This window comes from Arthrobacter sp. UYP4 (assembly GCF_057291175.1).
The window spans coordinates 1-44769 of the sequence record NZ_JBXAVU010000008.1; the positions used below are offsets into that span (position 1 = coordinate 1).

Annotated in this window: 40 protein-coding genes and 1 pseudogene; 11 read left to right on the forward strand and 30 right to left on the reverse strand. The window is 65.7% G+C overall.

Features of this window, described 5'->3' with window-relative positions; translation table 11 throughout:
• Positions 1-219 precede the first annotated feature (219 nt).
• From AC0Z9V_RS17240 to AC0Z9V_RS17305, 14 genes are all read right to left on the reverse strand, one after another.
• Positions 220-648: a PDDEXK nuclease domain-containing protein gene (locus tag AC0Z9V_RS17240; RefSeq protein ID WP_479821391.1), complete on the reverse strand. Its 429-nt coding sequence runs from the start codon at positions 646-648 to the stop codon at positions 220-222.
• 8 nt (positions 649-656) lie between these two features.
• Entirely contained in the window at positions 657-1265 is a 609-nt protein-coding gene (locus AC0Z9V_RS17245) for a DUF1016 N-terminal domain-containing protein (RefSeq protein ID WP_479821392.1), read from the reverse strand.
• A 290-nt stretch (positions 1266-1555) separates the two neighbouring features.
• On the reverse strand, positions 1556-2098 hold the full coding sequence (locus AC0Z9V_RS17250; RefSeq protein ID WP_479821393.1) for a gamma carbonic anhydrase family protein: 543 nt from the start codon (positions 2096-2098) through the stop codon (positions 1556-1558).
• Positions 2095-3555, reverse strand: coding sequence for an aldehyde dehydrogenase (NADP(+)) (locus AC0Z9V_RS17255; RefSeq protein WP_485142269.1), 1461 nt, complete (start codon positions 3553-3555; stop codon positions 2095-2097). The genes AC0Z9V_RS17250 and AC0Z9V_RS17255 overlap by 4 nt, the downstream gene beginning before the upstream one ends.
• A 26-nt stretch (positions 3556-3581) precedes the next feature.
• Complete coding sequence (locus AC0Z9V_RS17260; protein WP_479821395.1) at positions 3582-4556, reverse strand: C-terminal binding protein; 975 nt, start codon at positions 4554-4556, stop codon at positions 3582-3584.
• Positions 4556-5746, reverse strand: a complete 1191-nt coding sequence (locus tag AC0Z9V_RS17265; protein WP_479821396.1) for a fumarylacetoacetate hydrolase family protein — start codon at positions 5744-5746, stop codon at positions 4556-4558. Before AC0Z9V_RS17265 ends, AC0Z9V_RS17260 begins: the two co-directional genes overlap by 1 nt.
• Positions 5747-5781: 35 nt before the next feature.
• Positions 5782-6666, reverse strand: a complete 885-nt coding sequence (locus AC0Z9V_RS17270; protein WP_479821397.1) for an amidohydrolase family protein — start codon at positions 6664-6666, stop codon at positions 5782-5784.
• A complete protein-coding gene (locus AC0Z9V_RS17275; RefSeq protein WP_479821398.1) occupies positions 6666-7454 on the reverse strand; it encodes an enoyl-CoA hydratase in 789 nt (262 codons plus the stop codon). The genes AC0Z9V_RS17270 and AC0Z9V_RS17275 overlap by 1 nt, the downstream gene beginning before the upstream one ends.
• A complete protein-coding gene (locus tag AC0Z9V_RS17280; protein ID WP_479821399.1) occupies positions 7451-8629 on the reverse strand; it encodes a CaiB/BaiF CoA transferase family protein in 1179 nt (392 codons plus the stop codon). The genes AC0Z9V_RS17275 and AC0Z9V_RS17280 overlap by 4 nt, the downstream gene beginning before the upstream one ends.
• An 83-nt stretch (positions 8630-8712) precedes the next feature.
• A complete protein-coding gene (locus tag AC0Z9V_RS17285; protein WP_479821400.1) occupies positions 8713-10080 on the reverse strand; it encodes an ABC transporter substrate-binding protein in 1368 nt (455 codons plus the stop codon).
• A gap of 65 nt (positions 10081-10145) precedes the next feature.
• Positions 10146-11030, reverse strand: coding sequence for a carbohydrate ABC transporter permease (locus tag AC0Z9V_RS17290; protein WP_479821401.1), 885 nt, complete (start codon positions 11028-11030; stop codon positions 10146-10148).
• On the reverse strand, positions 11027-12028 hold the full coding sequence (locus tag AC0Z9V_RS17295) for a carbohydrate ABC transporter permease (protein ID WP_479821402.1): 1002 nt from the start codon (positions 12026-12028) through the stop codon (positions 11027-11029). The genes AC0Z9V_RS17290 and AC0Z9V_RS17295 overlap by 4 nt, the downstream gene beginning before the upstream one ends.
• Complete coding sequence (locus tag AC0Z9V_RS17300) at positions 12021-12920, reverse strand: NAD(P)-dependent oxidoreductase (RefSeq protein ID WP_137368348.1); 900 nt, start codon at positions 12918-12920, stop codon at positions 12021-12023. Before AC0Z9V_RS17300 ends, AC0Z9V_RS17295 begins: the two co-directional genes overlap by 8 nt.
• A gap of 67 nt (positions 12921-12987) precedes the next feature.
• On the reverse strand, positions 12988-13755 hold the full coding sequence (locus tag AC0Z9V_RS17305) for an RraA family protein (protein ID WP_104116725.1): 768 nt from the start codon (positions 13753-13755) through the stop codon (positions 12988-12990).
• A gap of 196 nt (positions 13756-13951) precedes the next feature.
• On the opposite strand from AC0Z9V_RS17305, the gene AC0Z9V_RS17310 reads away from it, so the two are divergent.
• The 3 genes from AC0Z9V_RS17310 (at position 13952) to AC0Z9V_RS17320 (ending at position 15389) form a co-directional block, all read left to right on the forward strand.
• Positions 13952-14662, forward strand: a complete 711-nt coding sequence (locus AC0Z9V_RS17310; RefSeq protein ID WP_479821403.1) for a GntR family transcriptional regulator — start codon at positions 13952-13954, stop codon at positions 14660-14662.
• Between the two features lie 149 nt (positions 14663-14811).
• Positions 14812-15087 (forward strand): type II toxin-antitoxin system Phd/YefM family antitoxin, encoded by a 276-nt coding sequence (locus AC0Z9V_RS17315; protein ID WP_479821404.1) that lies wholly within the window; start codon positions 14812-14814, stop codon positions 15085-15087.
• Positions 15084-15389 carry a type II toxin-antitoxin system RelE family toxin gene (locus AC0Z9V_RS17320; protein WP_479821405.1) on the forward strand — a complete coding sequence of 102 codons (306 nt, stop codon included), beginning with the start codon at positions 15084-15086 and terminating at the stop codon, positions 15387-15389. The genes AC0Z9V_RS17315 and AC0Z9V_RS17320 overlap by 4 nt, the downstream gene beginning before the upstream one ends.
• A 233-nt stretch (positions 15390-15622) precedes the next feature.
• Here the strand turns inward: AC0Z9V_RS17320 and AC0Z9V_RS17325 are convergent, their stop codons facing one another.
• From AC0Z9V_RS17325 to AC0Z9V_RS17350, 6 genes are all read right to left on the reverse strand, one after another.
• Complete coding sequence (locus AC0Z9V_RS17325; RefSeq protein ID WP_485142270.1) at positions 15623-16621, reverse strand: sugar phosphate isomerase/epimerase family protein; 999 nt, start codon at positions 16619-16621, stop codon at positions 15623-15625.
• Between the two features lie 90 nt (positions 16622-16711).
• The gene (locus AC0Z9V_RS17330; protein ID WP_485142271.1) at positions 16712-17878 is read right to left on the reverse strand and encodes a Gfo/Idh/MocA family protein; all 1167 of its coding nucleotides are present in this window, start codon (positions 17876-17878) and stop codon (positions 16712-16714) included.
• Positions 17879-18044: 166 nt separating this feature from the next.
• Complete coding sequence (locus AC0Z9V_RS17335) at positions 18045-18983, reverse strand: TolB family protein (RefSeq protein WP_485142272.1); 939 nt, start codon at positions 18981-18983, stop codon at positions 18045-18047.
• Positions 18984-18989: 6 nt separating this feature from the next.
• A complete protein-coding gene (mgrA, locus tag AC0Z9V_RS17340; RefSeq protein WP_485142273.1) occupies positions 18990-20036 on the reverse strand; it encodes an L-glyceraldehyde 3-phosphate reductase in 1047 nt (348 codons plus the stop codon).
• A gap of 150 nt (positions 20037-20186) precedes the next feature.
• Positions 20187-21329, reverse strand: coding sequence for a Gfo/Idh/MocA family protein (locus tag AC0Z9V_RS17345; protein WP_485142274.1), 1143 nt, complete (start codon positions 21327-21329; stop codon positions 20187-20189).
• Positions 21326-22060 (reverse strand): sugar phosphate isomerase/epimerase family protein, encoded by a 735-nt coding sequence (locus tag AC0Z9V_RS17350; RefSeq protein ID WP_479821411.1) that lies wholly within the window; start codon positions 22058-22060, stop codon positions 21326-21328. The genes AC0Z9V_RS17345 and AC0Z9V_RS17350 overlap by 4 nt, the downstream gene beginning before the upstream one ends.
• A gap of 111 nt (positions 22061-22171) precedes the next feature.
• Here AC0Z9V_RS17350 and AC0Z9V_RS17355 point away from each other — a divergent pair, with 111 nt between their 5' ends.
• Positions 22172-23239 (forward strand): LacI family DNA-binding transcriptional regulator, encoded by a 1068-nt coding sequence (locus tag AC0Z9V_RS17355; RefSeq protein ID WP_479821412.1) that lies wholly within the window; start codon positions 22172-22174, stop codon positions 23237-23239.
• A gap of 88 nt (positions 23240-23327) precedes the next feature.
• Here the strand turns inward: AC0Z9V_RS17355 and AC0Z9V_RS17360 are convergent, their stop codons facing one another.
• The 7 genes from AC0Z9V_RS17360 to AC0Z9V_RS17390 all read right to left on the reverse strand — a co-directional run bounded on the left by AC0Z9V_RS17360 (position 23328) and on the right by AC0Z9V_RS17390 (position 32403).
• A complete protein-coding gene (locus AC0Z9V_RS17360) occupies positions 23328-24245 on the reverse strand; it encodes an ROK family protein (protein ID WP_479821413.1) in 918 nt (305 codons plus the stop codon).
• Positions 24242-26836 carry a glycoside hydrolase family 2 protein gene (locus AC0Z9V_RS17365; RefSeq protein WP_485142275.1) on the reverse strand — a complete coding sequence of 865 codons (2595 nt, stop codon included), beginning with the start codon at positions 26834-26836 and terminating at the stop codon, positions 24242-24244. The genes AC0Z9V_RS17360 and AC0Z9V_RS17365 overlap by 4 nt, the downstream gene beginning before the upstream one ends.
• A 48-nt stretch (positions 26837-26884) precedes the next feature.
• Positions 26885-27676 (reverse strand): ABC transporter ATP-binding protein, encoded by a 792-nt coding sequence (locus AC0Z9V_RS17370; RefSeq protein ID WP_479821415.1) that lies wholly within the window; start codon positions 27674-27676, stop codon positions 26885-26887.
• The gene (locus AC0Z9V_RS17375) at positions 27673-28647 is read right to left on the reverse strand and encodes an ABC transporter ATP-binding protein (protein WP_485142276.1); all 975 of its coding nucleotides are present in this window, start codon (positions 28645-28647) and stop codon (positions 27673-27675) included. Before AC0Z9V_RS17375 ends, AC0Z9V_RS17370 begins: the two co-directional genes overlap by 4 nt.
• Positions 28644-29603, reverse strand: a complete 960-nt coding sequence (locus tag AC0Z9V_RS17380; RefSeq protein ID WP_485142277.1) for an ABC transporter permease — start codon at positions 29601-29603, stop codon at positions 28644-28646. Before AC0Z9V_RS17380 ends, AC0Z9V_RS17375 begins: the two co-directional genes overlap by 4 nt.
• An 8-nt stretch (positions 29604-29611) precedes the next feature.
• The gene (locus AC0Z9V_RS17385) at positions 29612-30601 is read right to left on the reverse strand and encodes an ABC transporter permease (RefSeq protein WP_485142278.1); all 990 of its coding nucleotides are present in this window, start codon (positions 30599-30601) and stop codon (positions 29612-29614) included.
• A 98-nt stretch (positions 30602-30699) separates the two neighbouring features.
• Positions 30700-32403: an ABC transporter substrate-binding protein gene (locus AC0Z9V_RS17390; RefSeq protein ID WP_485142279.1), complete on the reverse strand. Its 1704-nt coding sequence runs from the start codon at positions 32401-32403 to the stop codon at positions 30700-30702.
• Positions 32404-32634: 231 nt separating this feature from the next.
• Here AC0Z9V_RS17390 and AC0Z9V_RS17395 point away from each other — a divergent pair, with 231 nt between their 5' ends.
• Positions 32635-34656, forward strand: a complete 2022-nt coding sequence (locus AC0Z9V_RS17395) for a glycosyl hydrolase (RefSeq protein ID WP_485142280.1) — start codon at positions 32635-32637, stop codon at positions 34654-34656.
• 239 nt (positions 34657-34895) lie between these two features.
• Here the strand turns inward: AC0Z9V_RS17395 and AC0Z9V_RS17400 are convergent, their stop codons facing one another.
• Positions 34896-36980, reverse strand: coding sequence for an alpha-galactosidase (locus AC0Z9V_RS17400; RefSeq protein WP_485142281.1), 2085 nt, complete (start codon positions 36978-36980; stop codon positions 34896-34898).
• Positions 36981-37105: 125 nt separating this feature from the next.
• Between AC0Z9V_RS17400 and AC0Z9V_RS17405 the strand changes: the two genes are divergently transcribed.
• The 6 genes from AC0Z9V_RS17405 to AC0Z9V_RS17430 all read left to right on the forward strand — a co-directional run bounded on the left by AC0Z9V_RS17405 (position 37106) and on the right by AC0Z9V_RS17430 (position 42829).
• Positions 37106-37705: an SGNH/GDSL hydrolase family protein gene (locus tag AC0Z9V_RS17405; protein WP_485142282.1), complete on the forward strand. Its 600-nt coding sequence runs from the start codon at positions 37106-37108 to the stop codon at positions 37703-37705.
• A gap of 74 nt (positions 37706-37779) precedes the next feature.
• Positions 37780-38994, forward strand: coding sequence for an ROK family transcriptional regulator (locus AC0Z9V_RS17410; RefSeq protein ID WP_485142283.1), 1215 nt, complete (start codon positions 37780-37782; stop codon positions 38992-38994).
• Positions 38995-39048: 54 nt separating this feature from the next.
• The gene (locus AC0Z9V_RS17415) at positions 39049-40005 is read left to right on the forward strand and encodes a glycosyl hydrolase (protein WP_485142284.1); all 957 of its coding nucleotides are present in this window, start codon (positions 39049-39051) and stop codon (positions 40003-40005) included.
• A gap of 119 nt (positions 40006-40124) precedes the next feature.
• Positions 40125-41027 carry an aldo/keto reductase gene (locus AC0Z9V_RS17420; RefSeq protein ID WP_485142285.1) on the forward strand — a complete coding sequence of 301 codons (903 nt, stop codon included), beginning with the start codon at positions 40125-40127 and terminating at the stop codon, positions 41025-41027.
• 588 nt (positions 41028-41615) lie between these two features.
• Positions 41616-41942, forward strand: a complete 327-nt coding sequence (locus AC0Z9V_RS17425) for a helix-turn-helix domain-containing protein (protein WP_479821303.1) — start codon at positions 41616-41618, stop codon at positions 41940-41942.
• A 44-nt stretch (positions 41943-41986) separates the two neighbouring features.
• Positions 41987-42829: an IS3 family transposase gene (locus AC0Z9V_RS17430; protein WP_479821304.1), complete on the forward strand. Its 843-nt coding sequence runs from the start codon at positions 41987-41989 to the stop codon at positions 42827-42829.
• A gap of 80 nt (positions 42830-42909) precedes the next feature.
• Here the strand turns inward: AC0Z9V_RS17430 and AC0Z9V_RS17435 are convergent, their stop codons facing one another.
• Together AC0Z9V_RS17435 and AC0Z9V_RS17440 are read right to left on the reverse strand one after the other, a co-directional pair.
• Positions 42910-43680: a hypothetical protein gene (locus AC0Z9V_RS17435; protein ID WP_485142286.1), complete on the reverse strand. Its 771-nt coding sequence runs from the start codon at positions 43678-43680 to the stop codon at positions 42910-42912.
• Between the two features lie 3 nt (positions 43681-43683).
• A pseudogene (locus AC0Z9V_RS17440) lies at positions 43684-44769 on the reverse strand (hypothetical protein); the annotation flags it as partial.

Genomic DNA, 44769 nt, shown 5'->3' on the forward strand with positions numbered 1-44769 from the left:
CGCTGAACACCGCGGCGCAGGGCGCCTCAGGTACACGAGGCGGAACCGTGCGGGAGAGGGCCCAAATGATTCATCAGATGAGATACGCAGACTACTACTTTACATAATCATGGTTATCGGCAGTTTTTGCTCGTCTCGAAGAGGGGCTGTTGGGGCTTCAGAACGGTCTCGATGAGCGGTCTATCGCTTCATGGCGGAGTTATCGCGCAGGGCAGAGGTTCAATTGTCAGTGTCTGGTTGTTTCTCGTGCCCGAGTGCAGCGGTGATGGCGGCTGGCGACGGCAAGGCAGCTTGTTCATCAGCGGGAAGTGCGTCGTAGGTGTAGGAGGTGACAGCCAAAGGTTGGGTGGATCCCTCGAGGGCGTAGCGCACGACTCGTTCGCTCTTTGAGCCGCACACGAGGATCCCTACGGTGGGTGCTTGCCGTGGGAGTCGCAGGATGTCGTTGACGGCTGCGACGTAGAAGTTGAGTTGTCCCAGGTTCTCGGGCTTGAATTTGCCGGCCTTCAACTCCACGACCACGTATCGGTCGGAGGGGACGTGGTAAAGCAACAAATCGATGTAGAAGTCGTCCCCGTCGATGTTCAGGTGATGCTGACGGCCGACGAAGGCGAACCCTGGCCCGAACTCCGCCAGGGTCTGGGCCATCCGGAGAGTCATGGCTTCCTCGATGGCGTGTTCCTGGCTTCCTCGGTCAGCCCGAGGAAATCGAGCACCAGCGGATCCTTCGCTACTTCGCGCGCCAAGTCCGAACCCACACCGGGTAGTCGTGCTTCAAGGTTATTCGGTGCTGCGCCGGCCCGGGCATGGAGGTTGGTGAGGATCTGGTGTTCAAGGACGGCCACGGACCAGCCGTGCTGAGCAGCCCGCGCTGCGTACCAGGAGCGGACATCGTGGTCGCCGACCTTGTTCAGAAGGGTGACGTTGTGGCTCCAGCTCAATTGTCCAGACGGTGTCTGGACAATTGATTCCGTGCCGTCCCACGCAGCGGCAAAGGCACGCATATTGTACAGGTTCGTCCGGGAGAAGCCCTTCATATGGGGGAACTCTGACTTCAAATCCTTCGCGAGGTGGTCGAGGACCCTACTCCCCCAGGGTTCGTCGGCCTGCCTGTCCAGAATGGACCGCCCGATGTTCCAGTACAACTCGATCATCGCCGTGTTCACGACGCGCTGCGCGCGGTGCTGAGCTTCCTGCACCAGCGCCGTCAGAGCGGTGAGGGTGGCGGCGTAGTCTCTTGGAAGATCCGGCTCCAGCTGGGTCATGAAACCACCCTAGTTGGACGTACCAGTGTTCATTCCCCGTCAGCCCGAGCCTGCGGTGGCAGTGCTGCTACAGCAGACGATCGGCAAGCAGGGTGATCGACAACTAGCGCCACAACCTGTGGCGCAATTAAAGACCAGCCACGCAGTAATTCCGCACTTCTGTGTGACCGCGCTCGATAGCGGGTGATTGTTCTTGGATGTGGCCGGGGTGCTGCAACCAACCAGGAGCCGTCGTCGGCAGATCTTCGCGAGGCTGTAAGCAAAGGCCTTTTAGAACGTCTAGTGATCGACTACCAGATCATCCTTTTGCTTCCGTTTCCGGTCGACCATTCCCGGTGTTCTTCAGCCAAGCTCCTGTACTGCTCGGCGTTTACCTTGACTCCCATCACTTCGTCATCGGTCAATTGCCGGCGCACCTTCGCGGGAACTCCCGCAACAAGCGATCGAGGCGGCACGGACGTTCCTTCCAGGACCACGGCGCCGGCTGCGACCAGCGACCCGCTGCCAATGACCGCGCCGTTCATGATGGTCGCGCTCATGCCGATCAGACAGTCGTCCTCTATGGTGCAGCCGTGCACGACTGCGCTGTGGCCCACGCTGACCCGTGCGCCGATGGTCGCGGGGAAACCGGGGTCTGCATGAACGACGACGTTGTCCTGCAGGTTGGTCCCCTCCCCCACCCGTATGGGCGCCGTGTCAGCACGGACGGTAACGCCGTAAAAGGCGCTCGCTCCCGGGCCGAGGACGACGTCACCGATCAATGACGCCGTCGACGCGACGAAGACCGTGTCATGGACTACCGGAAGATGACCGCGAAACGGGATGATGCTCACGCCGACACTAGCTTCCCGTTGAGCATCCGCTGGACCGGTGTCGGGGCGTCATCACGCAGCACCTCCGGAAGCCGGGACTGCGGGAAGCCCTGGTAGGCGACGGGCCGGAGGAACCGGAGGATGGCGGCGGTTCCGACGGAGGTCGTGCCGGCCTGGGTGGTTGCGGGGTAGGGCCCGCCGTGGTGCTGGGCGTACGTGACGGACACGCCGGTGGGCCACTGATTCCAAAGGAGACGCCCGGCCCGCTTCGCAAGCTCGCGGATGAGGTCCTGCACGTCGTCGGCCTCTTCGCCGTGAATGCTCGCGGTCAGCTGACCCTCCAGCACGCGAGCCAGGCTCAGCAGATCGCCCTCGTCCTCGTAGGTCACGACCAGCGCGGCAGGACCAAACCGCTCGGCGAGCAAGGGGGAAGGATCGCCCAGCACGTCCCCGATGCTCGTCACCAGAAGGATTGCTTCCGGTGGGTCAGCGAAGGCCTTCTCGCTTCCCAACAGGGGCGTGACGCCCGGGTGGGACACGAGCTCCTGCAGGGAGCGGACGTACCCCTCCTGAATCCCGTTATTGAGTAGTGGCGACGGCGGCGGCGGCGTCTGTGAGCGCAGGTGGACCAGCATGTCCTCCGGGACGACGAGCACGCCCGGTTTGGTGCAGAGCTGTCCGGAACTGGCCGTCACGGAGGCGAAGAAGGCCGAGGCGATGTCTGCACCCCTGGCGTGGGCGGCCGTCCTTGTGACGAAGGTCGGGTTCACGCTGCCCATCTCCGCGAAAAAGGGGATGGGTGTCTCGCGGGCGTTGGCGAGATCGAACAGCGCCCGCCCTGCTGCGATTGATCCCGTGAAGGATCCCGCCTGTACCCGGGGATCCAGCAGGGCTGAACGTCCGGCATCGAGACCGAAGATGACCGAGTACAGCCCGGACGGAGCGCCAGCGTCACGGAGGGCGGCCTGGATGACGTCCGCTGTCGCGACCGACAGTTCGGGATGCCCGGGGTGGGCCTTGAGGATGACCGGGCACCCGGCCGCGAGGGCTGCAGCCGTGTCGCCGCCGGCCCCGCTGAAGGCGAACGGGAAGTTGCTGGCCGCGAAGACCAGGACGGGGCCCACGGGTTCCAGCACCCGGCGCAGGTCCGGGCGCGGAGCCCCCATCGGCCACTGCTCGTCCGCGGTGTCGATGCGGATGTCCTGGTAGGAGCCGTCGTCGAGCACCTCGGCGAAGAGCCGGAGCTGGAACGTCGTCCTCTTCAGCTCGCCGCGCAGGCGGGCCTCGGAAAGGAAGGTCTCCCTGGTCCCCAGGTCGACGAGAGTGTCCGCGGCCCCGTCCAGGTGGTCCGCGATGGCGCGAAGCGCCGCAGCGCGGTTGCGGGCGGGCGTCGCGGCCCACGGATCCGCGGCAGCCGCTGCCGCGGACAGGACCTGCTCGAGTTCCTCGGTCCGGGTGTCCTCAATCGTGCTGTTCATGGCCCGTCAGTCCTCTCCGATGCTGCTCATGCTGTCTGTGCTGTCTCCGGCTGGTTCACGAGGCAGCGTAGCGGCTCGCCCCGACCTGCACGGTACGCCTCCTCGGCGGCGAGCCGTTGCAGCGCGGCCAGTGACGCCTCGGAGTAGAAGGCTGCGTGCGGCGTCAGGACCGCGTTGGCATGTCTCCTCAATCCGTGGTCCGCGGGCAGGGGCTCCGGGTCGAAGACATCCAGGGCTGCTCCTGCGAGCTGTCCGGCGTCGAGGGCAGCCAGGACGGCGTCCTGGTCCACCAGGGTCCCGCGCGCCGTGTTGACGACGAAGGATCCCGGCTGCATCTTCCGCAGGTTCTCCGCGTTCACGACCTTGTAGGTGTCCGGAGTCGCAGGTGCGTGGAGTGAGACGACATTCGCCCTGCGGAAGAGGGTGTCCAGGTCCACGAGCTCGATGCCGTGGTGGGCCGCGACCGACGGATCGAGAAAGGGGTCGAAAGCCAGGACGGGGAACCCGAAGGGCTTGAGCCGGGCGACGACGCCGAGCCCTATGCGGCCCAGCCCGATCAGCCCGACCGTGGTGTCTGCGGAAGCACGGATAGGAGCCAAAGACGGCGGCGAGATCCAGCCTCCCCCACTGAGCACCCGATCGAACTGCACGAGCTTGCGCACGAGGACGAGGATCAGGCTCAGCGTATGGTCGGCCACGGTGTCGGCGCCGTAGTCGGGGACGTTGCAGACCGAGATCCCCCGCTCGTTCGCCGCCTGGAGGTCGACGTTGTCGTAGCCGATGCCGTACCGGATGACGACCGCACCAGCCGGCAGCTCGTCGAGAACTGCGGCCGTGATGGGCGCGAAGTTCACCAGGACGACGTCGGCCCCGCGGACCGCCTCGCGTGCGGCCTCTTCCGTGGTTGCCTGATACACCTCGAAGCCGGCGCTGAGCGCTGCGGCGGCGGCGCGCTCGTCCTCGAGTCCCCGGAAGTTGTGGTCCGTGACGACGATGCGCATCACCGCACCCCCACCGTTGCGGCCAGGCCGCGCTCGGAGAGGCTGCGGATGAGGTCGCGGATGCCGAATTCCCAGGGCGGTGCCGCCTCCGAGGAGGTGACGCGGTTGACGAGGGTCCCGAGCTGAGGGCTGGAGATCCTGACGATGTCGCGCGGATGGTGGGTGAATCCCATGTCCGCGCCGTCCCGGTCGGCGGTCGGGGCGAAGAGCGTTCCGAGGTAGAGCAGGATCCCGTCGGGGTACTGGTGGGAGTCCCCGACCGTGTAGCGGGCCAGCGCCTCCGGGTCCCGCGAGATGAGGGGCATGGAGCTGGCCCCGTCGAGGACGAAGCCGTCGTCCTCGCCCAGTACCTCGAGCCGGACCTCGGCGGCCCGGACGTCGTCGAGGCTGAATGCGTCGTCGAACAGGCGGATGAACGGGCCGACGGCGGCGGAGGCGTTGTTGTCCTTCGCCTTTGGCAGCAGCAGCGCGGACCGGCCTTCGACGTCCCGCAGGTTGACGTCGTTCCCCAGGGTTGCGCCGACCACCTGCCCCGTGGACGTCACGAGGATCGCGACCTCCGGTTCGGGGTTGTTCCAGGTGGAGACGGACGCGACTCCGATGTCCTGGCCGCAGCCCACCGCCGAGAGGACGGGTGCCTTGGTGAACACCTCCGGGTCCGGGCCCAGTCCCACCTCCAGGTACTGCGACCACAGGCCCTTGGCCGACAGTTCGGCCTTCAGGGCGTCCGCGTCGGCGCTGCCGGGCCGGACCGTCGTGAGGTCGGCTCCGACGAGCTGCTCCAGTTCGGCGCGGAAGGAGGTGGCGGCGTGCTTGTCGCCGCCCGCGCGTTCCTCGATCAGGCGTTCCATGAGCGAGTTCGCGAATGTCACTCCGGCCGCTTTCAGCACGGACAGGTCGACGGGAGCGAGGAGGCGGACGCCGGTGTGGCGCTCGTCGAGCGAGTTGCGCAGGACGTCGTCGAGGTCCCAGCTGCGGGTTCCTTCCGCCGCCGCGACCTGTGCCGCCGGGTCCGCGGACTCGAGCAGGTCGCTCATGGTGGGGAAGGCGTCCGTGATGTCGTGGACGCGGCGGTCCCGTACGACGACGACGCACGGCCCGTCGACCTCGGGATCGAGGACCCGGCCCACGAGTGTTGCTGCGTCTGCGTCGACCGGCAGGACATCGGCGTGGTTTTCGAGAAGATGCATCGGCTTCTTTCAGGAGCTCGTGCTCGCGTGGTTCCTCACGCGGCGGGAATGGATTCGTGCAGCCGGTAGGCGTTGATCGCGGCCCCGCCGCGCACGGCTGCCAGGTCGGAGGCCGACAGGCCGGTGGCGGCCACGAGCGCGGAGAGGTCCTGCCACGCCTCCCGGTAGCTGCGCTGGAGCAGGATGACGGGCCAGTTGCTGGCCAGCATCGACCGCTGCGGGCCGAACTTGGCGAGCGCCCAGTCCACATAGCGAGCGAGTTCGTCGGGCCGCCACTGGGACCACGCGGTCAGGACGTCGATCCCGACGGAGATCTTGATGGAGACGGAGGGCGACGACGCCAGCTCGGCGATCTGCCCCGCCCACGGCTCCCAGCCGCCGGAATCCACCGGCGGACGCGCGAGGTGGTCGAGCACGACCCGGAGGTCGGGAACGGCGCGCGTCAGGGCGCCGACCGCCGCCACCTGGTCGGGGGTGACGGGCACGATGTCCCAGGACAGTCCCCGCTCGGCGAGGTCCCCGAACAGGGAGATGACGTCGGGGTTGCCCAGCCACTCAAGGGAACGCTTTCCCACGAGGCAGCGGACCCCTGCCCACGCCGTCGTATCCGCGCGTGCCAGCTCGGCCCTGGCCGCCTCGGGCTGCTCGAGCGGGAGCCAGCCCACGACGCCGGCCACTGTGCCGCACGAGGAGGCGTAGGCCGCGAGCCGGTCATTCTCGTCGCTGCTGTCGACCGACTGGATGAGCACCGTCGCGTCCACTCCGGAGCCGACGAGCTCCGAGGCCAGGTCGGCGGGTTCGTAGTCCCGCGCGATGTGGCTGTGGTCGGACGTTCGCCAGGCCTGCTCCTGGGCCTCGAGCTTCCAGTAGTGGTGGTGCGCGTCGACGACGCGGGGTGCCTGCTCCTGTGCCTGCTCCATCAGTGTCCCTTCCATCGGGGTGTGCGGTGCTCGGTGAAGGCTGCGACGCCCTCCTGGAAATCTGCGCTGCCGTAGCACGCGAGCAGGAGGTCGTCGCCGTTCGCGGCGGGATCTTCCTGCAGGCGCCGGTCCATCTCCTTGAGCGCGGCGATGGTGACAGGGGCCGTCTGGCTCATCCTGGTGCTGAGCTTGGACAGCGTGGCCTCGAACTCCTCGTGCGCCACCACCTTGTACACGAAGCCTGCCTTCTGCGCTTCACCGGCGGGCAGGAGTGCTGCGGCGAGGAGCATGGCCATGGTGCGTCCCTGGCCCATGCGGGCCTGGAGCCGCCTCAGCACCACGGGAGGAATGCAGTTCCCGACCGTCCGGGCGATCGGCACCCCGAACGTCGAGGACTCGGTGGCGATGACGACGTCGGAGCAGGCGGCGATCGCAAGCCCGGCGCCGACGGCGGGACCATCGACGGCGGCGATGACCGGGATGCTGAGCTTCAGCAGCGAGTCGAGGATCGCGCCGACCCGCTGCTCGTACTCGAGCCCCTGCTCGCCGGTCGTGAAGGACGAGAACTGCGTGATGTCGGTGCCGGCGGCGAAGGCCCCGCCCTGGCCCCGGATGACCAGGACCCTGACCGACGGGTCCGCCGCCGTCTGCTCGAGGGCTTCCGCGAGCTCGTCGTACATCCGCCAGGTGAGTGCGTTGTGGCGCCCAGGGTGGGACAGGACCACCTGGAGGATCGGCCCGCTCCTCTCGAGGAGGATCCGCCCCTCGTCAGCAGCAGTGGCCCTCATCTTCCCAGCACCTCGTCGTTGTGCTCCCCGAGCAGCGGTGGGTGTCGGCGGATGGTGGGAGGAGTCCGGCTGAGCCGGATGGGGGACCCGATGACCTCGACGCGCCCCTCGACGGGATGGTCCATGAACTTGATCATGTCCCGTTCCTTCACGTGGGGGTCCTCCTCGAGGACCTGCTGGTAGTTCTGGATGGGACCTGCGGGGATGCCGGCGCCGAGGAGCACGTCGACCCACTCCGCCGTCGTCCTCCCGGTGAAGACCGCCTCCAGCTCCGCGACGAGCGCCGCCCTGTTGGCCATCCGGCTGGGGTTGTCGATGAAGCGCGTGTCCGACAGGAGCCGGGTGAGCTCGGTGCACTCGCAGAGGCGGTTCCACAGCCGGTCGTTGTTCGCTCCGATCGTGACGTACCCGTCCTTCGTGGCGAGGGCCTGGTACGGCGCCGACATGCGGTTCGCGGATCCGAGGGCCAGCGGCGCATCGCCCGTCGTCCAGAACTCCGTGGACTCCCAGACGGAGAGGGCGAGGGTCGATTCGAAGAGGGAGGTCTCGAGGTATTGCCCCTGCCCGGTCTCCTTGCTCGAGCTCCAGGCGGCGAGGATCCCGACGGCGCAGAACAGCCCCGCGCCCAGATCAGCGACCGGGATGCCGCTCTTCACGGGGCGGCCGTCGGGTTCCCCGGTGATGCTCATGACGCCGGCCATGGCCTGCGCGATGAGGTCGTACCCGGGCCGTGTCGCGTAGGGGCCGGTCTTCCCGAACCCGGAGATGCTCGCGACGACCAGGCGGGGATTGATGGCACTGAGGGTGTCGAAGTCGAGTCCGAGCCGTTCCGCGACGCCCGGCCTCCAGTTCTCGATCACGACGTCGGCTGTCCGTACGAGGCGGTAGAAGGAGTCGCGCCCCTCCTCGGTCTTGAGGTCGAGGGTGATGCTGCGCTTGTTCCGGTTGAGGCTGAGGAAGGCCCGGCTGTCCTCCCCCTTGCCGGAGGTTCCCCAGGAGCGCCGGGTCTGGTCTCCGTCCTGGGGGTTCTCCACTTTGATGACGTCGGCGCCCAGGTCGGCGAGCACCATGGTGCAGAACGGTCCCGCCATGACCTGGGTGAGGTCGAGGACGGTCATGCCGGTGAGTGCCTGGGCGGCAGGTGGCCCTGCGGGCGGCGGTGGTGATGGGGGCACGGGGCTCTCCTCTGTCAGGTCGGTACGGGGATCGGGTGATCGGGCGGGCAGGGGCGGCAGCGGGCCGCCCCTGCCCGGGTGCGTTATCCCGTAGCGCCGAGCCCTGCGTTGACCTCGGTGAAGAAGTCGGACACGGCCTGCTCGATGGAGACCTCGCCGAAGCTCACACGCTCGTAGGCACGGGTGTAGGACTCCTCGAAGGTGGCCTGGTAGCCGGGAGGGTAGACGACCGTGGGCGGCTCGGACTCGGCGATCTGCTGGTACAGCTCGAGGTCGTGCTTGCGGAGCTCCGGCAGTTCGGGGTTCTCCAGCTGCGCTTCGAGGTGGCGCGAGTTGGTGACAGCACCGTTCGACGACGCGAACACCGCCGCCGCTTCGTCGTTGTTCGCCCAGAAGTCGATGAAGGCTGCCGCCGTCGGGACGTTGTCGCAGTTGACGGGGATGGCGAAGCCAGACGTGAACAGCACGTTGCCGGGCCCTGCCTCTCCCGAGGGGAGGGGGAGGGAGGTCAGTGTCTGACCGTTCCCGAGCCCGTCCAGCGTGGCCTGCGAGTTGATGATCGAGTTGCCCGGTGCGGTGTCGGCGACCGTCACTCCGCGGGAGACGTAGCTCTGCTCGGGCTGCTCGGGCTGCTCGCTCATCTGCGCCGGCGTTGCCGTCGCTCCGGCGTTGCGCATCTCCTCCCACATGGTCCAGTACTCGGCCAGTGCCTCCTCGGAGAAGCCGAGCTTGCCGTCCTTGAAGAGGGTCTCGCCCTTCGCCGCCATGTAGCTGATGAGGAAGTTCGGGCGGCCACCGCTCAGCGAGAGTGCGGAGACTCCCTCGGGCAGGTTCGGCTGCATCTCCATGGCCCAGCTCTGCAGGTCCTCCCAGGTGTAGCCCTCGGGCAGCATCTCGCTGCCCGCCTGCTCCACGAGGGTCTCGTTGACGACGAGGGCGTCGTAGGCGGCACCGTAGGGGACGACGTACAGGTTGCCGTCCGTCCCGCGGCCCGTGTCGAGGACCTCCTCGGGGATGTCGCTGACGTCGATCGCACCGGATTCGATCATCGGATCGAGGGGGAGGAACAGGTTGCGGGACGTGTAGTCGTTCAGCTGCCGGCCCTGCATCTGGGTGAGGCAGGGCAGGTTGCCACTGGTTCCCTGCACGTTGAGCCGCTGGAAGTAGGCACCGAAATCGGCGAACTCGCGCTCGATGGTGACGCCCTCGTGCTCCTCCTCGAACATGTCTGCGACGGCGTTGGTCACCTCGTTGCGCTGGCCGGCCCCCCACCAGGCGAGCCGGGCGGTGCCCGTGACCTCGCCCTGTCCGTCCACGACCTCGCCGTCGCCGGGGGCCTCTCCTACGCTGGTCCCGCCTGCACACGCGGACACTGCCAGCAGTGCTCCGAGTGCTGCCGTGGCCGCGACCGTGCGGGGCCAGCGGCGTGTGGCTGAAGATTGAATCGTCATTGTTTCCTCCATGGTTGTGTCGGGTGATCGATGTATCCGGCGAAAATGGGACGGTGCCGGCGGTGCTATTTGAGTCCGCTGGTGGCGATGCCCTCGATGAGCAGTCGCTGTGCGGCGAAGAAGAAGCCGACGACGGGCGCCAGTGAGAGCGTCGCCATGGCGAAGAGGGGTCCGAACGAGGACTGCCCGGTCGCGTCCAGGAAGCTGTTGAGGCCCTGCGTGACCGTCCAGAGTTCGGGGCGGTTGAGGTAGAGCAGCGGGCCGAGGAAGTCGTTCCAGGTGTTGATGAACGTGAACAGCGCCGTCGTGCCGAGCGCCGGGATGGACAGCGGCAGGATGATCCGGCGGAAGATCCCGACGTGGCCGCAGCCGTCCAGCCGTGCTGCGTCGTCCAGTTCGCGGGGAAGGGTGCGCATGAACTGCACCATCAGGAAGATGAAGAACGCATCCGTCGCGAGGAACTTCGGGACCGTCAGCGGCAGGATCGTGTTGATCCAGGCCAGTTCGTTGAAGAGTACGTACTGCGGAACGAGGGTCACGTGGTACGGCAGCAGCATCGTGCCGAGCATGACCGCGAAGAGGGTCCGTTTGAACGGGAACTCGAGCCGGGCGAAGGCGTAGGCCGCCAGGGCGCAGGCGATGACGTTGCCGACCACGGACAGCAGGGTGATCAGGAGCGAGTTGAAGAAGTACCGCGAGAAGGTGAAGGACCCGAGGGTCCAGCCGTCCACGTAGTTGTCCAGCGTGAAGTTGCCCGGCCAGAGGCTGAGGGTGTTGAAGGTCTCGTTGGCCGGCCGGAAGGATGCTCCCACCATCCACAGCAGGGGGTAGAGGATGACGATCAGGACGACGATCATCGTGAAGTGCCTCGCGATGGCGAGCACCATCTTGTTGCGGGACATCGTGCGGCCGAACAGGGGCTTCCGGGGAGCGGGTGCGTAGGTGGTCATCGTTCGTCTCCGTAGTGGACCCAGTACCGGGCCGATGCGAACAGGAGGGCGGTGAAGATTCCGAGCACCACGACCAGTGCCCATGCCATGGCGGATGCGTACCCCATCTCGAGGTTGGCGAAGCCGCGCTGGTAGAGGTAGAGGGTGTAGAACAGGGTCGAGTTCAGCGGACCGCCACTGCCGTTGCTGATGACGTACGCGGGGGTGAATGCCTGGAAGGCGTTGATCGTCGTCATCAGGATGTTGAAGAAGATCAGCGGCGTCAGCAGTGGCAGCGTGACGTGGCGGAAGCGGTGGAAGACGTTGGCTCCGTCCACGGACGCGGCCTCGTGCAGTTCACGTGGCACCTGCCGCAGCCCCGCCAGGAAGATGATCATGGTGGAGCCGAAGGTCCAGACGTTGAGGACCACGAGCGTGTACAGCGCGCTGTTGGGGTTGCCGATCCAGCTCTGGCCCTGGATCCCGAAGACCGCCAGCACCTGGTTGAAGATGCCCTCCTGCCCGAAGACCTGGCGCCAGAGGAGCGCGATGGCGACACTGCCGCCGATCAGGGAGGGAAGGTAGAACGCCGCGCGGTACACGGACAGCGCCTTCATGCCCTGGTTCAGGATCAGGGCGACGCCGAGGGAGGCGACCAGCACGGCCGGCACCGAGACGACGACGTACAGGAAGGTCACCTGGACGGAGTCGATGAACCGGGGATCGGCCGCCAGCATGCGTTCGTAGTTCGCGAAGCCGGCCCAGACCGGCGGCGAGAGGAGGTCGTACCTCGTGAAGGACAGGTACAGGGAGTAGAGCATCGGCCCGATGGTCAGCAGCAGGAGCCCGACGATCCAGGGCGACAGGAACCCGAAGGCGACCCACGCCTCCCGCCGTGAACCTGACCGGCGGGACGCCGTCCGGCGCTTCGTGCCGTTGCCTCCGCCATCGGACGCACCGTCTGGTTGCGGCGGCGTGTCCAAGAGGGCGGCCTGCGCGGTTCTGGTGACGTCAGTCATCGTTGTCCTTCCCGTCGTGGTCGTGTCCCTCGCCGGCCGCTGCGTCCCGCGCGTGGGACTCGACGTAGTCCGGCAGCAGCTGGCTCAGGAGCGCTGCGAAAGGGGCGGAGGTTTCTGCTGTCCGTGCAGCGGTGAGGAATTCGAAGAGGTCCTTGCTCCAGGGCCTGTCCTTGACCGCTGTTCCGCCCGCGGAATACGCGGCCGCCGTGTCGTCGAAGAACCCCCAGTTGGCGGCCACCCATGACGCTCCGGTGGAGGTGGCCACGGCCTTGAGTACCGTCTCGGGGGCTACCCCGTACTTTCCGGCCACGTCCAGCGCCTCGTGGGCGCCGGCCAGCGCGGAGAACATCATCATCTGGTTGGCCAGCTTGGTGGCCGCTCCGGTGCCCGGAGCGCCGGCCAGCAGCACCTCGCTGCCGACGGCACGCACCACGTCCTCGACGGCGTCGAAGTCCTCGCGCTCCGCTCCCACGAACACCGTCAGGTCGCCCTTGCGCGCCCTGGCCGATCCGCCGCTGACCGGAGCGTCGATGAACCGCGTCCCGTGCTCCCGGGCCGCCGCGGCGAGGGACTGCGCCGACGCCGGAAGGATGGTGCTGTGGACGATCACCGCTCCGTCGGTGCTGGTGGCGAAGTAACCCCGCTCCCCCAGCAGGATGGACTCCACGGCGGCGTCGTCCGGAACCACGAGCACGAGGACGTCCGCGGACGCGAGCTCCTCGACGGACTCGGCGCTCTTCGCGCCGGCGTCCACACAGGATCGGGCTTTGTCCGGCGCCGGGTCGAAGACGGTGAGGGGCCAGCCGTCGTCCAGCAGGGCGTGTGCCATCGGCAGGCCGAGGTTCCCGAGTCCGGCGAGGCCGATCGTTGTGGTGCGTGGCTTCGTTGCCATACTTCCTCCGGAAGCGTTGCAGTGGTGCCGGGCGGGCCCGGCACCACTGACTGACAGTGATGGGGAGTTACAGGCCTTCGTAGTAGGCGACGACGGCGTCGATGTCGACGGAGCTGTCCTTCGGCCGGCCCTGCGCCTTGTACAGCTTCGTGCGGGCGTGCATGTCCGCCAGGAGGATCGCGCGGGCGTGGGTCGCCACTTCGTGGGCCACGGCGGCGGGAACAACGATGATGCCGTCGTCGTCGCAGCCGACGATGTCCTCGGGCTGGACCTGCACTCCGCCGCAGGCGATGGTCGTCTGGACTTCCACGACCTCGATGCGGCCCGGGATGATGGTGCGTCCGCGTTCCCGGACACAGATGGGGTTGCGCTGGAGGGTCACCTCGCCGGTGTCGCGGCAGTAGCCGTCCGTGATGATGCCCGCTGCGCCTGCGCCGACGGCGGCCATGACGTTCTCGGAGCCCCAGAAACCGACTTCGCGGCCTCCGCCGGAGTCCATGACGATCACGTGACCGGGCCGCAGGTCCGCCGGGAGCTTCTTGTGGCCGTGCTTCTCGAACCAGATGCGGTGGGCCTCGACGATGTCCTGGGTCGAGTCCAGCTTCCACATGGGCTTGTTGGACGGCACACAGCGGATGGTCGCCGCGTGGCCCCAGAACTTCATGCCGTACCAGAGGGGGTGGATGGCGGGGTCCATGAGGTTGATGTCGAAGTAGCCGATGCCGTCCAGGGCGTCGGCCACATCCGCCACGCGGAGGTGCTTGTACAGGCTATTGAGGTTCTCGGGATCGGCCTTCTCGTAGTCGGGGGCCGTGCTGTTGGTGAGCGTCGTCATGGGACACCTTTCGCTTCTTCGGGAACAGTTGTCGCGCAGCGACCTGCCATCGATCTGCTGCCGGGATTCGCTTCAGTGACCCGTGTCACTTTCTCGCTTGCATATTGTCTACAGCATTCAATCGACTTAAGACAAGAGGTAGCGGCATAATGGTTCGAACGCCTTCCCCTACCCTCCTGGAGGATCAACAGTGGTCATGTCCACAAGCGCCTCCGCACCATCAGCACCAGGCCGTATCAAGTCGGCCAGCCTGGTAGACCTCGCCGCGGAGGCCATCCGCAGACAGATCCTCTCCGGGGCGCTTGGCCCCGGCGATCGTTTGATCGAGGAGCGACTCACAGAGGAATTAGGGATCAGCAGGCCCCCATTGCGGGAAGCCCTCCGCATCCTTTCGCAGGAAGGACTCATCGAGACGCGCCCACGCCAGGGGTCCATCGTCGCCACGCTGACCGACCAGGATGTGTTCGAGATCCTTACGCTTCGGTCCGCTCTCGAGAAGCTTGCAGTGGAGCTCGGGGTGCCGGTTCAGAGCCCGCACAGACTTGAGCGGTGTCGACATGCCCTCGAGCAGATGGAGGATTGCGCGCGCCGCGAGGATCGGGCGACTCTGGTCGCACGGGGCTACGCGTTTCATGCCTCGATCGTCGCCCTAGCCGGTCACCGCAGACTGGAAGCGACTTATGCATCCGTGCAGCAGCAGTTGCTGCTATGCATGGCCAGAAACCTTTACGTGCGTGAGCATTACCACGAGAACCTTGTGGACCACGTCGGCAGGCACCGATTTCTCCTCGAACTCATCGAAGCCGGTGATCCGCAAGCGGTTCTTGCGGAGCTTGCAGTACACGGAGAGCGCTCGTTCACAGAATCGCAGCCCAACGGGGGCCTTCAGAAGCCATCGCAGGGCTAATTCTCAGCCCACCTAATACCGCAAACGCAAATCATGCCCCGATGCTTGCAGTCATTCATGGGAGCGCTGTGGTCCCAACCCGACAGAACGCAGGTTATCGGCTGAAAGTGAGGCTAGAGGTTAGCCCGAGTTTTGGCTAGACTTGTGGCATGAAGACCGTCCCGTTGAGTGAAGCAAAAGACAAGCTGTCGTCCCTGGTCGATGAAGCAGACAGGACGCACGAGATCATCCAGATCACCCGGCACGGACATCCGTCGGCGGTTCTGATGTCGGCCGATGATCTGGAGTCACTCCAGGAGACCATCCATTGGCTGTCCCAGCCTGGTATCAGAGAGGACCTGGCTCAGGCCAGGCGTGACATCGCCGAGGGTTCAACCGTCAGTGGCGAAGACCTGCGCCACGAGTTCGGACTGCCCCCGAAGTGAGCGAGACACCACCAGGCGACCCGGCGGAGGATCGAGGTCCATGGAAGGTCGAGGTCACCAGTCCCGCGCTGAAGGGATTCCGTCAGCTACCCGAGAAGGTTGCCGCCGCGATCGTCGAATTCGTCACCGGGCCACTGGCCGATAATCCTCGCCGACTCAGCAAGCCCCTCACCAATGAACTCCTGGGCTTGCGCACCGCGCGCCGAGGCGACTACCGGGTCCTGATCACCCTCGATGTCGAAAAGCACGTTCTGTACGTCCACCGCATCGAACATCGATCCAGCGTCTACAAGAGCCGCTAACTCCTGAGCTCGAGGCTCGGTTCCTGCGGAAGCACAGGCAGCGCCTTGGCACCGACAGCCTGACAAAATACAAATTATCGGCGATCGCGTCAGTAGCCGAGAGGGGCTCGGAGGTCCATCATGCGCTACAGCTTATGACGCAACGAAGGTACTGAAGCGGGAGACTTGATAGGCAGAGTGTACGGGGCCACGTCGTGGCGGCAGCTAGTAGGCCATCGGGTAGGGAGATCCCGCTACTGGTTGAAGGCGGCGTCGAAGGAGGTCTCCGACGGCGCGAAGTCGAAGCGCTTCAGGAATGCCAGGGCCTCCGGTGCTCCCTGCAGCCGGTCCATGCCGGCGTCCTCCCATTCCACGGAGATGGGTCCGGTGTACCCGATGGCCGTCAGGGCGCGGAAGCTGTCCTCCCAGGGCACGTCGCCGCGGCCCGTCGAGACGAAGTCCCAGCCGCGGCGCGGGTCGCCCCACGGGAGGTGGGAGGAGAGGATGCCGTTGCGACCTCCGCCCATGCGCATCTTCGTGTCCTTGCAGTCCACGTGGTAGATCCGGTCCTTGAAGTCCGAGATGAAGGCCACCGGGTCGATCTGCTGCCACATGAAGTGGCTGGGGTCCCAGTTGAGGCCGAACGCGGGGCGGTGCCCGATGGCCTCGAGGGTGCGCTGGGTGGACCAGTAGTCGTAGGCGATCTCGGAGGGGTGGACCTCGTGGGCGAAGCGGACCCCGCATTCGTCGAAGACGTCGAGGATCGGGTTCCAGCGGTCTGCGAAGTCCTGGTAGCCGGCATCGATCACCGTGGAGGGCACCGGCGGGAACATGGCGACGTACTGCCAGATGGAGGAGCCAGTGAAACCGATGACGGTGTCGACACCGAGCTTCTTCGCGAGGCGCGCGGTCAGCTTCATCTCCTCGGCGGCGCGCTGGCGCACGCCCTCGGGATCGCCGTCGCCCCAGATCTTCGGGCCGACGATCCCCTGGTGGCGGAAGTCGATCGGGTCGTCGCAGACGGCCTGGCCCTTGAGGTGGTTGGAGATGGCCCAGACCTTGAGTCCGTTGCGCTCGAGGATGTCGAGGCGGTCCTGGATGTACGCGTCGTCGTCCCACCGCCACGCGTCGAGGTGGTCGCCCGAGACGGCGATCTCCAGGCCGTCGTAGCCCCACTGGCCGGCGAGTTCGGCGACCTTCTCGAAGGGGAGATCGGCCCACTGGCCGGTGAACAGGGTGAAGTTGCGGGTCATGGAATGTCTCCTTGTAGGAAAGGGGCGAGATACTCCGCCAACCGGTCGCTATCGCCGCGGAGTGGCTTCGGCTCGGTTCGCGGATCCGTTCTAGACGGTTTTGGTCCAGACGCTCTCGGCGTCCGCGCTGCGCTCCACCCCGTTGAGTACCTTTTGCACCTGCAGGCCGTCGGCGAACGACGGTTCGGGCTGGCGGCCTTCGGCGATCGCTTCGACGAAGTCCTTCGCCTGATGCACGAAGCCGTGCTCGTAGCCGAGCGAGTGGCCGGCGGGCCACCACGCCGAGACGTAGGGGTGCATGGGCTCGGTGACCAAGATGTTGGTGAATCCCTGTCGTGTGTCGGGCGCTGTCGCATCGTAGAAGCCGAGGGAGTTCATGTTCTCAAGGTCGAAGGAGATGGCGCCGGTGGAGCCGGCCACTTCGATGCGTAGCGCGTTCTTACGACCCGTGGACATCCGGGTGGCTTCGAACGAACCGATCGCGCCGCCGTCGAAACGGCCGTTGAAAAGCGCAAGATCGTCCACGGTGGCGCTGCCGCTTCCGGCAGCACCTGCCGTGCCCGGGACGTCGCCAGGCAGGGGCCGCTCGTGAATGAAGGTGTTCAGAATGCCGCTGACACCGGTGATTCTCTGCCCGGTGATGAACTGCGCCAGATCGACGGCATGAGCACCCAGGTCACCGAGTGCGCCGGAACCGGCGTGCTCTTTCTCCAGACGCCACGTCAAAGGAGCTTCGGCGTCGACCAGCCAATCCTGCAGGTAGGCAGCGCGCACCTGGCGTACTTCCCCGATTGCACCGGACCGTACAAGATCCCTGGCAAACGCAGCCGCCGGAACGCGACGGTACGTGAACCCGACCATCGCGAACACACACTTGCCCGCGCGCGCCGCGGCGGAGGCCATCGCCTCGGCCTCTTCGAGGGTGTTAGCGAGCGGCTTCTCGCACAGGACATGCTTACCCGCTTCGAGCGCAGCTATGGCAATTTCAGCATGCGATCCACCAGGAGTGACGATGTCGATGACGTCGATATCGTCACGGGCAATGGCGGCCCGCCAATCCGTGCCCGTTTCCTTCCACCCCCATTTCCTTGCTGCGGCTTCCACCCCCTGCGCATTGCGTCCCACGAGAAGGGACATCTCCGGTCGGGCTGGAAGGTCATAGAAGCGTGGCGCAACCCGCCAACCCTGGGAATGGGCAGCCCCCATGAAGCCGTGTCCAATTAGCGCGATCTTCAGGGGTGGTACGTCGTTATGCATGTTTCCTCTTCGTCCGGCGGCAGGTGTGGGGATGGTCGGAAGGGGTGGGCGCTTCATTCACTTGCCCGGGTACTGGCGAAGAGCGTTCACCGTGCCAGAAATGGCTAGCTTTGCCCTTTGGCAGCAGGAGAATTAAGCTGCCAGACAGTATTCGTGGCAAAGCTTGTCACGTGGCGGTCCTTGGGTAATCGACGTACGCGAAGCGGCGGCTGTCCGGCGCCCAACTGTTGACGTTGAGCGTGCCTTGTCCACCAAGGAGATCGACGGCGTCCCAAGCGTTGTTCCCGTCAGGATCCGCGATGCGCAGCAGGACCGGCTCGTTGGCCGGATGGCCCTCCACCCCTTGCTGGTAACTGAGGTACACGAGGGCGGACCCGTCCGGGGCCGGGTGCGGGAACCAGTTCACACGCTCGTCCGTCGTCAGCTGCTCCATCCCGGTGCCGTCGGTCCGCATCCGGAACAGCTGGGAGTGCCCCGCCCGGTCCGAGGCCCGCTCCGAGTTGAAGTACAGCGACGTTCCGTCCGGGCTGTACTCCACGCCGTCGTGCGGACGGTCCGAGTCGGTCAGCTGGGTAGTGATGCCGTCATTTACGTCGACGGCGTAGATATTATAGGTCATGGCTGCCCCATTGCGGCGACATCCTATATGCACCAGGGTGCCACCGTCGGGTGAGATGCCGTGCAGGTAGCGGGCCTCGAGCCCGTCGTCTGGCTGGGTCACACGTCGCGCCTCGCCGCCGCCCAGCGGCACCTCATAGAGGTGCCCGTCCTGGGAGGAGAGGTAGAGGAAGCGGCCATCCGCCGACACCACGTGGTCGTTGTTGGAGTCCGTCACCGCACCGGTAAAGATGACGCGCGGCTGCCCGTCCTCCTGTGGCGGGGTGCGGTACATCAGGCCGTCGCAGTTGAAGACGAGCCATGCGCCGTCGGGGGTCCAGTTCGGGGCCTCGATGACGAAGTCGTGGGTCTCGAAGACACATGTCGACGAACGGGTGACGACGTCGAACACCATCAGGCGGGCCCGCTGGCCGGGTAGGAGCCGACGCCATCGGCTGTCTCCCGCCCTGCCCGGCTGATCGTCCCTGGTGCTGGCCTGCCGATCCACTATGATCTATGCCTCGAGGGCGGCGGCCCAGAGGTTGATGTCGGATTCGACGGCGAACTCGTCGATGGAGTGCAGTTCTCCGGGCGTGAAGTCCAGGTTCGCCACTGCGGTCAGGCTGTCCTCCAGCTGGCGCACGCTGGAGGCCCCGATCAGCGCCGACGTCACCGGGGTGCCCTTGGTCTGATCCCGTAGCACCCACGCGATCGCCATCTGCGCCAGGCTCTGCCCACGGCCCTCCGCGATCGCGTTGAGGCCCCGGATGCGGTTCAGGTTCTCCGCGCTCAGCTGCTCCTGATCCAGCGACTTCCCGGCCGCGGCCCGGGAGTCCTTGGGCACCCCGTCCAGGTATTTGCTCGTGAGCAGCCCCTGGGCCAGCGGGGAGAACGCGATCGAGCCCGCCCCGATCTGCTCGAGGGCCTCGTACAGGTTTGGGGACCCGTTCTCCGTCCACCGGTTGAGCATCGAGTAGGAGGGCTGATGGATGAGCAGCGGGGTCCCGAGGTCCCGCAGGATGGCCGCGGCTTCCAGCGTGCGTTCCGGGGAGTAGGAACTGATGCCCGCATAGAGCGCGCGCCCGGAGCGAACTGCCGTGTCGAGGGCACCCATCGTCTCCTCCAGCGGGGTGTCCGGGTCCGGACGGTGGCTGTAGAAGATGTCCACGTAGTCCAGGCCCATCCGCTCCAGCGACTGATCCAGGCTGGAGAGCAGGTACTTCCGCGACCCCCATTCGCCGTATGGGCCGGGCCACATCCCGTAGCCGGCCTTCGTGGAGATCACCAGTTCATCCCGGAACGGCCGGAAGTCATCCCGCAGATGCCGCCCGAAATTCGTCTCCGCGCTACCGGCCGGCGGACCGTAATTATTGGCCAGATCGAAATGCGTCACCCCCAGATCGAACGCACGCCGCAGGATGTCCCGCTGCACATCGAAGGACTTGTCATCCCCGAAGTTATGCCACAGGCCCAGCGAGACGGCGGGTAGGTGCAGCCCGCTCCGTCCCACGCGGCGGTACGGCATCGTTTCGTAGCGGTCGTCGGCGGGCAGGTACGTCATCGGACAATCCGTTCGTGGTGTGGCGGGAAGCGGAATGACTGCCGCTCCCGGTGGGGAGGAAGGTATCCCTGACGGGCCGAGGACCACAGGGCGGACGCCGTCGGTCCTAGAGCGGAGGCGCCACGGTGCATCCGCGGCGCCTCCCCGGGATCAGGAGAGGGTGGAGGCGTACGGGTCCCAGTCCTCCGGCAGCGGTTCGGCGGCGGTAGCCGTGCTCGAGAGCGAGACGAATTCACCGGTGGCGACGCTCTCCGAGATCGAGACCATCGCGTCGAGCACGTGGTATGCCGTCTCGCCCTGGGCGCGGTGTGGGCGCCCCTTGCGGAGCGCTCGTGCCATTTCGAGGACACCGCTGCCGCGCGTCGACGTCGCACCGACGGCCGGGATGACCTCGGGCTCGTCGGCCCCGCGACGTGTGAGCATCAGGTCACCGGTGAAGTTGTTCGGATCGGGGAAAGCAAGTGTCCCCTCGGTGCCGGTGACCTCGACGAACCCCGCACGCTTGAGCGGTGAGTCGAAGCTGAAGATGCTCTGAGAGGACTCGCCGTTGGCGAACTGGGCGATGGCGCTGACGTGGGACGGGACGGTGACGTCGAATACCTCACCGGCCTTGGGGCCGGAGCCTATGGTCCGGGTGGCGCGGGACTTCGAGCCGAAGCCCGCGACCTTCGTGATGGCGCCGAAGGTCTGGACCAGGGTGGTCAGGTAATACGGGCCGATGTCGAACAGCGGCCCGGCGCCCTCCTGGAAGAGGAAGGCGGGGTTGGGGTGCCACGACTCGGGGCCGGGCGACTGCATGAGGGTGAGCGCCGTCAGGGGTACGCCGATGTCTCCTCGCGCCACGAGCCGCAGCGCGGTCTGCAGACCCGCCCCGAGGAAGGTGTCGGGAGCGCAGCCGAGGCGGACCCCGGCTGCGTCGGCGGTCTTCAGGAGGCCGATGCCGCTCTCGCGGTCCAGTGAGAAGGGCTTCTCGCTCCAGACGTGCTTGCCGGCGGCGACGGCGGCGGTGGCCACCTCGACGTGCGCGGCCGGGATGGTCAGGTTGACGACGATCTCGACGTCGGGGTGGTTCAGCGCATCCTGGACACCACCGGAGGCGGGCACCCCGAATTCGGCGGCGCGGGCCGCGGCGACCTCCTCGAACATGTCGGCGACGATGTGCACCGTCACGTCCGGGAAGCCCGTCAGGTTGGTCAGGTATTCCTTGCTGATGACCCCGGCGCCGATGACGGCGACGCCGACGGGTCCCGTGCGGTGGCCCGCTGCTGCGGTGCCGGAGGTGTCCGTGCTCATTTCTTCCCCTCGTTGAGGTAGGTCAGACTGTCGGCGACGGCGGTGAACACGTCGCCGTCGAAATCGTCGAGTTCCACGACGGCGGCCTCGAGGCCGGGAACGGCATCGAGCACGTCCCACACGCGCATGGAGCCGTGGCCGACCGCCACCTGCTCCTTGTCGTTCTTGGTCAGCGGGCCATCCTTTATGTGGACGAAACGCACGCGCTCCCCGAGGCGGCGCAGGAGTTCGGCGGGGTCCTCGCCCCCGACCGCGGCCCAGTACGTGTCCACTTCGAGGACGACCTCGGGATCGAGGTGGCGTGCGAGGACCTCGAGCGCGGATGTGCCGTCGATACGCTCCTCGAGCTCGAACTCGTGATTGTGGTAGCCGACCGTGATGCCGTACCCAGCACCCTTCTTCGCCGCCGCGTTCAGGGCCTCGGCAGTGGCCCTGATGTCCTCCTCGGTGGTCCAGTGCGAACGCTCGACGTGGGGATCGATCACCGTGCCGATGCCGAGCGTGCGGGCGGCCTCGAAGATCTCGTCCTGGTCGGCGCGGAGCAGGGGCGCATGGCCGGAGGGTGCGCTGAGCCCGTTGGCCGAGAGGGCCTCGGCGAGCTGGTCGGCGGTGACCACGAAGTTGTAGGGCTCCACGGCCGTATAGCCGAGCTCTGCCACGCGCTTGATGGTGCCCGGCAGGTCCTCCCCTATGGCTGTCCGCAGTGTGTAGAGCTGGAGCGAATATGTCACAGGGGTTCTCCTCGCTGAGAAATCGGGTCTACTGAACCGGTTCAGGTACTCTTCGAACCTAGGGGAAAAGACGGGACCGGTCAAGGAAAACCTGACGCTATTGTGGAAGCCATGGCCAAGGAAACCATCGCCGGTCTGGCGAAGAGGCTGGGCATCTCGAAGGCGAGTGTGTCCTACGCGCTCAACGGCCAGCCGGGTGTCAGCGAGCTGACCCGGCGTCGCGTGCTCGACCTCGCGGAGGAGCTCGAGTGGTATCCGAGTTCGTCCGCCCGAGCCCTGTCCCGCTCCCGTTCCGGAGCCGTGGGCATGGTCCTCTCGGCGGGTCCCGACCTTATCGGCACGGAGCCCTACTACATGGGGCTGCTGGCGGGCATCGAGACCGCCCTCGCCGAGGGCGACATGGCCCTGATGCTCCGCATGGTCGGTACGGACCCGGCGCAGGAACGCGCCACCTACGAGCGCTGGGCGGGCGAGCGGAAGGTCGACGGCGTCCTCTTGTTCGACCACCTCCACGAGGACCCGCGCCCCGCCCTGCTCGACCGGCTGGGTCTCCCGTTCGTCCTGCACGGTGCGCCGGAATCGGAGGAGCCGGCCGTCTTCTCGGGCACGACGACGGACCACGCGGTGGACTCAGCCACGATCGTCGACCATCTGCATGCCCAAGGACACCGGCGGATCGCCCACGTTTCGGGCCCGCACCGTTTCCTGCACGAGGAGGAGCGCATCACCGGCGTGGCGCGGTGCGCCGCAGCGCATGGCATGGAGGTGGTGCCGCGGGAGGGGAACTACGCGCTGGAGGCCGGGCATGACGCCGTCCTGTCTCTGCTTTGTGAACCCCCGGACGACGCCGTGCCCGCCGTGACCGCCGTGATCCTCGGGAACGACCTCATGTCCATGGGGGCACTCATGGCGCTCCGCGAGCTCGGGTTGCGGTGCCCCGAGGACGTGGCGATCGCGAGTTGGGACGATTCGCTCCACTGCCAGCTCGCCTCGCCGCCGGTCACCGCCCTGTCCCGGAACCCGGTCATGCAGGGAAAGGTTGCGGCGGAACTCCTGCTCTCCCTGCTCGATTCGGGTACGCTGCAGTCGAGTTCGATGCCCCGCAGCGAGCTCATGGTGCGGGCCAGCACGGCGGACATGGCACTTTCGCGAAGGTGGGAAAACCGCATGACCACGTGATTGCCAGGGTGACTCGGGCTAGTGCGGAGTCACGGGCTCCTCATCATATATCTCCGGCGTCGGCGGGGCGCCGGATGTGAAGCCGGATTTAGCCCGCTGTTGCAAGTGCCGCTCCAAGTGACAGGGCATCCCCGGCGATGGAGAGCGCACCACGCACGCCGGACTCGTCGCCCAGTTCCGGCCGGACGACGTAGCCGCTGTCCGGGTCAAGAAGAGGGTGATCGGCGAGGGCGCCACCCACCAGCAGGGCGAGTTGCTCGCGGACGGCCTCGAGCAGGCCCTGTGTCTTCAGCACTCCCCCGCCGACGATGATTCTTTGCGGCGCGGCCGCGTACGTGACCGTGGAGAGCAACTGGGCGATGTAGTACGAGGACAGTTCGACAGCGTCCTCGCGTAGGAGTCCAAGGTCGGGGCCGGGCCTGCCCCAACGGGCTGCGATCGAAGGCCCGGAAACGAGGCCTTCGAGGCAATCTCCGTGGAAGGGGCACACCCCGGCAAAGGAGTCCTCGGGGTGCCTCCGGACGAGCAGGTGTCCCAGTTCGGGGTGGCTTCGGAGCGTGAAGGGGGCTCCATTGACTACGATGCCGGCCCCGACCCCCGTGCCGATTGTCACATACGCCAAGTCGTCGACGCCGCGGCCGGCACCGAACCGGTGCTCGCCGAGCGCCGCGCCTGTCACGTCCGTGACCAGGCGGACAGGGGTCCCGGGCGCCAGACCGAGGCCGCTGACCACGTCCGTGTCGCGCCACCCCGGCTTGGGCGTGGAGGTGATCCAGCCGAACCGGGGAGACGCTGCATCGACTTCCACGGGCCCGAAGGAGGCGATGCCGACGGCGTCGAAGCGGCCCGCCACTGCGTACGGCGCCAGGAACTTACGGATCGCCGCGAGGGTCTGCACCGGCATCGTGGTGTCGATTCGAGCCTGGTCGACCAGCGTCCCTGGGTCCTGCGGGTCGGCGACGGCGCAGATGATCTTGGTGCCACCGGTCTCGATGCCCGCGATCATCGGGCTGTGTCCCCTACGGCCAGTCCCGAGCTAGCGGGTACCAGGGCAGTGCTGTCACCGATGCAGCGGATCACCGGGAACTGCTCCGCAGCCGCCAGATCCGTCGGCACCTTCAGCGCACCGCCGTCGCGCCTGCTGATGGTGAAGGTGGTGGTCTCTCCGGGAAGCAGCGTGAGCATCATGTCGTCGACGACGAGTTCCGACGCTGCCACGCCCAGGAGCTGCGCCAGGCGGTCCGCGAACACGCAGAGGTCCCGCAGCACCGTCTCGGCCCGTACGGTGACCCGCGCGGATCCGCCGTCGATCGTTGCGTCGGCCATGAAACGCGGTTGGGCCGGCTTGAGGGCGGCATCGGGCGCGAAGAACCAGGTAGAGCGAAGGCTCCCGGCGTCGGCGACGAGGAACTCCCGATCGCTTGCGGCGGTGAGCGCAGCAGAAAGGACTGCGCGTGCCGTTCCGTCTGCCGCGGCCGCAAGGCGCACGGTTTCCCGCCCGGTTTCTGTCCCGTCGAGTGCGAGGCGGCGAACGACGACGTCGGCGGTCCACTCGGACAGCCCGTCGTTGACGATCACCACTTCGAGCCCGTCGGAGCCGGTCGGATCGTCGGTGCCACCGGCGGTGATGGGCACGATCGCCAACAGGCGTTCCGCGAAGGATCGCCGGAGCGCGTACCAGACGGGCTTTTCGATGCCGTCGCCGTCCACGGCGGACCAGCTGAGCACGGGCCAGCAGTCGTTGAGTTGCCAGATGACCACCCCGGCGCACCGCTCCCGCGTGCGCAGCCACTCGGCCCCGGCGGCCTGCGAACGCGCCTGCACCATCTGCGTGAGGTAGTGCCAGTCCTCGGCCGTCTCGGGTTCGCCGAAGTAGGGCGCCAGTCCCCTTGCGAGCTTCTCCATGCCGTCCGCGGCCCGCATGTGGTGGGCCACCTGTGGGTTGTCGGGCATCAGGTCGCCCTCGGTGACGACGCGTTGAAGCGTCGACCAGGCCGGGGGCGCGCACCAGCCCATCTCGGAGACGAAGGGTGGGTCGACGTCGCGGTAGTGGACGTAGTCGACGTTGTTCCAGACCTCCCAGATGTGCACGGGTCCCGAGGCGCGGTCATTCGGGTGCTTGTCGAGGGACCCGGACCATGGGCTGTTGGGTACGTAGGGCCGTGAGGGGTCGAGGCGGTTGATGACACCGGGGAGGACCTCGGTGTAGAAGGCGGCACCGTACGGGCGCCCCTGGAGGATCTCGGGCCAGCCCCAGTCGTACATGCCCCAGACGCATTCGTTGCCGCCGCACCAGATCACCAGGCTCGGGTGCGAGGACAGGCGTGCCACGGCCTGTTCGGCCTCGGTGGTCACTGCCTCGATCATCGCGTCGGACTCGTCGTATGCCGCACACGCGAACAGGAAGTCGTGCCAGACCATGAGGCCGCGCTCATCGCAGCCGGCCATGAACTCCTCCGTGGAGAAGTACCCTCCACCCCACACCCGCAGCAGGTTGGCCCCGCCGCCGACGGCCTGGTCCAGGCGCTGTCCGAGCCGTTCCTCGGTGACCTCCGCGATGAAGGGATCATCGGGAATCCAGTTGTAACCACGCACGCGGACCCTGCGGCCGTTGACCACCAGTGCCCACGTCGTGCCGACGGCGTCGGGCTGCTCCTCGACCAGCACGGTGCGCAGGCCGATGCGCCGTTCGCCCGAGGACAGCGTCCCGCCGTCGTCCCGGATCTCGACGGACAGTCCGTACAGCGGCTGAGCTCCGAGGCCCACGGGCCACCACAGGTCCGCATCCGCCACCTCGAGGGCGAGGACGGCGTCGTCGGAACCGGCCGGGACCTCCGATCGGGCAGCTTCGCTGCCGTCGGGCGCGGTGAGGACCGCCTGAACGGACAGGTTCCTCGCCGGCCCGGACCGTTCGAGCCCGACGGCCACGCTGATGCGCGCGGTGGCACCATCGAGGACGACGTCCGGGCGGATCGACTCGATGCGGGCGCCGGACCAGGCCTCGAGGCGGAGAGGCTGCCAGATGCCGGCGGTGACGTAGTGCGGTCCCCAGTCCCACCCGAAGTTGCACGCGCTCTTGCGCACGAAGGGGTACGGCTCGTCGTAGGGGCGGGGCAGCTCGCCGACCTGCGCCTCGCACTCGTGGGCCGCGTCCCATGCGGATCCGAACGTGATCTCGAGGAGGTTCTCACCGCAGGTGAGCAGACTGGCCACGTTCCAGCGGTATGCGATGTGCTGGTCCGAGGTGACGGCGACCTCGTGCCCGTTCAGACGGACGGTGGCGAAGGTGTCCAGCCCGTCCGCGACGAGTTCGATGCGGTCACCGGTGAGGTCCCCGTTCCAATCGAAGCGGCGGGAGTAGGTCCACTGCGAGTGGCCGATCCACATCTGGTCTGCTTCCCGCAACCCGACATCTGGGTCCTCCAGCAGGCTGGCGGCCAACAGGTCAGTGTGGACCTGACCAGGAACAGTGGCCGAGATGGGCCGACCGGATGTCGCGTATGACGGCGAAGAGTCCGGCCCCGCGGTCCAGGCGAGATTCCAGGCCCCCCCCAGGTCCAAGGTCTGCGGGGCGGGGGTCGTGGTGTTCATGCACATACTCCAGGGGTCTGTGGCGGCACGGGGCTGCCGGTGGTTCGGGGGCGGTCAGGCGCTGATGCGTTTCTCCGGGTTGGGCGCGGCTTCCGCGAGGAGCTGCGTGTATTCGTGCTGCGGGTTGAGGATGACGTCGTCGGCCGGGCCGCGCTCGACGATTTCGCCCTTGAACATTACGAGGATGTCGTCCGAGAAGTGGCGGGCGGTCGCGAGGTCGTGGGTGATGTAGAAGACGCCGAGGTTCTCCTCGCGCTGCAGGTCCGCAAGCAGGTTGAGCACGCCGAGGCGGATCGAGACGTCGAGCATTGAGACGGGCTCATCCGCCACGAGGATCTTCGGCTCGGGTGCGAGGGCGCGGGCGATCGCAATACGCTGGCGCTGGCCGCCCGAGAGTTCGTGCGGTTTGCGCTGGGCCATGTCCGGGTCGAGCCTCACGCGTTCGAGCAGCTTCGTAACGCCGTCCAGGACGTCGTCGCGGCCCTTCGCCTTGCCGTGGAGGATGAGTGGACGCCCGATGTGGTGGGCGATGGTGTGGTACGGGTTCAACGACGCGAAGGGGTCCTGGAACACCATCTGCACGTCACTGCGGTACTGCCGCAGGCCCGCGCCGCGCCTGCTCACGGGTTCGCCGTCGAGCGTGATGCTGCCCGAGGTGGGCTTCTCGAGCTGCATGAGAAGCTTGGCTAGGGTGGACTTGCCGCTGCCGCTCTGTCCCACGAGGGCTACCGTGCGCCCGCTGTCGATCGAGAAGCTGACGTTGTTCACCGCTTTCAGGACGCTCGAGTGCCGTCCGTTGCGCAGCCTGTACTCCTTGACGAGGTCCTTGACTTCCAGCGCGCTCATGCCTGGTCTCCGTTCTGGTTCCGCGATCCGCCTCGGATGAAGTCACCGCGCGCTCCGGTAAGGCTCGGAAAGGATGCCAGGAGTTTTTTGGTGTACTCGTGCTGCGGGTTGGTATAGAGCTCCACCGCGTCGCCGAGTTCCACAATCTCCCCCTCGCGCATCACCGCGATGCGGTCGCTGATCTCCAGCAGGAGCGGAAGGTCGTGGGTGATGAAGATGACCGCGAAGCCCAGGTCCGCTCGCAACCGGGTGATCTCGCGCAGGATGTCACGCTGCACCACGACGTCGAGGGCTGTGGTGGGCTCGTCCATGATCATGACCTGCGGATCGAGCGCCATGGCCATGGCGATCATGACGCGCTGGCGCATGCCGCCGGAGAGTTCATGCGGGTAGGAGCGAAGCCGGCTCCGGTCCACACCCACGCGTTCGAGGAGGTCCCCGCATTTCGTGCGGCGTTCCTTCTTTGACATGTCCGGCCGGTGGGTGGAGAAGATGTCCTCGATCTGGCTCTGGATGGTGATGACCGGGTTCAGTGAATTCATGGCGCCCTGGAAGACCATTGCGATCTTGTCCCAGCGGAAAGCGCGAAGCTCCTCGCCGCTGAGCTCGTTGAGGTCAATCACGTAGCCTTCGCGCGAGTGGAAATGGGCGCTGCCGCCGGTGATGACGGCTGGCGGCTTCAGGAGCCGGTTGATGCCGTAGGCGAGGGTGGATTTGCCGCAGCCGCTCTCCCCCGCGAGGCCCAGAATCTCTCCGCGGCCGAGTGTGAGGCTCACGTTCTTCACGGCCTTGACTACGCGGTCGCCCTTGTACTCGACGCTGAAGTCGTCGATGGTCAGCACAGGATGCTCGCGTGCCTCGGTGGCACGTTCTCTGCGGTGCTCGCGTCCCGGCCGGACCTCGTTTGCGGGGCCGCGTGCACCGAGGTCTGTGATGCTGACGGAGTGGGCTCCCTGGTTGGTGCTGCTCATAGGACGTCCTCCTTGGTGGCGGTGCGGAGTTCGGACTTGGAGAGCTTCCAGGAGCGCCGGGTGGCACGGGTCTGGGAGCGCAGCTTGGGGTTGATGATCTCGTCGATGGAGAAATTGATGAGGGCAAGGGCCGCACCGAACAGGGCGATCAGCAGTCCCGGCGGTACGAACCACCACCAGGCTCCGAGCCGCAGGGCGAGCCCGTTCTGGGCGAAGTAGAGCATGGTGCCCCAGGTGAAGGAGTCCGACGCCCCGAGCCCGAGGAAGGAGAGCCCTGCCTCACCGAGGATCGCGAAGATGATGGCGAACACCATCTGCGAGGCGAGCAGGGGGATGAGGTTCGGGAGGATCTCGACGCCCAGGATGCGCCAGGACTTCTCACCGGACACACGGGCTGCGGCCACGTAGTCGCGGTTGCGCACGCTGAGGGTGAATCCGCGCAGCACGCGGGCGGAGCCTGCCCAGCCGGTGATCGCGAGAACCACGGCGACGAGCAGGATGCTTTTCTCGGGGACGTAGCTGGAGATGATGATGACCAGCGGCAGCCCGGGGATGACCAGCATGACATTGCTGAAAAGCGAGAAGGACTCGTCGAGCCAGCCTCCGAAGTACGCTCCGATGATCCCGAAGAAAGCGGACAGGAAGAGGGTCAGGACGCCGACGATCAGGCCGACCGTGAGGGATCCCCGGGTGGCATAGGCGAGCTGCGCGAAGACGTCCTGGCCGGTCTGCGTGGTGCCGAGGATGAATCCGTCGGCGGGACCGGCGAGGCCTACGTTGTTCACTGTCGACGGGTCACCCACGAAGAACGGACCGAGGATCCCGAAGAGGCTGATGCTGCCGGCGATGCCGAGTCCGAAGGCGAGCTTCGGTGTCAGGGGCGGGAACGCGCGTTTGGGCCGCGTGGAGCGGGCACTGGTCGCGGCGATCCCCGGGTCCTGGGTGGTGGTGGTCATGGCGAGTCCTAGCTTCGGGCCCGGGTGCGGGGATCGATGAACGAGTAGAGGAGGTCGACGATGAGGTTCGCGCCAAGAACGGACAGGGTGATCACGAGGAAGAGGCCCTGCATGAGGGAGTAGTCGTTACTACCCACCGCGTTGAGGAGCGCTGAGCCGATACCGGGGTAGGAGAAAACTGCCTCTGTGACGATCGAACCGGCCACCACGAACCCGAGCGAGATGGCGAAGCCCGCGACCGACGGCAGGACAGCGTTGCGCGCGGCGTAGGTGGTCATGATCCGGCTGGGCCGAAGTCCCTTGGCCTCCGCCGTCAGGATGTAGTCATCGGACAGCGTGGACACCATCATGTTGCGCATCCCCAGCATCCAGCCACCCACCGAGGAGATGACGATCGTCAGGGCAGGCAGGGTGCCGTAGTAGATGACGCTGCTGACGAAGGCCCAGTTCCAGCCCGGGCTCACCTCGTAGACGTTGTAGCCGCCGTTCAGCGGGAAAAGGTCCCACATGCCGCCCAGGACGAACAGGAGGATCAACGCGAGCCAGAAATAGGGCACCGACTGCAGCATGGTGGTGACCGGGATGAGGTTGTCCAGCCACGATCCCCGCTTCCATCCAGCGAGCATTCCGAGCACTACCCCGAGGACAAAGGAGATGATCGTCGCGATGCCGATGAGACCGATGGTCCATGGCAGGGTCTGCCCGATGATGTCGGTCACGGATGCGGGGAAGAAAGCGACGGAGGTTCCGAGGTCCAGAGTGAAGAGCTTCCCGAGGTACTGCCAGTACTGCACGATCAGCGGAGCGTCCGTATTGGTACCGAGGAGCAGTTCCACCGCCTCCCGCGCTTCCGGCGTCACCGGCCCACGCTGGGCGAGCTTCGCCAGCATGATGTCCACGGGGTTTCCCGGAAGGAGCCGCGGCAGGAAGAAGTTGACCGTCAGCGCGGCCCAGAACGCAATCAGGTAGAACCCGAGCTTTTGAAGGATGTATCTCATGGGAATCGACTTTCCGCGGCAGGGTCGAGGCCAGGCCACGAGCGGAACGGAGCTTCACGAGGATGCTCCGTTCCGCCTATGACACGGGGGTGGACTGATTACTCGGCAGGTGTGATGTTCTTCAACACGATGCCGTTGTCCCAGGCCTTCCACGTCGCGGCAAGGGCGTACGGGTCCTCGTTGGTGGGCCAGCCCGTGGCACGCTCCGTGTTGAACTCGGTCAGAAGCGAGTTCACGTAGATCGGGATGTAGGGCATGTCCCGGACAATCTCGTCCTGGATGATGCCGTACTGCTCCTTCTGCACCGCCTCGTCATTGGTGGATCGCGCCGTGGCGAGGGCCTCGTCCACCTTGGGGTTGCTGTAGCGCGCGGTGTTGTTGTTCAGCGCGGATTCGCCGACCGGCGTCGTGTTGGCGGAGTTGTACCACTTCTCATAGGCGTAGTACGGGTTGTTCGACGGCTGGAGCCCGATGGACTCGAGCGTCAGCTGGTACTTACCGATGTTGAGGTTGTTGATCCACTCGTTGTAGGTGATCTGCGTCGGCTTGAGATCGATGCCGACCTCGCGGAGTTGCTGGGACATGGCGTCGTTCAGCGAGATGAAGTCGCTGTAGCCCGTTACCGTCTGGATGCCGAGGGAGAGCCGCTCGCCGTCCTTCTCACGGATTCCGTCGCTGCCCTCGACCCAGCCGGCGTCCTCGAGGATCTTCTTGGCCTCCTCGACGTTCGCGTTGGCGGGTGTCTCGGTGTTCTCGGGGTCAGCGATCCAGTCCGCGTCGCGCTCCGGCAACACCAGGGTCGGCGACGCGGTCTTAGCGAATCCGCCGCCGGCGAGGGCATTGAGCTGCTCACGGTCGATGCCCTGGTAAATGGCCTGGCGCACCGCGGGATCGGTCTGCGGCCCCTCGCAGCCCAGCTCCTCGTTGGAGCAGGTGAAGATCGAGGCCGTCAGCGCGGGCGTGTTGACGTAGGAGAGGTTCTCGTTGTCGGAGAGAATCTGCTCGAGACCAGGCAGGAACGAGCTCATCCAGTCGACCTCGCCGGCCAGGAGCGCGCCGGTGGCGGCATCGGCACTTTCCAGGGAGATGTAGCGGACCTCGTCGATCGCCGGCTTCCCTTCCTCCCAGTAGACGTCGTTTTTCTCGAGGAGATAGCTCTGCGCAGTGAAGTCCTTGACCTTGAAGGGGCCAGTTCCAACGGGGTTCGAGTTGGTCTCCGTGATGGGATCCGCGACGTCCTTCCAGATGTGCTCGGGGACGATGCCGCGGTTGCCGAGCACGCTCGGCTCCTGCATGAAGGAAGGCTCTTGGAAGGTCAGCACCGCGGTCGTGTCGTCCGTGGCCTCGGCGGTTGCCGAAAGTCCCGTGGTGTTCAGTTCGGGTGTCTCATTGACGAGGTTGAAGGTGAAGGCGACATCCTTTGCGGTGAACGGCTCGCCGTCGGACCACTTGACGCCCTCACGGGTCTTGATCGTTAGCTGCGTGCCGTCCTCGTTCCATTCGAAGGACTCGGCAAGCAACGGCGTGGGAGGCTCGTCCGAGGCCGCGTTGTACCAGAACAGGGGTTCGAAGATGACGCCCAGGGTGGGCTGCAGGGCCGTCGAGGAGAACGGGTTGAAGTTTTCAGAGATGGTTCCAGTAGCCCCGTTGAAGACGGTGACGGAGCTATTCTCTGCGCCGCCGCCTTCATTCGATGCGCCCCCGCCACCGTTGGCGCAGCCACTGAGGGCGAGGGTTGCGACGCTGAGCATCGCGGCAGCAGCCAGGCCCAGACGCTTGGGGCCCGAGAGTGTTGAGGACATCTTTGTACCTTTCATCAGTGGGCGGCTACGGCGCCGCCAGCTGGTTCTCCCATCCATGGACGAACCGTTGACTACTTTCTTAGGGCACTTTATTATCGAAGTCAAGTAAGTCTGTGACTTGCGTCTCAGGATGGACCCGTCCGGAGTGCCCTTCAAAGGAGAATCGCCTTGCTCCCTCGTGACACCCCCTCCCCCTCTACATTGCGAAAAGCTCTGACTGCTTCTGCGCTTGTGAGCGTACTAGCTGCCGCACTCGTCTCTGCGGGCCCTGCCGCGGCAGGGCCCGCATCACCTGACGGAGAAAGGGGCGGGCCACCTGTCGCTGTTGATCTTGTCGATGGCGACGCGACGAATGAAACGCGTTCGCTCTTCGCCTACCTCCAGTCGGTGCGCGGACAGGGGATCCTGTTCGGGCACCAGCACACCACTGACTACGCCGTCACCGATTCGGCACCTGCTGGGCTGGCGTCGGACGTGAAGAATGGCGTGGGCGATTTTCCGGCTATCTTCGGCTGGGATTCACTGGTCCTCACGGGCGACGAGCGCCCGGGCATCGCTGGTGCCTCGTTGGACGCGAACGTCGATGTGCTGGTGGACGGCATTCAGAAGGCTGATTCCCTTGGTGGCATCAACACGATCAGCGCGCACTTCCCGAACTTCGCGACGGGTGGCCGCTACAACGACACCGGCGGCAACGCGGTCCGGCAGATCCTTCCCGGCGGGGCGGACAATGCTGCGTTCCTCGAATACCTTGATGCCTTCGCTGACGTGGCCAAGGAGGCGGTGGACGAGAACGGCAAGCAGATTCCGATCATTTTCCGGCCCTGGCACGAGAACAACGGTGGCTGGTTCTGGTGGGGTGCAGGCCATACCACAAGCGCTGAGTACCGGGAGATTTTCCGTTACACGGTCGAATACCTGCGGGACACCAAGGACGTCCACAACTTCCTGTACGCCTACTCCCCCAACGGCACATTCGGCGGCACTCCTGAGACCTACCTCAAGACCTACCCGGGCGACGACTTCGTGGATGTGCTCGGGTACGACCTCTACGACGGCACCAATGGCAGCCAGCAGTGGCTCGATTCCCTGGTCTCGGACACCGCGATGATCTCCCGTATGGCGGACGAAAAGGGCAAGATATCGGCGTTGACCGAGTTCGGCATGAGCGGGGCGCTGAAGCCCAACGGGCAGAACCAAGATCTTGAGTGGTACACGAGCATCCTGAACGCCCTGCGCAGCGACCCTGACTCCGCGCGCATCGCATACGCCCAGACCTGGGCAAACTTCGGGCTTGAGCAGTACTTTGTGCCTTACCCGGCCTTCGGCACTATGCCCGAGCACGAACTCATGCCAGACTTCCGCGCGTTCTACGCAGATCCCGCCAGCTACTTCGCGGCCGACCTGAAGAACGTTTTCGACCGGCGCACCAAGCCGGTGATCCAGGCACCCAACGTGCACATCGTCACGCCGACTGATCGCCAGCGCGTCACCGGCGCGACGACCACCATCCGAGTCAGCTCGACGGGGGTCCGGAAGCCGACCGCCACGTACTCGGTCGACGGGGGACCGGCCCAGCCACTCACGCTCGATGCCCAGGGTTATTTCACCGGTATCTACACGATCCCCAACGGCAACACCGAATCGCGGACCGCTACGGTGAAGGTCACCGTCACGGAGGGCAACGGTAAGGGCTCGAAGGCGACCTATGCAGACGAGGCACTCCTGCTCCTCGGTCCCGCTCCGGTCGTCGTACCGGGCGTCGTAGACACCTTCGAGGGCTACTCGGGCGACGACGTGACCCTCGACGAGGTGTACACGAGTGCAGGCGTGAATTCGATCGCCCACTCCGTCGAGAACAAGGCCTCCGGTAGCTACGGCCTGTCCTACAGCTACGACTTCGCGTCGCAGAACTACACCGGCATCGGGCGGACAGTGGACCAGGACTGGTCCGGCTTCACGTCACTGGGCGCCTGGCTGCGCCCGGATGGAACGGGAACGGGTGCGACGCTGCAGGTCGTGGCCGACGGCATCTACTTCGAGTACAACGTGCCCCTGACCGGCACCGCACCGATTCAGGTCTCGGCGCCCTTCTCGGAGTTCAAGCCGGCATCCTGGGACACCGCCCACGCGGGCGCCGTGCTCGACGCGGCGAAGCTCGCCAACGTCACGCAGTTCAGCCTGTACCTGGGCCAGGGCAACGCGGGCGTCACGACGGGAACCATCTACGTCGACGACATCATCGCGAAGTAGGCCTGGACCAACTAACACCAACGACGACGGCCACCGCCGTCGTCGTTGGTGTCGCCATTTTCAGCATTGCTCACGACAGGTATTAGGAAGCCGTGAACCCCGTTCCCCGACGCCATGAAATGCCGAATCTGCCTACGACCTCCTGACACCCGTGCCAGCAACCGGTTCCCATGGAACCTCCGGTCCTAGCGAGAGCATACAAGCGGAATATGCCGTCCTGAATCGTGCCCTGGCGCCGCTCAGGGTGCCGATACAACGTGCAGGAGCACAGCCTGCTCGGGCTGCAGCAGGGGCACCTGCACGCCCACCGATCCCAGGACAGTGCCGGGCGCTGTCAGGTTGCCGCTTTGCCAGGCGGGCGCCGCGTGGGGGGAATCTGACGGGAGTGGGCCGCCGATCTGCTCGATCCTGTAACGAATCTCCGGGTTGAGTCCTGGGATTTTCACGGGCCCCGGAGGCCAGGTCGACGGGCGGGCCAGGAGCGCGAGCGAGAAAAGGGCCTCCGAGCCGTCCGTGCTGACCACCCCGGTGAGGGCTAACTCGTCGAGAGCAGAGTCGCCGCGAACCATCGTGCCGGAGTGCAGCAGGGCGCGGAAGCGCTTGTGGACGGACACCCATTCGGCCAGGGCCGCCAGTTCGCCGCCGTCGAGCTCGTTGATGTTCCACTCGATGCCGAAGTGACCGAACATGGCAGTGATGGCCCGAAAATCCAGGGATGATGTTCTGCCCGTGGTGTGCGAGGTGGCGCTGCCTACGTGGGTGCCGGTGAGTTCGCCCGGTATGAGTTGGGCCGTCCAGCGCAGGATCTGCTGACGTTCCAGTGGATCGATGCAGTCACTTGGCCACACCCTGTCGGTACGCTCGAGGATCCCGAGATCCACGCGTGCTCCCCCGGAAGAACAGGACTCGATCTCGATGCCCGGGTGCCGCAGGCGCAATAGGTCGAGGAGCGCATACACCGCACGCGTCTGCTCGTGTACACGGGCAGCTCCCGTTGCGGCCGAGCCCGCGTCGATGAGGTCCCTGTTGTGGTCCCACTTGAGGTATTCGATCCCGTACTCGGTGATAAGTGCTGATATCCGGTCTAGGACGTAGGTGTACGCTTCCGGCACCGTGAGGTCGAGGACCTGCTGGCGCCGCGCTTCCAAGGGTAATCGGCCGTTCACCTGCAAAATCCAATCCGGATGGGCCCGGGCAACATCGGAATCGGGGTTCACCATTTCCGGCTCGAACCAGAGACCGAACTGCATGCCGAGTGAGCGAACGCGGTCTACGAGCGGATGAAGACCCTCGGGCCAGACCGTGGGGTCGACGAACCAGTCACCGAGGCCCGCGGAGTCATCGCGGCGCCCCCGGAACCAGCCATCGTCCAGCACGTAACGCTCGACACCGACCTGCGCGGCACGCTCCGCAAGCTCGAGTAGCGGCTCGAGGCGGTGGTCGAAGTACACGGCCTCCCAGACGTTGAGCGTCACAGGACGGTGTGTGGCCGGATGACTGGGGCGGTCGCGCAACCACCGGTGGAAACGCGCGGCCTGATCATCGAGGCCGGAGCCATATGCTGCATAGAGCCACGGGCTCGTATACACCTCGCCCTCTCCCAGGACCACTTCTCCGGGCAACAGGACTTCACCGCCGCCCAGGACCGTCCTCCCGCTGGTCATCCGCTCGACGAAGGACTGATGGTTGCCACTCCATCCCACGTGGACACCCCACACATCCCCGGACCGGAAACCGAAACCAGGGGCCCCTGCCGTGAGCACTGTCGGTGAATCCGCACCCGTCCTGCCGCGACGCACCTCACGGAGATACGTCCCTACTGTCAGTGAATGCCGCTGCGGCACGCGTTCCTTGGCCCAGCGGCCCGCCAGGTCTAGAATCTCGCTGGCCTCGGCCGGAACGGGCAGGGCCATAACCAGTTTCTGGAGCTCGTACTCCTCCGGCGCGAGATTGGTGAGTACCACCCGCGTCCGCACGAGCCCGGATTCCAGGAGTTCCAAAGTGAACCGGAGAGCAAGGCGGGTGATCGGATCCTCGGCAACGACCTCGAGACACCGCTTCTTAAGAGTGTGCACCACCTTGGTGAAAAGCGGGGACCAGTCCTTCCCGGCCCGGTGCCCGGTCAACCCCGGCGTACCCATCCAGCCCGCGCCGTGCTCGGGGAGAACGCCCAGACGCACAGGAAGGTCCGTCGTGTTCTCAAGCAGAGGCGAACTGAGATCAGCCACCGCCGCTAGTTCCTCCGGGGAGAGGTTGCCGAGTTCGGAGCCCCAGTACCGTACCTCCGGCAGGCCCGATGCCGGACAATGCACGACGACGCTCACTCCACCTGCAGTAAGGTGCAGTGGTGTTGACTCAGGTAGCGGCATTGGGGTCCTTACTATCCTTGGGGCATCCGGATGAACTAAGTTAGAAGACTAAATATAGTTGCCGATTATCGCGAGGGTAGATGGAATTGCAGGGACGTGTCGTTTTCGCCGGTGACAGCGTCACCGACTGTGGCTGGCGGGATGACCACCAGAAACTCGGCCATGGCTACGTACGTCGCCTTGCCGCCTTCAACCAGCTCGCGAAGTGTCACGTAATGAATGCGGGCACTGGTGGGGACCGGCTGCAGGACCTGGAACAGCGCTGGGAAAAGGACGTACTTGCCCTTGACCCTGATGTGGTGTCGGTAATGATCGGCATTAATGACACATGGCGCCACTTCGACAGCAACGAGCCCTCCGACATCTCCGCGTTCAGCTGCCGCTATCACAAGCTACTTGCCATGCTTCCCCCGGTCACGCGGCTAATCCTGCTGGAACCCTTCGTCGTTGCGGTAAGCGATGAACAGGAGGAATGGCGACGGGATCTCGGACCCCGAATCGACGCTGTTCACCTCCTCGCGGAGGAGTTCGGCGCTGTGCTGGTTCCGGTGGACGGCATCCTCAACCACCTCGCAGAATCAATGGGAGCTGCATCACTGGCCGAAGACGGAGTGCATCCCACGGCACGCGGCCATCAAGAAATCGCCGCGGCCTGGCTGCGGGCCGTGACCGGGCCATGACATCCACACAGGACCCGACCTGGAACGGGAAGGTTCCTCCCTCCAGCCCCTTAGGCTCTGAGCAACCGTTAACCGTGATCCAGAAGACACGTCGCCGCGAGTCTTCCCGGGGCAAGGTCATCGACCTGATTCGCTCAAGCGGACCCATCAGTCGAGTGGAACTCGCCGAGAAGACCGGGCTGACCCAGGCCACCATATCGACCCTCGTCCGCGCCCTCCTGACGGAAAACATCATCGTCGAATCAGGCCGTGGTGAATCCACAGGCGGCAAACCGCGCATGTTCCTGGAACTCAACCCTGCCTCCCGGGTCGGCGTCGGGGTGCACATCGGCCAGGACTACATCACGTACATCATCGCCGACCTCCGAGGCCACGTCATCGGTCGTCGACGCGTCGACGGACCGGGCAACACCTCCCCCTTGATGGTGGTCAGCCGTATGACCAAAGATATCGAGGCCCTGATCATCGAGTCAGGCATAAACCGCAGCAGCATCGTCGGAATGGGCATCGCAACGCCCGGCCCTCTGGATCGCGTTGCCGGCACCGTCCGCAATGCACCATCGCTGGAGATGTGGGCTGACTTCCCCATTCGTCGAGCGCTGGCATCGACCACCGGGTTTCACTGCGAGTTCGACAACGACGCGACCGCGGCCGCCATCGGCGAGTACTGGCTGGGAGCCACAGAAGGTTACGCGAACTACGCCTCCGTCTATATGGGCGCCGGCATCGGCTCCGGCATCGTCATGGACGGCACCATTTATCAGGGCGTGAGCTCCAACGTCGGGGAGATAGGCCATGTGACGGTCGACGCAAGAGGCCTTCCGTGCCCCTGCGGCAATATCGGCTGCCTCGAGCTGTATGCAAGCCCCAAGGTCGTCGTAGCTCAGGCCGCCGAGGAAGCTGCGCGTGACAATCTCGACATTCCACTGACAGGCGTGATTTCCGAAGACTTCGCTGCCTTGGGTACCGCAGCAACCAACGGTGACGCAACAGCCCTGCGGCTCATGCAGGACTCAGCCGAATATGTGGCGAGCGCTGTGATCTCCATGGTGAACCTCTTGGACCTGCAACTGATCGTCCTTGCCGGCAGCGCCTTCTCGACCGCAGGCAGCTTCTATGTGGACACCATTTCCAAAGCCCTCGCTCATCGGGCGATGGCACGGGCCATCCACCCAGTTGAAGTTCGCATATCGGTCAATGGAAACGATGCCGCGGCCCTCGGGGCCGCTACCCTCGTGCTCCAGGACCGGCTGTCGCCGCGAACACTCCGCTCCGTGTCCTTCGCCTGACCCACCTCGTCGTCCCCAAACCCCGCAGCGCTCGACCTTCCAATAAGGAGCACCATGACCTCCCGATTGCCCGTCACCCCGAACGTCACGGCTGAAGCCACCGGGCTGCTCGCGAAGCTCTACGCACTTCAGGGCCAAAGGACCTTATCCGGCCAACACAACACCCCGCGCGAAATGTCGGACTACAGCGACCAGGCAGCATCGATCGGAGGGGCTTATCCTGCCGTCTGGGGACAGGACTTCGGATTTGCCGCTGATGGCACCATGGACGGCGTCAACTTTCGCCAGGGCATCATAGACGAGGCCAAGCGCCAGCACGAGGCGGGCTCGATCATCACGCTCATGTGGCATGCCGTGCGGCCCACGGAAGATGAGCCCGTCACGTTCGAGGGGAGCATCTGCAACGGGAAGCTATCCGATCAAGACTGGCAGGACCTCCTTACCCCCGGCACGACGACGCACGAGCGCTGGAAAAAGCAGGTCGACGTGATCGCCGGATTCCTCGCGCAACTGCGCGACGCATCCATCCCCGTGCTCTGGCGCCCATACCACGAAATGAATGGCGAGTGGTTCTGGTGGGGCACCCGCCCGGGCCCGCGCGGCTACGAGGCGCTCTACCGCCAACTGTTCGAGCGGCTGACCGAAGTCCACGGCCTCACCAACCTGCTCTGGGTATGGAACGCGAACGCACGGCGTGAAAACGTTGCGCCCTACACCGACTGCTACCCGGGCCACGACGTCGTCGACATCCTCGCCTTCGACGTGTACGAGAACATGTACGGCCAAGAAAGCTACCAGGAACTCGTTGCACTAGCCGACGGCCGGCCGGTCGCACTCGGCGAGGTCGGCGTGATGCCCACGCCGGACATCCTCGAAACCCAGCCCCTATGGAGCTGGTACATGACCTGGACAAATTTCCTCACGGAGCACAACACCCTGGACGACGTGCAAGCTCTTATGGGCACTGGGCGCGTGATAAACCGGGGCGGACATCAAGCGTCGGACCAATAATCTGCAGGCCCTCGAACCGGCAGCGATGTCATGCCTCCGGTCAAGGTTGGTCGACTAGAGCGAATCCGTCGCCGACTTCTAGAGCACAACAAGTTCGCACCCTCCGGTAGCCTGAGGCAATGAAACTTCTGGCGGACCTTCCCCCGTACATCTACGGCACTACGCGGCTCGGGCACGACGACGTCCCCCGCGAGCAGCAGGTGCACATGGCCCGCACCGCGATCGACGCCGGCCTCTGGCTCCACACCTCCCGGCAGTACGACCACGCCCTCGAAGTTCTCGGTGCAGCCTTCGCCGACGACCCCGGCAACGTCCCTCCGGTCATCGTGAAGCTCGGCGGCGGCACCGCGGACGACGTCCGCGCCACCATCACCGAGAACATCGAGCCCCTGGGCATCAGCACGGTCGACATCGGCCAGCTCTCCGGTACTGGCGCCTTCGCAGAGGACATGGTCACGGGCGGACCCATCCTCACCGACCTGCAGCGCATCAAGGACGAGGGCCTCGTAGGGCGGTTCGTCCTCGAGATCTTCCCCTGGACCTCCGAGGCACCCCTCGCCGCTCTCCGGGCCGGGCACCTCGACGGGCTGATCGACGGCTACATCTTCTACCTCAACCCGCTGCAGCGGTTCGCGTCCAACGAGCTCTGGGACGAACTGCTGGCGCAGGACAAAGCCATCATCTCGATGCGCACGGTGGCCGGCGCTCCCGTCCACACCCTGCGCGACGTCCCGGGTGCTGCCTGGAAGCCCTATCTTCAGGAACGCGCCGTCGAAGTGGCACCCATCTTCGAGCGCTCCGGCGTCGCGAGCTGGGCCGAGTTCTGCATGCGCTTCGCGCACAGCACCCCACAGGTGGTTTCCACCGTCGGATCCACAAGCAGGGAAGAAAACCTGCGGGAACTCCTTTCCTTCAGCCGGAGCATCGAGCCTCTGACGCGCGACATAGTCGACCAACTGTTCGCTCTGCATCGCCGCTGGTCCGACGAAACGGACGTTCATGCGGAGCCCTGGAGCATGTAGGGCTTCTTGCCGGACAACGACGGCGGGGCAGTTACCTGAGGTGGCTGCCCCGCCGTCGTTCGTTGTGGTGCGAGTTGCTAGCTGTCGCAGCCGATCCCGTCCTTATCGCCGTCGAACTTGTCCTGGAAGTTGCGGCTCATGGAACATCAGACGCCGAACTCGCAGCTGTTGCTACGCCACAGGCGCCAAGGGGCCTAGGGGCCACCGAGATCGTCGAGCACCGACGCATAGACTGCCTCGAGCTGTGGGAGCGGCGACGCGCCGCCAATACCGGATCTACCGACGTAATCATCCACTAGGACATGTGGCCTACGAGCGGGGCCAACAAACCTCGCGGAGCCGGCACAACGAGAAGAGGGGTGACCATGAACTGCTCCCCGGAAGTTGGACTGAGAAATTCAGTTTCGACTCCCGGGGAGCAGTTTTATGTATGCACGTAGTTCGTTGTCGGTGGAGCAGCGTGAGGCCGCTGTAGCGTGGTTTGAAAAGGGCATCGCGGTGAGAGCGACAGCCGGCCTGCTGGGCGTGGCTCATCAGCCAGTCGGTCGTTTGTATGAGCGGTGGAAGATCCGAGGTCGAGGAGCGCTGGTGACCAAGCCGACGAAACAGGTGTACTCCTTCGAGACCAAGCTCGCCCTGGTGGAGCGGTTCATCGCGGGTGAGACATCCCTAGATCTGGCGACGGAAGCCGGTCTGTCTTCTCCTTTGCTCCTTCAGGGGTGGGTTCGGGTGTATCGCCGTGAGGGTGCGGACGGGTTGCGGCCCAAACCCAAGGGCAGACCCAGGAGCCCCGAATCACCACCACCGCAGGAGCCCTCCGAGCTGGAGCGGTTGCGGCGGGAGAACGAGCGGTTGCGGGCGGAAGTGGCGTACCTGGGAAAAGTGCGGGCCTTGAGAGCGCAACCACGACGGTAAAGGTTCAGGCCGTCATCGCCCTCAAGGCCGACTTCCCCCTTCCGGTGCTTTTGCAGGCCGCCGGCCTGGCCCGGTCCACGTTCTTCTATCACCAGGCCCGGCTCCTGGCACCGGATCCTCGCCAGGAGCTCAAGGACGCGATCAGGGATGTCTTCGACACGAATCGTGGCCGGTACGGGCACCGGCGCATTCACACCGTTCTCACCCGGCAGGGCTGGACGGTGGCGAAGAAGACCGTGCTGAAGCTCATGCGGTCGCTGCGCCTGGTCTGCAAGGTCCGGCGGAGGAAGCGCCATATCTCCTACCGGGGTGAGCCCGGCAGAACTGCTGCGAATGTGCTGGACCGGGACTTCGCGGCCGACGCGCCGAACCAGAAGTGGGTGACGGATGTGACCGAGTTCAGCGTCGGCGACCGGAAGCTTTACCTCTCACCGGTCATGGACCTCTTCGACCGGCAGATCATCTCCTACACGGTGGGACTGTCGCCGAATCTGGAGCTGACTAACACCTCACTGCGCCAGGCACTGACGACACTGACGACACCGGCAACACCGGCGGGTGGGTGCGGGCAGAAACCGTTGGTCCACTCGGACCAGGGCTTCCAATACCAGCACGCCTCCTGGCGGCATCTGCTCCAGGAGGCCGGAGCACACCAGTCAATGTCCCGCAAAGGCAACTGCTACGACAACGCGGTCATGGAGAACTTCTTCGGACACCTCAAGGAAGAACTGTTCCACCGGGTCCGCTTCATCGGCACTGACGCCCTCACCGACGCCCTCACCGACGCCCTGCACGAGTACATCCGCTGGTACAACACCGAACGGATCTCCACAAAGCTCGAGGGCCTGAGCCCGGTGCAATACCGTGCTCAGACCCTCGCGGCCTAACCTACTTACTTAGCCAGTCCAACTTCCGGGGACCAGTTCACCATTGGTCGCCCCTCTTCTCGATGCGTTAGCTATCGTCACTAGTCGCGACCGAAGCCGCGCGATCTCGACTGTTCCAGCCCTGGCGTCCTACCCCGTCGGTGCGCTGTTGCACGACCCTTCACAGCTGAGGAGGGCGGAGTGCCGTTGCTGAGATCTGTCGCGAGTGCTGCGGCGACGGCTTCGCGTCCAAGCGGGGTGTCTCCGAGCCGATCCATGAGTGTATCGGCAAGCTGGGTTCGCCGGTCCCCTGAGTCCCAAAGCTCAGCCGCGTTGGCGGCGGCATTCTGCGTGTCGACGTCGTTCTGCACGTCCCCGTCGACCACTGCATTCACGATCGCGGCGGACTGCCGTTCCGCTTCGGTGTGATCCCGCTGCACCTCCTTGTCGAGCTGCTCTCCCTCGGCCTCGGCCTCGAGTGTGGGGTTGTTCGCTTGGAGGTACTCCTCGGGCGTCAGCTTGTACCTGGTGCGGATCTCGCCATGGATGTGCTCGCGGGACAACCGTGCCATGTCGTCGAACGGCTCCCACTGCTGCGCCAGGGCGTACTGCGCGGCGATGTCCTCAGGTCTGGCCGCTTCCCAGAACTGGGGTTGGTGAACGGCGCCGAGCTGGGTGCGCATGACTGCCCGTTCGGCTTCGAACCGTTCCTCGAGCTGCTTGCGCCTCGCTCCCTCGGCCCTGAGCATTTCTTCGTTCCGCTCCGCCCGTTGGCGGGCGAGCATCTCGCTCAATCGTCCCGCCAAAGCCATGGCCGACTGCAGTTGCGGACGGAACATCCCGTCGGCACCATCTGGTGTGTTGTCGTGCATGATCTATCTCCCCATCTCTCGATCGTGCTTGCCGGCGTTCAAGGCGCCCTGCGTGCGGCGTGCGGACATCCGTGAACGCTGGGCTTCGGCCAGATCTGGGACTGCCTTCTGCGGTACGCCGAGGGCCGGCTCGGGTGCTGTCTGCGGAGCCGCCAGGCGCGGCTGGACAATCTCCGGCAGCGGCGCTGCCACGAGGCTCAGGTGCTTGCTCACGGTTTCGTTCAGCAGCTGCACCTCGCGCAGCTCCTTGTTGCTCTGCTGCATGTTGTGAAGGGCCCTCATGGTGCGCAGCATCTGGTGCATGATCATCGCCTGGGCGACAGGTGACGGTGCCGTCGATGCGGCGAGCAGGAACGCGGCGGTTCCTGCCATCCGCAGCGGCGGGTTCACCGGTTCGCTGATGGTGACACCGGACCGGTGTGCGGACCTCGCCAGGACACGCGAGGCATGCGCGAGCGGTCCCGGCTCGGGCTCGGTGGCCTTCGACCAGGCACCGAACACACCGGATGCTTCACGCGCGACGTGTGCCCACGTCTGGTGATCGCCGGGGGCCACGGACGCCATTGTCTGACGGGCCTTGGCTAGGTCCAGTGCGAGCTTGCGCGCAGCAACTTCATCGACGGCGTGACCGCCGATCATCGACACCCGGGCACCTCGTCTCATGTCGGGTGCTTGGTTGTGCACGATCCTTTGGTGGCGCTTGGCTGCCCACCATTCCTCGGCTGCTTCCTGCGCTGTCTCCGGGGTATCAGCCCACGCGGTGCGCAATGCTGGCAGGGTCAGGTCCTTTGCGAGCTTCCCGCCGCCGAACCACACCGGGTCCATGCCGGCCGGTCGTCGTTCAGCCACCGAGTACCCGGTGACAACGGAACGGCCGCCGTCGGCGAAGCGGGCGCTGACGAGTAGTTCCTGGCGGCGTAGCCGGCGCACGAACTCAGCCTCGGAAACGGAAGCGACGGCACTGGAGCGAACAGTCCGCTCGAGGCGATGTCGGGCTGGTTCCTTCGCTCCTCCCACTTGGCGGTCTGCCAGCTGCTCGGCGGGCTTCAATCCGCGTTCGGAGTGCTGCCCCAGCTCGATGAGACCGAA

Excerpts from the sequence above, each read along its gene's own strand:
- AC0Z9V_RS17415 (WP_485142284.1), top strand. The coding sequence starts at position 39,049 with ATGACCTCCCGATTGCCCGTCACCCCGAACGTCACGGCTGAAGCCACC.
- AC0Z9V_RS17255 (WP_485142269.1), bottom strand. The coding sequence starts at position 3,555 with ATGAACAGCACGATTGAGGACACCCGGACCGAGGAACTCGAGCAGGTC.
- AC0Z9V_RS17305 (WP_104116725.1), bottom strand. The coding sequence starts at position 13,755 with ATGACGACGCTCACCAACAGCACGGCCCCCGACTACGAGAAGGCCGAT.
- AC0Z9V_RS17285 (WP_479821400.1), bottom strand. The coding sequence starts at position 10,080 with ATGACGATTCAATCTTCAGCCACACGCCGCTGGCCCCGCACGGTCGCG.
- AC0Z9V_RS17240 (WP_479821391.1), bottom strand. The coding sequence starts at position 648 with ATGGCCCAGACCCTGGCGGAGTTCGGGCCAGGGTTCGCCTTCGTCGGC.
- AC0Z9V_RS17290 (WP_479821401.1), bottom strand. The coding sequence starts at position 11,030 with ATGACCACCTACGCACCCGCTCCCCGGAAGCCCCTGTTCGGCCGCACG.
- AC0Z9V_RS17295 (WP_479821402.1), bottom strand. The coding sequence starts at position 12,028 with ATGACTGACGTCACCAGAACCGCGCAGGCCGCCCTCTTGGACACGCCG.
- AC0Z9V_RS17300 (WP_137368348.1), bottom strand. The coding sequence starts at position 12,920 with ATGGCAACGAAGCCACGCACCACAACGATCGGCCTCGCCGGACTCGGG.
- AC0Z9V_RS17275 (WP_479821398.1), bottom strand. The coding sequence starts at position 7,454 with ATGAGGGCCACTGCTGCTGACGAGGGGCGGATCCTCCTCGAGAGGAGC.
- AC0Z9V_RS17355 (WP_479821412.1), top strand. The coding sequence starts at position 22,172 with ATGGCCAAGGAAACCATCGCCGGTCTGGCGAAGAGGCTGGGCATCTCG.
- AC0Z9V_RS17385 (WP_485142278.1), bottom strand. The coding sequence starts at position 30,601 with ATGAGATACATCCTTCAAAAGCTCGGGTTCTACCTGATTGCGTTCTGG.
- AC0Z9V_RS17260 (WP_479821395.1), bottom strand. The coding sequence starts at position 4,556 with ATGCGCATCGTCGTCACGGACCACAACTTCCGGGGACTCGAGGACGAG.
- AC0Z9V_RS17365 (WP_485142275.1), bottom strand. The coding sequence starts at position 26,836 with ATGTGCATGAACACCACGACCCCCGCCCCGCAGACCTTGGACCTGGGG.
- AC0Z9V_RS17370 (WP_479821415.1), bottom strand. The coding sequence starts at position 27,676 with ATGAGCGCGCTGGAAGTCAAGGACCTCGTCAAGGAGTACAGGCTGCGC.
- AC0Z9V_RS17390 (WP_485142279.1), bottom strand. The coding sequence starts at position 32,403 with ATGTCCTCAACACTCTCGGGCCCCAAGCGTCTGGGCCTGGCTGCTGCC.
- AC0Z9V_RS17380 (WP_485142277.1), bottom strand. The coding sequence starts at position 29,603 with ATGACCACCACCACCCAGGACCCGGGGATCGCCGCGACCAGTGCCCGC.
- AC0Z9V_RS17345 (WP_485142274.1), bottom strand. The coding sequence starts at position 21,329 with ATGAGCACGGACACCTCCGGCACCGCAGCAGCGGGCCACCGCACGGGA.
- AC0Z9V_RS17420 (WP_485142285.1), top strand. The coding sequence starts at position 40,125 with ATGAAACTTCTGGCGGACCTTCCCCCGTACATCTACGGCACTACGCGG.
- AC0Z9V_RS17325 (WP_485142270.1), bottom strand. The coding sequence starts at position 16,621 with ATGACCCGCAACTTCACCCTGTTCACCGGCCAGTGGGCCGATCTCCCC.
- AC0Z9V_RS17435 (WP_485142286.1), bottom strand. The coding sequence starts at position 43,680 with ATGCACGACAACACACCAGATGGTGCCGACGGGATGTTCCGTCCGCAA.
- AC0Z9V_RS17270 (WP_479821397.1), bottom strand. The coding sequence starts at position 6,666 with ATGGAGCAGGCACAGGAGCAGGCACCCCGCGTCGTCGACGCGCACCAC.
- mgrA (WP_485142273.1), bottom strand. The coding sequence starts at position 20,036 with ATGACGTACCTGCCCGCCGACGACCGCTACGAAACGATGCCGTACCGC.
- AC0Z9V_RS17330 (WP_485142271.1), bottom strand. The coding sequence starts at position 17,878 with ATGCATAACGACGTACCACCCCTGAAGATCGCGCTAATTGGACACGGC.
- AC0Z9V_RS17375 (WP_485142276.1), bottom strand. The coding sequence starts at position 28,647 with ATGAGCAGCACCAACCAGGGAGCCCACTCCGTCAGCATCACAGACCTC.
- AC0Z9V_RS17315 (WP_479821404.1), top strand. The coding sequence starts at position 14,812 with ATGAAGACCGTCCCGTTGAGTGAAGCAAAAGACAAGCTGTCGTCCCTG.
- AC0Z9V_RS17405 (WP_485142282.1), top strand. The coding sequence starts at position 37,106 with ATGGAATTGCAGGGACGTGTCGTTTTCGCCGGTGACAGCGTCACCGAC.
- AC0Z9V_RS17245 (WP_479821392.1), bottom strand. The coding sequence starts at position 1,265 with ATGACCCAGCTGGAGCCGGATCTTCCAAGAGACTACGCCGCCACCCTC.
- AC0Z9V_RS17360 (WP_479821413.1), bottom strand. The coding sequence starts at position 24,245 with ATGATCGCGGGCATCGAGACCGGTGGCACCAAGATCATCTGCGCCGTC.
- AC0Z9V_RS17265 (WP_479821396.1), bottom strand. The coding sequence starts at position 5,746 with ATGCATCTTCTCGAAAACCACGCCGATGTCCTGCCGGTCGACGCAGAC.
- AC0Z9V_RS17310 (WP_479821403.1), top strand. The coding sequence starts at position 13,952 with ATGTCCACAAGCGCCTCCGCACCATCAGCACCAGGCCGTATCAAGTCG.